The sequence below is a fragment of the Phytohabitans aurantiacus genome (genome assembly GCF_027923225.1).
Lineage (GTDB): Bacteria > Actinomycetota > Actinomycetes > Mycobacteriales > Micromonosporaceae > Phytohabitans > Phytohabitans aurantiacus.
Genome location: NZ_BSDI01000022.1, coordinates 1 through 57671, shown reverse-complemented (window position 1 = coordinate 57671; position 57671 = coordinate 1). Strand labels below are relative to the sequence as shown.

The window sequence follows — 57671 nt, the reverse complement described above, 5'->3', positions numbered from 1 at the left end:
AACCGCTTTCCGGACCTCCGCCTCGCGGTGCCGGCCGAGGAGATCCGCCGGCAGCGCCCGAACCACCCGCTGCGCGGCCCGGAACGGCTACCGGTGGTCTTCACCCCGCAGTCCTGATTCGCCCCCCGGGCACGATGCCCCAGCGTCCCCCGCCGCTGGGGCATCGTGCTGTGTAACCCGGATGCGGGCTGTGTAACCCGGATACGGAATGACGGAAGGCTCCCCCGGGCGGGGCATCGGCCGGGGGAGCCTCGATCACGGGGACCTTACGGAGCGGTGGCGTACCAGCGGTCCACCTCGGCGCCGGTAGCCACGCGACCGCGCAGGATGCCGTCGAACGTCGCCGCCTCGCCTTCGCGCCCGTGCGCGACCGCGAAGCGGGACTTGGCCGGCCCGGTGACCAGCACCGAGTACGTGCCAGCCAGCGCCGTGGTTTCGTAGGACGCGAGGGCCAGGTACTTCTGGCCGTTGTCCGGGTTGGTGAACGGGAAGCGGAACGTCGCCTCGATGACCTCGACCCGGCGGTCCGGCCCGATGAGGTACACCTTGGGCAGCGCGCCGGCGGCCAGCGTGTTCTCCGGCGCGAGGTCCGGCACGAAGTACTCCAGGTTGAGCGTCTCCCCGGCCCGCATGCGGATCTGCAGCGCGCGCACCGCGTGCGGGCGGTTGAGCGTACCGAGGAAGACGACCTCGTCGGTGCCGTCACGGGACAGCGGCGCGAGGCAGGGTACGACGTCGCCACGGTCCAGGACGACCGGCTGGTGCACGGCGGCGGCCGGACTGGCGGCGCCGAGCAGGGCGGCGGCGGCCGCGACCCCGACGGTGAGGCCGCGCACCAGGCCTCTGCGCGAGCGGAAGAGGGGCATGGGTGGTTCACTCTCCTATCTGGACGGTTGATCAGGCGGATGGCGCGGATGGTGGCGTGGCACCCACCGACGTCAGGGAGCGCTGCTCGGTGTGGCGCAGCTCCTCCTCCGCGGTGAGCTCCACCCGCGCCATCGCGCGGCGCAGGATGGGTGGCGCCATCAACGAGGTGGCGATGGCGATGAGCACGATGATCGTGTACGCCTCGACGGTGAGGATGCCGAGCCGCAGGCCGACCATGGCGACCACGATCTCGATGACTCCGCGCGCGTTCATCCCGGCGCCGATGGCGATGCCCTCCCAGTGGCTGAGCCGGCTGGCGCGGGCCCCGAGGTACGCGCCGGCGAACTTGCCCGCCACCGCCACCGCCAGCAGCGCGACGCCGGCGGCCAGCACGACCGGGTCGGCGAGCGCGGTGACGTCGACCCGCAGGCCCGCGATGGCGAAGAAGACCGGCGCGAGCACCGCCATGGTGACCGTGTTGAGCGGGGCGAGCCGCGCATGGTGCTCCTTGGCCACCGAGCCGATCAGGATGCCGCAGACGAACGCGCCGAACACCGCCTCCAGCTTCAGCGCGTGCGTGGCGGCGGAACCGAGCATCACGATGACCACGGCGGTGGCGACCACCGGTCCGGTCTCCGCGGAGCGCGCGGCGGTACGCAACGCGAAGCGCACCACCGGCCGCCCGACGAGCGCCGCCCCGACGACGACCAGCACGAGGTAGAGCAACGAGAGCCCGACCTGCCCGGTCCGGAAGCCGGTGGTGGCCACCGCCGACACGACCGACAGCATCAGCCAGCCGAACGCGTCGTCGATGGTGCCCGCGGTCATCGTCAGCTGGCCGACGTTGCGGTGGATGAGGTTCATGTCGATCAGCGTCTTGGCGATCACCGGCAGCGCGCTCACGCACATCGCGACGCCCAGGTAGAGCATGAAGACGCCACGGTCACCGGAGTCGACGAGCAGCTGGTTCGGCACCAGGAGGCCGGCCGCGATACCGAGCGCGAGCGGCACCACCAGGCCACCGGCGCTGATGCCGGCGGCCGAGACACCGCGGCGGCGGATCAGCCCCAGGTCGATGTGCATCCCGGCGAGCGCCACCAGCATGAGCACGCCGATCTGGCCCAAGGCGTCGAGCAGGTGCATCTGCTCCGGGTCCTTCGGCAGCAGCCAGCCACTCAGGCCGGGCGCGACGGTGTCCAGAAGCGACGGTCCAAGAAGGACTCCGACGGAGAGCTCGCCGACCACCGACGGCATGCCGAAGCGGACGGCGAGCCGGCCGAGCGCGATCGCGAGCAGGAGCAGCAGCCCCACCTGGAGCAGGAACACGAGCAGGGCGTGGTGGGCGAGCGGGGGTACCGGAGCGGCGAGGTCCACGGCTACTCCCTTCCGCTCACGCCGACCGCGCGGCGTCTTCGACGTGCTGCTTGATGTGGGCGAGCTCGGTCGACATCCGCGCGCCGAGGGCCTTGGCGGCGCCCTCCACGCTGTGTGGCACGCCCGCCTTGATGGCGAACGCCTGCGACCAGCCCAGCCGGGTGCCGTCGCCCTCCGCCACGTACGTCCACGTGATGTCCATGTACGCGAACGGACCGGTGTTCTCCCGGCGCTCGACGACCACGCCCGCCGGTACGTCGGCGGTACGCGTGGCGACCCAGCTGTGCACGGCGCCGTCCGGGTGCGGGTGGGTGGTGAACCGGAAGCGGACGGTCTCGCCGTCCCGCTCCAGTACCTCCACCTTGGCGCATTCGCTGAACAGCCCGGTCCAGCCCTCCAGGGCGTTGGTGATGTCCCAGGTCAGATGGACGGGTGCGGCGATCAGTACCGAGTCCTCGACGCGGTTTTCCGTCATGACGTAGCCTCCTCAGGCGATGGCGGCAGGGCGAAGCCGCGTGGCGGCCCTGGACGGTTTCACAAGGTGCGACGCCGGCGCCGGGCGGCTCTCCACTCTGGACAGTCGGTGCTCTGCCGCCCGGGCGCCGGCACGGGATCGGGGTCGGGCCAATGCCTGCTGGCGGTCTCGGGTGGCGGGAAGCCCATCGGGCTGAAGGCGAACCCGACCGCGCTCAGGCCCTGCCAGATGTATCGGCCGACAGCGACCAGGCGGCGGCGGGTGGTGTCGTTCACGATGGGCCTCCAGCGGTGTGGGTCGGCGGCGGCGCCAGCATCGCGTCGACCAACGTCGTGGTGTGCCTGGCCTCCAGGAACAGCGGGTGCGCCAGTACGTCCTGCAGGAACTCGATCGTGGTGTGCACGCTGTCGCTGCGGACCACCGCTTCGCGCAGCGCCCGGTCCATCCGCGCGATCGCCTGCGCCCGGTCCGGCGCCCACACGATGACCTTCGCCAGGAGCGAGTCGTAGTACGGCGTGACCCGCATGTGCGGGTGGCAGTGCGAGTCGACCCGGGTGAACGGACCGGCCGGCGCGGCGAACTCGTCGATCGTGCCGGGCGTGGGCAGGAAGCCACGGGCGGGGTCCTCGGCGTTGATCCGGCACTCGATCGCCGCTCCGCGTTGCAGCACGCCGTCCTGCGTCACCGTCAGCGGTTCCCCGGAGGCGACCAGCAGCTGTTCGCGTACGAGATCCATGCCGACGATCGCCTCGGTCACAGGGTGCTCGACCTGAATCCGGCAGTTGATTTCCATGAAGTGGAACCGGTTCTCCTCGTCCACGAGGAACTCGAACGTGCCGGCACCGACGTACCCCATGTGGCGAGCGGCCTCGACGGCCTGCTGTGCCATCCGCTCGGCCACGTCCGCGGGCAGCCCGGGTGGCGGCGCCTCCTCCAGCAGCTTCTGCCGGGAACGCTGCACCGAACAGTCCCGGGCACCGAGGTGCACCGCGTTGCCGTACCGGTCGGCGAGGACCTGTACCTCGATGTGGCGGGCCACGTCGAGGTACCTCTCGATGTAGACACCGGGGTCGCCGAAGACAGCCTGCGCGGTGGCGCGCGTCCGTGCGTACGCGGTCAGGAAGTCCTCCGGTTCGCGCACGACGGTCATCCCCCGTCCACCGCCACCGGCCACCGCTTTGATGATGACCGGGTATCCGATCTCGGCGGCGAGCTCCTTGGCCGCGTTGGCGTCCGGGCTGGTGCTCATTCCTCCCGGCAGCACGGGCAGGCCGGCGGCGGCCGCCACCTGCCGCGCCCGGGCCTTGTCCGCGAGGTCGATCAGGACCTTGGCCGGTGGCCCGATGAAGACCAGGCCGTTGGACTCGCAGGCCTCGGCGAAGTCGGCGTCCTCGGAGAGGAAGCCGTACCCGGGATGCACCGCGTCCACACCGGACTGGAGCGCGGCCGAGACGACCGCGGCCACGTTGAGGTAGCTGCGCTTGGCCGCCGGCGGTCCGATCTGGACGGAGCTGTCGGCGTGCCACACACCGGCCGAGTCGCGGTCGGCGGTCGAATGAGCCACGACGGTGCGGATACCCATCTCCCGGCAGGTGCGGACCACCCGGAGCGCGATCTCCCCGCGGTTGGCGACGAGGACCGAGGAGATCGTCATGGCCGCCCCCGTCCGGCCGGCACGGCACGCTCACTCATGCCGGCTCCTGCCCCGTGCCGTCACCGGCCAGGGCGATCAGCGGCTGGTCGTACTCGACGGGCATGCCGTCCTGGACGAGGATCTCGGTGACCCGACCGGCCGACGTGGCGACGATCGCGTTCATCAGCTTCATCGCTTCGAGGATCCCGACCTGCTGGCCCGCCTGTACCCGGTCGCCGACCCGCACGAACGGCGGCGCGCCCGGCTCCGGCGACCGGTAGAACGTGCCGACCGTGGGTGCGCGTACCTGCGTCCATCCGGCGCGTTCCTCGACGGCCGCCTCCGCGGCGGCTCCGGGAAGGGCGGCGACGGGACGGGACGGTTCCGCCGGCCCGGACGCCGGCCACTCCAGCTCGACGACGACCTCGCCCATCTGGATCCGCATGCGGCTGGGTACGGGTCCGGCGCCGCTGAGCCGGCTCACCTGCTGGCACACCGCGACGAGCGCGGCCTCGGCGTCGATGCGCGTCACCATGTCCGTCACCTCACACCTCCGCGCCGAAGCGGCGGTAGCGGGCGCCCCGCTCGGCAAGGAGCTCGTCCGGTGGCAGCTCGCGCAGCCGCAGGAGGGCCGCGTATACCGCGCCGCCAACGCGAGCCGCGGTCTCGGCTGGTTGGGCGTGCGCACCGCCTTCCGGTTCGGGCACCACCGCGTCGATCACTCCGCTGGCGAGTTGCTCGCGGGCCTGCAGCCGCAGCGCCTCCGCGGCGCGCGGCGCGGCCGTGGCGTCCCGCCACAGGATCGCGGCGCATCCCTCGGGGCTGATCACCGAGTACACCGCGTTGCTCAGCGCCAGCACCTGGTCGGCGACGGCCAGCGCCAGCGCGCCGCCGCTGCCGCCCTCGCCCGTGATGACCGTGACGACCGGCACCGGCAGTCGGCTCATCAGCCGCAGGTTCTCGGCGATCGCTACCGCTTGCCCATGCATCTCCGCCTCGAGGCCGGGGTACGCGCCGGGCGTGTCGACGAGCGTCACCACCGGGATGCCCAGCTTTGCCGCGAGCCGCATCAGCCGGGCGGCCTTGCGGAAGCCGGCCGGGTTGGGCATTCCGAAGTTGCGGGCGACCAACTCGTTGGTGTCGTGCCCCTTCTGGTGGCCGATCAGCACGACCGGCAGCCCGCGCAGCCGCCCGAGGCCGCCGACGATCGATCGGCAGTCACCCGAGGAACGGTCGCCGCGAAGCTCCCGGAAGCCTTCCAGCAGGTACCCGATGTAGTCCAATGTGGTCGGTCGCCCGATGTGGCGGGCGAGCTGTACCACCTCCCACGCCGCACGCTCGGGCAGCTCGTCGGCGCGGTGGACGACCGCCGCCTCGCCGGGGCTGGCGGACTGCGGTGTACCGGGCGCGGCGGCGGCCAACAGGTCCGCCAGCACCGGACGGAGCGTGGCCCGCGGCTGCACTCCGTCGATGAGCCCCTGCCCCAGCAGGAACTCGGCGGTCTGGAAACCGTCCGGCAGCTGGCGGTGGATCGTCTGCTCGATCACCCGCGGGCCGGCGAAACCCATGCGGGCGCCCGGCTCGGCCAGCACCACGTCGGTCAGCGAGGCGAACGAGGCGGCCACTCCGCCGTACGTCGGGTCGGTGACCAGCGTGACGGTGAGGATGCCGGCCTCGTCCAGCGCGGCCAGCGCCTGGCTGGTCCTGGCCATCTGCATGAGGGCGAGCGTGCCCTCCTGCATCCGCGCCCCGCCGGACGCGGTCACGATGATCAGCGGTGTGCGCGTGCGCAGCGCCGTTTCGGCCGCGACCACGATCCGCTCCCCCACCGCCACGCCGAGACTGCCACCCATGAACCGGAAGTCCATGACGACGGCGACGACGGGGTGGCCACCGATGGCGCCGCGTACGCAGATCGCGGCGGCGTCCAGCCCGGTGCGCTCCCGGGCGGCGGCGAGGCGCTCCCGGTACGGCATCGTGTCGGTGAAACGCAGCGGATCGTCCGAGACGGCGGGCACCTCGACCGTGGCCACCGAGCCCGGGTCCATCATCTGCTCCAGCCGCTCCTGCGCGCTCAGCCGGTGGTGGAAGCCACAGCCCGGGCAGACCTGGAGCAGCCGCTCGTAGCGCTTGCCGAAGGCAATTTCCCCACAGTGGAGGCACCGGACCCACTCCGGGGTCTTGGGCGTCTCCAAGGTACGTTCGACCGCAATGGTCATCGGCTCGTTCCCTCCCAGCAGGCCCGTGAACAGGTCCCTGCGAGAAGGTCACAGAGGTGGCTCACCTGCCAGTCGACCCCGGCTAGACGCGGGCGGGGTGGCCTGCTCAAAGGCGCGCGACGGGCGGCGTACGTCAGGGCGCGTACGCGCGCGACCGGTCTGGCGTTGACCCGCGCGACAGCGGTCTCTCGATAGGCTGGCTCACCGTGGGCAACCGGGTGATCATCGCCGTTCCGGCCGTCAATCTGGTGCTGTGGCTCGTCTTCCTACCCGACGACGACGGCACCCGGACCAACTTCGCCCGGCAGGTTACCGGGGAGTTCGTCGGCTCGACCATGGTGCTGCTCTTCGCCACCTCGCTGCTGCTGGCCACGCGGGCGCGTTGGCTGGAGCCGCACTTCGGCGGGCTGGACAAGATGTACCGCGCGCACAAGCGGGCGGGGCTGGCCGGCTTCCTGCTGATCGCCGTCCACTTCGCACTGGTGCCGCTCAATACCGCCGCCGTCAAGCCGGGTACGCCCGCCGGGATGATCGCCGGCGTGGGCATCTTCGTACTGGTGCTCCTCACCGTGGCGCCGCGGATACCGGTGGCCCGGCGGTTCGCCCTCACGTACGACCGGTGGCGTAGCTCGCACCGTTTCATCGGGGTGTTCTTCATCGTCGCCCTCGCCCACTCGCTCCTGGTCGACGCGCTGGTCACCACCACCGTGGTGCCGCTCGCGGTGCTCATCGCCGCCTACGCGATCGGCATCCTGTCGTACCTCTACACGCTGCTTCTGGCCCGGTTCTTCCGCCGCACCCGCCGGTACGTGGTGCAGAGCGTGCGCCGGCTCAACGGCACCACCGTCGAGGTGGGACTGCGGCCGCGCAAGAAGAAGCGGATGGCGTTCACGGCCGGGCAGTTCCTGTTCGTGCGGTTCAAGTCGCGCGGGGCGCTCCGCCGGTCGCACCCGTTCACGATCAGCAGCTCGCCGAAGGAGGAGGTCCTGCGGCTGACCATCAAGGCGAGTGGCGACTTCACCCGGCAACTGTACGAGAGCCTGGCCGAGGGGACGCGCGCGACGCTGGTGGGCTGCTACGGCATGTTCGACTACAAGCGGGGCGGGCCACGACAGATCTGGGTGGCCGGCGGCATCGGCGTGACGCCGTTTCTGAGCTGGATTCGCGACCTGGACCACGAGGACCCGCTGCGGCATCGGGTCGACTTCTTCTACACGGTGCGCCATCCGGCCGACGCGGTCTTCCTCGAAGAGATCGAGGACGTCGCGCGCCGGCACCCCAATCTGCGCGCCCACATCGTGTATTCATCGCGCGGCGGGTCACTGACCGCCGAGAAGATCGCGGCGGCGAGCGGCGGCCTGTCCGGCGCCGACGTGTACATGTGCGGGCCGTCCAAGATGACCGCGACGCTCGCCCGCCGCTTCCGGCGGATCGGCGTGCCGTCCGCGTCGATCCACTACGAGGAGTTCAACTTCCGCTGACCGGGCTCAGGCGGTGACCGCGGCCTTGAGTGCGTCGGCGCGGTCGGTGTTCTCCCAGGTCAGATCCGGCAGTTCGCGGCCGAAGTGGCCGTACGCCGCGGTCTGCCGGTAGATCGGACGCAGCAGGTCCAGATCCCGGATGATCGCGGCCGGGCGCAGGTCGAAGACCTCGCCGATCGCCTGCTCGATCCGGTCCACCGGCACGCTGTGGGTGCCGAACGTCTCCACGAACAGGCTCACCGGCTGTGCCTTGCCGATCGCGTACGCCACCTGCGTCTCCACCCGCTCCGCCAGGCCCGCGGCCACCACGTTCTTGGCCACCCACCGCATCGCGTACGCCGCCGACCGGTCCACCTTGGACGGATCCTTGCCCGAGAACGCACCACCACCGTGCCGGGCGTACCCGCCGTACGTGTCCACGATGATCTTCCGGCCGGTCAGACCCGCGTCACCCATCGGCCCACCGATCTCGAACCGGCCGGTCGGATTGACCAGCAACCGGTACCCGGAGGTCTCCAGGTCCAGCCCCTCCAACTCGGGAGCGATCACATGCTCGCGCACATCCGGGGTGAGCAACGACTCCAGCGAAATGCCCGCCGCGTGCTGGCTGGACACCACCACCGTGTCCAGGCGCACCGGACGCAACCCGTCGTACTCCACCGTCACCTGCGTCTTGCCGTCCGGCCGCAGGTACGGGATCGTGCCGTCCTTGCGCGCCGCCGACAGCCGGCGGGCCAGCCGATGCGCGAGCGCGATCGGGAACGGCATCAGCTCCGGCGTCTCCGAACACGCGAAACCGAACATCATCCCCTGATCTCCCGCACCCTGCGCGTCGAGCGCCGACCCGGAAGCGCCGGAGCGCGACTCGAAGGCGTTGTCCACCCCCTGCGCGATGTCCGGCGACTGCGAACCGATCGAGACGCTCACACCGCACGACGCGCCGTCGAAACCCTTGTTCGACGAGTCGTATCCGATGCCCAGAACGGTCTCCCGCACGATGGCCGGGATATCCACGTACGCCTCGGTGGTGACCTCGCCGGCCACGTGCACCTGACCGGTCGTGATCAGCGTCTCGACCGCGACCCGGCTACGCCGGTCCTGGGCGAGCAGGGCGTCCAGGATCCCGTCACTGATCTGGTCAGCGATCTTGTCCGGGTGGCCCTCCGTGACCGACTCGGACGTGAACAAACGACGCGCCACGGCACCATCCTCACTTCAGCACGGCTGAACCCGGCGGCCAGCCTTCCACCGGCCGGTCGAGCCGCGCTGAAGCGATGGTGACCGCCGGCTGGAGCGAATCAACTGATCTTCGCGGCCGCCGGCGACAGCGATTCCTCCTTCGCGTCGGCGACCTCCTGCCCGCGCTTGGAGGGGATCCGGTCCAGCAGTTCCTGGCCGCGACGGTCGATCATCGCGGTCAGCGCCTGCTGGGCCACGCCGAGGATCACGGCGTAGGCGAGGATCTGGCCGGAGGTGTCGAGATCGGTCAGGCCCGGCACGAACTGCCCGTGGATGAGCATCAGCCCCACCAGCGCCGACAGGGCACCGAACGGCAGCTTCAGCATCGCCAGGGCCAGCGGCACACCGTACGGCGTCGAGGTGCCCTGCATCCGCCGTACGGCGAGCACGGCCGCCATCGACCCGCCGGTCGCGCCGAGCACCGCGATGATCAGCGCGTCGCGCCCGGTCGCCACCGCGCCGGTCGGGCAGACCTGCCTGCCCGCGGCACCGTCGAAGCACAGCCGCATCGACTCGGGCCAGCCGAACCCCATGACCGCCAGCCCGGCCACGATCGCGAACACCGCGACCGACACCGCCACCAGCGTGTTACGGAAACTGCGCAGCCGCGCGTACTGGGCGTCGGTGGCCGCGAAGCTCCACTCCATCGCCTTTTCGAGGATCCAGCGCCGCACCCTGCCCTGCTCGTGCGCCGCCTCGGCACCGGTCGCCATCGCGTTCCGGTACTGCTCTTCGAGCGCCTGGCGCCGCACCGCGTTCGCCGGCAGCGTGGCGCGCATCCGGGTCATCGCCGACAGCAGCCGCACGTCGAGCGCGTCGTCCTGCGCGTACCGGGCCAGCATCACCTGGCCGGCGTGCAGGTTGGTGTAGGCGCGGTTGACGGCGCTGCCGGTCACCCACGACCGCAGGCGCCAGCTGTGCGGGGTCGCCGCCTCTTCCGCCGTACTCAGCCGCTCCTCGATCCGCTGGGCGGCCTCCGGGTCGATCAGGCTGCGCTCGCAAGCCGCCTTCAGGTCGTCTCTGGCCAGGGCCGCCCGCGTCAGGATCACGTGTTGCCAGAACGCTCCGCGCGCGACGGGATAGGTGGTGGTCATATCAAAGCTCCTACGGTGCCGCCTGTTCTATAAAGGCATGGAGCGCGGCTTGACCTGCCGTGATACACCCTGTCAGGCGGTAGGGCGGTTGCGGAGCGCGATCACGGTCGCGCCGCGGTGCACGGGCGGGGCCAGGGCGCCGGAGCCGGCCCGCAACGCGTCGAGCAGGTCGTCGGCCGGCATCGGCTTGCCGAACAGGTACCCCTGGCCGGAGGTGCAGCCCAGCTCCCACAGTGCCCGCCGCTGCTCGACCGACTCGACGCCCTCGGCGGTCACGTCGAGCCCCAGCGTGCGTGCCAGCTCGACCGTGGAGCGCACGGCGGCGGCCGCCTGGGCGGAGGTGCCCATCATGCCGACGAACGACCGGTCGACCTTGAGCTCGTGCACCGGCACCTCGCCGAGGCGGGACAGTGACGAGTACCCGGTGCCGAAGTCGTCGAGGGCGAACCGCACGCCGGCCGCGCGCAGCGTGGCGAGCGCACCGCCGCCCGCGCCGACCGCCTGCAGGTGGCTGAGCGAGGTGGTCTCGGCCAGTTCGAGCACGAGGGCGCCCGGGTCGGCGCGGTGCGCGCGCAGCGCGTCGAGCACCGCGCCGGCGAAGCGGGGGTCGAGCAGGCTGTGCGGCGAGACGTTGACGGCGACCGACAGCTCGTATCCGGCCGCGTGCCACAGCCGCAGCCCCGACAGCGCCTGCCGCATCACCTCGCCGGCGAACGTGGCCAGCTGGTCGGAGCGCTCGACGACGGCCAGCCACTGGTCGGGCTGCAGGACGCCGTGGCGCGGGTGCTCCCACCGGGTCAGTGCCTCGGCGCCGATGGCCTCGCCGCTGCCCAGGTCGACGATCGGCTGGAAGTGCACCACGAACTCGCCCGCGCCCAGGGCCCGGACCAGCTCGCCGCCCAGGGAGAGCTGGCGGTGGTCGGCGGTGTCGCGCCCGTGCTGGTACTCCACGATCGGCACGCCGCCGCGCTTGGCCTGGTACATGGCGACGTCGGCGCGGCGCAGCAGCTCGCCGGCGCTGGTGCCGTCGTCGGTGAGCGCGACACCGGCGCTGGCCTGGACGGTGACCTGCATGCCGGCGAGGCCGACGGGCTGGCGCAGGCAGTCGAGGATGCGCCGGGCGCGGTGCACGGCGGTGGCGGGCGCCGGCAGGCCGTGCAGGACGATCGCGAACTCGTCGCCGCCGAGCCGGGCCACGGTCGCGTTGGCCGCCGCTGCCGCCGCGCCCAACCGGCTGGCCACCTCGATGAGCAGCTGGTCGCCGATGGCGTGGCCGAGGGTGTCGTTGACCTCCTTGAACCGGTTGAGGTCGACGAGGGCGAGGGCGGCCTTGCCGCAGGTGGGCGCGCGATCGGGATCGTCGAGCAGGTCGAGCAGGTGCCGGCGGTTGGGCAGGCCGGTCAGCGGATCGAGGCGGGCGTCGCGGTGGTGCCGGTCGGCCAGCTCGCGGATCTGGGCGTACGCGCGGGCGTTGTGGATCGCGGTGGTGAGCGAGGCGGCGTACGCGCGCAGGGTGCTCTCTTCGCGGGCGGTGAGCCGGGCCGGCGCCGGCAACGCCAGGCGCAGCGTGCCGATGGGAGTGCCCTCGCGCCCGCCGAGGACGCGCTCGGCGGACGCCGGCGCGGTGTGCGGCGCGTCCGCGCCCGGGCCGTCGTATCGGACGCCGGTGTGGTCGGCGCGCACCAGCCGCGGCGGGTCGGTGTCCCACAGCTCGACCTCGGCGTGCCCGGCACCGAACAGCGCCACCGCACCCTTGGCCGCGGTGTGCAGCGCGCCGGTGAGGTCGACGGTGCTCAGCGCGTCGGTGGCGGCCGCGAGGCGCTCCCAGGTCTGCCGCTCGGCCCGCAGGTGCAGGCGGTGGGTGTAGAGCAGGAACAGCGAGAGCTGGGCGAGGGGGATCGCCAGCAGCAGCCACGGGCTGGCGGTGGCGAGGGCGGTCGCGGCGGCGGCGAGCAGCAGGCAGCCGACGTTGATCGCGACCCTGATGTCGAGGTCGGTGCGGAACACCTGCCCCCACGGCCGCCGGGTGGCCACCGCGACGGTCGTGGTGATCACGATCTCCTCGACGGCGGCGATGGCGATCGCGCCGGCGACCAGGGCCAGCGCGTACGCCGTCCAGGAATGGCCGGCGAGGCCGCCGAGTGCCGGGTGCACGCCCGCGAGGGCCACCGCGTACGCGGCGGCGGCCGTGGCGAGGACCTCCTTGCCGCCGTTGTGCAGCGCCTTGTATACGGAGAAGCCGCCGTGCCGGGCGAGCGGGCGGCCGACCGCGATGCCGGCCGTGGCGCAGGCGATGGCCCATGCCGGCGGCAGTGTCACGGCGGCGACCAGCATCGCCGTGGAGACCGCGTTCATGCGGAACTGGGTGCGGATGCGCACCGGTGCCGAACAGGCCACGCCGACGGCCACCAGCACGGTGGTGATCAGCAGGATCGGCGCGTCGGTGGCGGCCGGCGCCTCCAAGTGGACGGTCGCCCAGGCCAGGCAACCGGCGGCCGAAAGCAGGACGAGACCGGTCAACAGCCGTAGCTGCCCGGTCTCACCCTTGCTCATGCCGACCCAAGCTCTCCACTGTGGAGGGTTTCCATCGACCGATCGACATTCGGTCAGGTTACCGCAGCACACAGTGAGATCGACAGTCTCATCGGTGACTCAGCCCCACTCCGCGCCCCGCATCATGCCGACCCCTCCTTTCACGCCGACCTCTCCTTTCACGTCGCAAGGAAAGAACGTAGGGAGGGCGAGGGCAAATTGGAAGGTTAGAACGTCTTTTGGAGCAGACTGAGCCTATTCAGGCTGAGATGCTACGGTCCGTCGCTTTTGCGAAACAGAGTGCAACCGTCATATTGTTTACGGTCATCGATCCTGAACGGTTCACCGACCGACCAAGACCATCACCATCTGTATTCGGCGGCGGGTCCAGCGCTCCCGTAGTTCTACCGGATTCCCCAGGCCAACCGATACGCGGCTCGCCACTCGGTACCCGTGCCGGTAGCAGCGCGCATCCGCCCGCCCGGTACGCTCGCGCGGTGGTTGAAACCGGGGGCGTCTCGCGGCGGCAGCGCGGCCGCCCGCGAGACCCCGAGATGGAGGCGCGCGTCTACGGCGTGACCGTCCTGGTGTTCGCCGAGAAGGGATGGGCCGGGTTCACCCTCGACGAGGTCGCCCGCCGCTCCGGCGTCGGCAAGGCGTCCGTGTACCTGCGCTGGCGCGACAAGCGCGAGCTGCTGCTGGCCGCGATGCGCGACCGCCTGGAGCCCTTCCAGGGCCTGCGCCACACCGGTGACCTGCGCGAAGACCTGCGGTGGATGGCTCGGTCGGTGTTCCAGATGTACTGGAGCTGGGCGGGCCTGGCGATCATGCGCCTGTGGCTGGACGCCCGCACCTACCCGGACCTGTTCGCCGAGCTGCGCGACTTCTACCTGTTCGGCAGCATCTCGATCGTCCGGCAGATCGTCGAGGCGGCCGCCGAGTCCGGCGAGCTGCCGGCCGATACCTCCCCCGCCCTGGTCCTGGGCACGATCTTCGGGGTCGCCACCGTGCAGGTGTCGATGGCACCGCCCCTGCCGGGCGAAGACCTGTCCGCGCGCACCGAGGAGTACGTCGACGCCCTCGTCGACATGGTGCTTCACGGACTGCGGTCCCGCCCGAGCTGACTCACACGTCGGACCGCTGCGCCACGGTGCGGGGATCGGGCGGCGTGCCACGGGTGAGGTACTGCGGCACCGGCGTCGTGTCACCGCCGTTGTCGCGCACCTTGCCGTACCGGACCACCCCGTTGCGGGCGTTCGGGCTCTGGTTGAGGTCGTCGTTGACCTGCTGCCAGGTCTTCGCCATCACCATCAGGTCGTAGTCGGCCGCGCCCTCGGTCTGGTTGAGGGTCACCTCGCCGTCGAGGTAGTAGAACTCGGCCTGCCACATCTGCTGGGCGCCCCTGGGCAGCGTCGCCTGCTGGCCCGGCTTGCCCATCCAGGTGTTGCCCGGGTAGTACGTGCCGGGCATGCCGTCGTCCATCCGGTGCCCACCGCCGGACGCGGTGTGGAACAGCTTGCCCTTCAGCCCCGTCCAGGTGGGCATCACGATCTCGCCGCCGCCACTGTTGTAGTACCCGATGGTCCACCAGACCTTGAAGTAGCCACGGCCCTTGAGCACGACGTTCTGGCCGCGATTTTGCAGCACCGCGCACTCGAACCGGTACGGGTTGACGTAGTTGCCGCCCGCCGGCCGGATGGTGCCGCCCTCGGGCCGGCGCGGCAGCCCGCCGGGCTTGCGGGTCGCCGGCGGCGGGGCGTCCGGCACGTCCACGTTGCTGCCGTAGCCGGGCTTCGGTGCCTGCTGCCCGGCGTCGGAGTCCGCCGGCGCCGCGCGTTCGGCCCGCGCGCCACGCGGCTCCGCCGCACTGCGCGACGGGGTCGGTTCGGGCTCGTCGGTCGCCGCCGGCGCCGCCGCCACGATGTCGTCACCGGGTACCGATGGGGCCGGCCGGTCCGGCGCGATCACGTACACGGCGCCGATCGCGAGGATCACGGCACCGGCGTACATGCTGAGGCGCACCCCGGGACGGGTGGCGACCTGCTCGCGCAGCCTGTCCATCAGTCCCGGGTCGACCGTGGTGCCGCTGGCCGGGTCGGCGAGCACCCGCGCGACCACGCTGTCGCCGGAGGCGAGCCGGCTGGCCAGCTCGGCGCCCACCGGGAGCAGGCCGACTCCGGCGAGCAGCCGCTCGGCGGGGACCAGGTCGGACCAGTGGCGCCCGCACTCGGGGCAGCCCTTGCTGTGCCGGACGAGGCGCTTGCGCCACAGCGGGCTGGGCTTGGCGTCCCAGCCTTCGAGCAGGTCGATCAGGCCGGTGCAGTGCCGGTCGGACCACAGCGCCCGCACCACCGCCCGCGCGGCGTGCAGCTGGTTCTTCATCCGCTGTACCCGCACGGCGGCGTGCGCCGAGGTGATGTTCAGCGCGGCGGCGAGCTCGTCGCGGCCGATCTCGCCGGCGGCCTCCAGCCACCACAGCGACAGCAGGCGCCGGTCGTCCTCGTCCAGCCAGCGGGTCGCCTCGGCGACCTCCTTGCGCTGCCCGGCGAGGCCGAGCTGCGTGATGGTCAGGTCGACGAAGTCCGCACCGGGGTCCGGCACGTTGTGCGCCTCGTCGTCGAGCCCGCGGGCGAGCGCCTCCTTGCGCGCCCGGGCACGCGCCCTGACCTGCTGCATGGCGATCGCCACCAGCCAGGACCGGAACCGCGACGAGTCACGCAGGCTGTGCACCTTGCGCACTACCCGCAGCATCGTCTCCTGTACGACGTCGTCGACGTCGGAGTGGCCGTTGAGCGCCCGACCCACGATGTTGTAGACCAACGGCAGGTGCTCGGCGACGAGCTCCTCGAGCGACCGTTGGTCGCCGTCGCGCGCCGCGACCACGGTCGCGGCGTCGAGCCGTGCGTGTCTCCCCACCACACAACACCTCGCATTGTTTTCCCGAGCGGGGCCAAGGGCAGCGCCGCCGGGCTTCGTGAAACACCGTGCCGAACCGTTCCACCAGCGGACGGTCAGGGCGTCTCTGGGGAAGCTAGTTTATTGGACGCGCCCTGTCCATAAATCTGGGCCAACTCTTTCCCCTCCGGCCACACCAGCCCCAAACGGGCAGCCCATATCGCGAGTGACCTGCGGTTTTCACTCGCGTTTCAGTGGCGTTGACGCATCCAGCCATGAGCATCTATGTTATGCCGGAAAGCGCTTTCCGACATCGGAGGTCACGCATGGGCACACGATCCGCGCTGGTCGCGGCGGTACTGACGGTCACCGTACTGTCCGGCGCGCCCGCGGCGGCCGGTCCACGCGGCGCCTGCGTCACTGTCGCCGCCGACGGCAGTGCGAACTTCACCACCATCCAGGCGGCCGTCGACGCCGTTCCGGCGGGCAACGCGACGCCGTTCGTCATCAAGATCAAGCCCGGCGTCTACCGAGGTCAGGTGATCGTCCCGGCCGACCGGCCACACGTGGCGTTGCTCGGTCTGGGCCGTGACCCGAGCCGGGTGGTCATCGTTGACGACCGGGCGAGCGGTACGCCCAAACCCGGCGGCGGCACCTGGGGCACCTCGGGCAGCGCCTCCGTCACCATCGACGGCGCCGACTTCAGCGCCCGCAACCTGACCTTCGCCAACGACTTCGACGAGAGCGCGCACCCGGAGATCACCGCCCGCCAGGCGGTCGCGGTGCTCACCCGCGCCGACCGGCTGGTCTTCGAGCACGTGCGGTTCCTCGGCAACCAGGACACGCTGTACCTGAACAGCCCCAACGCAGCCACGCGGTCGCGGGTGTACCTGCGGAACTGCTATGTCGAGGGCGACGTCGACTTCATCTTCGGCCGCGCGACCGCGGTCTTCGACAGGTGCCGCGTGCACTCCCTCGACCGCGGTTCGACCACCAACAACGGCTACGTGACGGCGGCCAGTACCAGCATCGACAACCCGTACGGGCTGCTGTTCACCCGGTGCGTCTTCACCGGCGACGCGGCGGCCGGCACGGTATACCTGGGCCGTCCCTGGCACCCGAGCAACGACCCGAACGCGATCGCCCAGACCCTGATCCGGCAGTCAGTTCTCGGCGCGCACATCAACACGGCCACCCCATGGACCGACTTCGGCACCTGGCCGTGGCGCGACGCGAGATACGCCGAATACCGCAACATCGGCCCCGGCGCCGCCCCGAACGCCGACCGCCCCCAGCTGACCGACACCGAAGCCCGCGCCCACACCGTCACCGCGTACCTAAGCGGCGAAGACGCCTGGTCCCCAAACCACTAACCGCGCCCTCGCATACCGCCCGCCGCCGCCATCCCGCCCATAACAGCGCGTCGCCACGCCAAGCACGCCGATCAAGGGCAAACGCACGCGGTTGGATCTCTTTCCGCGCCGCGTCCGCCCCCAGGCCAGCCCAGCACGGCGTGTCGCCACGCCCCGAACGCCGATCAAGGACGAACGCACGTGGTTCGATCTCAAAACCGCGTGCGTTCGCCCTAGATCCATGCGAATGCCCTTGATCGGCGCGCACCGCGCAGGGCGCGCACCGCGCAGGGCGCGCACCGCGCAGGGCGCGCACCGCGCAGGGCGCGGCGGCACGCCCGCCACGACGCGGTTGCCCTTGATCGACGCTGTCGGGCCAAGCGCTCCGAGCGTTGTCGCGATCGGGTGCGGGAACGCATGGCCTGGACCAGAGGTTCGGGCTGCCGCGGCGTACGTCGCGGTCCATGCCGTTGCTCCCGCGGCCTTGCTCTCCGCGACGCACGGTCAACCCCCTGTGGGTCGTGGGGACGCGCGGGGTGAGGCCGCGGGAGCGACGGTCGGGACCGCGACGAGCGTCGCGGTAGCTCTATGTGAAAAGGACGTGTGAACCGGAACGGTCGATTGATCCGTACCTGGGGTCATGACCAGCGTGCTGGGGTTGGACGAGCCCGATCCGCGGTACCCGCAATACCAGGCCTATGCCGCCAAGGAGTACCCCGACGACCAGGAGTACACCGACCAGCGGTACGCCGCGCGCGGCTACTCCGACCGGGGCTACCCGACCCAGGGGTACGCGGACCAGGGCTACTCCGACCAGGGCTTCGGCACCGACCAGGGCTTCGGCACCGACCAGGGCCAGGGCCTCGGCGCGGGCACGCGCGGGTATCCGCGGCACCGTGCCGACCTGCCTCCCGGCTCGCTCTGGGACGACCCCGGGCCGGCCCAGAGCCCGAAGCGGAGCCGGGGTCCGCGGCTGGTCCTCGCTGGCCTGATGATCGCCGTGGTCGCGGCCGGGTTCGGGGGCGCCGCCGGCTGGTACGCCGCCAACGGCACCGGGTTTCCGGGCGGGCAGCCACGCACCGTGGGAGCCGACGGCGCCCTTCCCGACGTACTGGTCAGCGCCGCCGAGCAGGTCCTGCCCGGCGTGGTGTCCATCGAGGTGACCACGGACGACGAGGGCTCCTCAGGCTCCGGGTTCGTCCTCGACGACCAGGGGCACATCATCACCAACAGCCACGTCGTCACCCGCGGTGGCACCATCCGGATCGTGGGCCAGGACGGCAAGTCGCACCCCGCCCGCCTGGTGGGCCGCGACGCCCGCGCCGACATCGCCGTCATCAAGGTCGCCGACCCCGCCGGGCTGCGCCCGCTGACCCTCGGTCGCACCACGGACCTGCGGGTCGGCGAGCAGGTACTGGCCGTCGGCTCGCCGCTCGGGCTGTCCGGCAGCGTCACCGCCGGTATCGTCAGCGCGGTCAACCGCGAGGTGCGGCTCGGCGGCTCGACGCGGCAGACGGCGGTGCAGACCGACGCGTCCATCAACCCCGGCAACTCCGGCGGGCCGCTGGTCAACTCGCGCGGCCAGGTCGTCGGCGTCAACACCGCCATCGCCACGCTGGAGGGCAACGGCTCCATCGGCATCGGCTTCGCGATCCCCGTGGAGCGTGCCGCCCAGACCGCCCAAGAGCTGATCGCCGCCGCCTGACCCGCGCGCGTCCCCCGCAAGGGCCGTGATCAGGGCGTCCCTCAAGTAGCTCTAACGACTTGAGGGACGCCCTGATCACGCGTGGTTAGTCTTCGATGAATCCGCACATTCCGGTCATCGTGTCGATGTGGACAGTCCGGGCCTGGCCTCCCGCGGCGAGCAGCGACACCCGGAACTTGACGGGGTTCACCCGATGGACCCACCCCAGCATCAGGAACGACTGCCACTGCTGACCGCTGACCTGCACCTGCTTCAGCGAGAGGTACTGCCAGTTGTTCGGATTGATCACCTCGAGGTTGACGGTCGACACGGCGCTGGAGGAGGTGCCGCGCAACTGGATCTCGAAGGCACACCCGATGTCGCTGTCCGGGGCGCCGAGGCTGACGTCACGGCTGATCTCGGTCCAGCCGGTGCTGAGGGAGTGGTCCAGGCGCGCCTGGCTGTTGCCGAACGAGCCGGTGCCGTTCCCCGTGCTCCAGACCGTCCACCTCGACGCCGGGTTGTTGTCGAACAGGTCGACCGGCAACGGCAGCGCCTGCGCGGGGCCGGTCATTCCCACGACGCAGGCGGTGGCCAGAGCGACCACGGTCAGGATCCGGCGGATGGCGCGCCGGCTTGCGTTGAGTGTCATGGGAAGAGCCTCGGTGGTGCCATTCATCGGTTTCGCATCGGAATGTTCATCGGGACGCGCCGATGAACGGACGCGTGCAGCATCGATGAAGGCCCGACACCACGATGGTGCGGTGGAACACCGAAGCGGGAAACCGCACTGCGAATGGGGCGAGACGGTCGTCCGGGTCCGGATCCAGGACCTCGGTGGATCGGACTCGCCGCGACTCGATGGGGTGAACGAGCATCACGCGCGGGCGCTGGCCGAGGTCGACGGGGCGCTTCCGCCGATCCTCGTGCACTGCGTCACGATGCGGGTCATCGACGGCGCGCACCGGTTACGGGCGGCCGAGCTGTGCGGGCGTCAAGAGATCGAGGCCACGTTCTTCCACGGCACCGTGACGGAGGCGTTCCACCTCGCGGTCCGGTCCAACGTCCGGCACGGCTTGCCGTTGACCCTCCGGGACAAGCAGGAGGCGGCCACGAGAATCCTCCGGTCGAATCCGGCGCTCTCCGATCGCGCGGTCGCCGCCACCGTGGGGCTGGCGGGCAAGACCGTCGCGGCGATCCGGGCGCGGACGGACGGTACGACCGCGGTGGCGCGGATGGGCCGGGACGGCAAGGTCCGCCCGCTCGATCCGGCGCAGAGCCGGCGGGTCGCCTCCCGGGTACTGGCCGAGCGGCCCACGTCGTCGCTGCGGGAGATAGCGCGGGAGGCGGGCGTGTCGGTGGGTACCGTGCGCGACGTGCGCGCCAGGCTCAGGGCGGGCAGGGATCCCGTGACGCGCCACCGGGACGAGCCGGTCACCGATCGGCTGGACACCGCGTCCATTCTGGACGGTCTGCGGCGCGACCCGTCGCTGCGCTACACCGACGCGGGCCGCGCGCTGCTGCGCTGGCTGGGTTCCGCGCCGCTGACCGTCACCGGGTGGCGCGAGACCCTCGACGGCGTCCCGCCGCACTGCGCGCCCCTGGTCGGCCGGCTGGCCCGGGAGTGTGGCAGGGCGTGGCTCGCGTTGGCCCACGAGGTGGAGCAGCGACGCACCGAACCCGATGGCATCGAATAGAATGACTTCTATGCATCTTGAGTCCGCGCCGCTCAGCTGGGGCCAGCAGTGGGGGTGGCAGCAGCAGGAGTTCCCGCCGGAGCGGCGCTCCCCCGGCCTCATCCTCACGCAGGGCCTGGAACTGCCGGAGGCCGTCGACGAGGCGACCATCCGCGCGGCGGTGCGGACGGTCGCCACCCGACACACGGCCGTGCGCACCACCTTCGCCACCGGCGGCGACAGCCAGCCGCGGCAGACCGTGTGGCCGGTCGAGTCGGAGGCGTACCCGCTGGAGCTCTTCGACGACGGTGACGACGCGCACCGGTGGCTGAGCGCGGCCATGGACGTCCGGTCGGCGTGGCCGCTGCGGGTGGCGCTGCTGCGGGGCGGCGGCGAACGGACGCTCCTCGGGATAGCCGCGCACCACCTCGCCACCGACCGGTACGGCTTCGACGTGCTCTACGAGGAGCTGCGGGCGGCGCTGCACGGTGCGGCCCGCGGAGCCACGCCCGACCTGCCCCCGCCCTCCCGCCAACCCCTCGACATCGTGGCGTTCGAGCGGTCGCCGGCCGGCGCGGCCCTCAACGAGCGCGCCATCGCCTACTGGACGAGCCACAACGACGAGCTGGGCGACGAGCTCAGCCTTCTCGGCGCCGGCTTCGACGCGCCCAGCGGCGCCATGCACGTCGCCCGGGTGTTCTCGTCCGACGCCCCGAAGCGGGTGGCCGAGCTCGTGGCCGCCACGCGGGCGAGCGAGCCGGCGGTCGCCGTCGCCGCGGTGGCCGGCACGCTCGCCGGGTACCTCGATCGCTCCAGCGTGCTGATGTTCATGATGTCCGCCAACCGGCACATCCCCGACGTGAAGCGGAGCGTCTGCACCCTTGCCCAGGCCGGGCTGATCCGCGTCGACGTGCCCGACCCGCGCCGCCTCGACAGCCTGATCCCCGAGGCCAACAGGGGACGGCTCACCGCGCTGCGGCACTCCTACTACGACCAGGAGGCGCTCACCGCCCGGCAGCGAGCGACGGGCGGCGCGGGGCATCAGCTACCGGTCACGCCGCCGAGCGTCAACGTCGTACGGATCGACGAGTCCGCGTCCGAGCCACCGGCGGGCTGGGACCCCACCGTCGCGGGCGGCGCGCCGTTCGCCAGCGTCGAGCGGGTCGACCGGCCCTGCACCGGGCTGAACTTCCACGTCCTGGTGGCCGACTCGTTCGTCTCGATCGAGCTGCGCGCGGGCACTCACCTGCTCCCGGCGGCGGAGTGCGAGGCGCTGGTCACCGGCGCGATGGCGCTGCTGCTCGGCTCCGCCTGATCGAGAGGGAACGGTCGAGCCTGCCCGACAGGACACTGTGGAAGATGGTGAGACGCTGCATGTTGCTCGTACCCTCGACGAACTCCATCCCGCGGGCGTCGCGCACCATCTTGTCCAGCAGCGGATGGTCGAGCCGGGCGCCGGGCCCGAGCAGGGCGCAGGCCAGGTCGGTGGCGTGCTCGGCGAGCCGCACGGCGCGCAGCTTCGCCGCCGACGCCAGGTGCCCTTCGCCCGGTTCGGCGTCGACGGCTTCGGCGGCGCTGAGCACCAGCGCGCGGGTGCCGTCGAGGTCGCGCCGGAGGCGGTCCAGGTGGTGCTGCTCGCCGCGGGTCCACAACCGGCGGCTGGCCAGCAGGTACTCGTAGGCGCCCCGCGCGATGCCCAGGGCGATCGCCGCCACCCCGGGGCGCAGCAGGTTGAACGTCCGGGTGAAGGCCCACACGCCGCGCCGGCTCGGCGACAGGTGCTGGCCGAGCACCATCCCGGCCGGCACCTCGACATCGTCGAGGCGTACCGCGCTGAGGCAGGCGCCGCGCAGCCCGATGGTGTCGATAACCTCGGCGTGGAATCCGGGGGTCGACGTCTCGACCAGAGCCGCGCCGATGCCGAGCATGGACGCGCCGGTACGCCCGAACACGGCGGCCACCTGTGCCCGGACGGCGTTGCCCACGTACCGTTTGGCACCCCGCAGCACCGCACCGCCGTCCGGTCGCCGGGTCAACGAGGTGCGCAGGGAGGCGGCGTCCGACCCGTGGTCCGGCTCGGTCAGCGCGAAACAGGTCCACAGTGGCCGGTCGAGTACCCGCTCGTAGAACCATTCCCGCTGCCGCTCGTCGCCGGTGACCTGTACCAGGACGCCGGCCAGCAACGGGCCCGGCGCGGACACCAGCATCCCGACGTCGGCGCGGGCTAGCTCTTCCATCACCACGACGCGCTCCACGGCGGTGGCGCCGTCGAAGGCGTGCCCGTCGATGAGCTCGGGCCGCCGGTAGCGGCGCGGGACACCCATCGCCGCCAGGAACCGGACGGCCGGCAGGTCCAGGCACCGCCGGATCGTCCGCGGGTCGCGGTCGAGCTCCAGCGCCCGGTCGCGGAAATCGGCGCCCCACTCGCGCATCTGGCCGCGCAGCCGGTGCAGCGAGGCGTCGCCGGGGCTCAGCACGGTGGCTCCTGGCGGCAGTAGGCGTCGGCCAGCAGCTCGGAGGCGTCCGCCACCTGCCCCACGCCGCCGGTGACGTATCCACTGGCGCCCAGCAGCCGCACGAGTTCCCGGTCGGCGCCCGTGATGAGCCGATGCACGCGCTCCGCCGCACCGCTCGCCTCACCGTCGAGTGCGCGCAGCACGGCGTGCGCCTCCAGGTGGACGGCGACCGCCTCGGCGACCGTACCCTTGACGAGCTGTTGGTGCAGCAGCGTGGCGGTGGCGCCCACGCGGCGACCGCCGAGGTAGTCCATACAGGACAGTCGCAGCGCCTCGGACAGCCCCAGGCGCAGCCAGGCCAGCCCCGACAGCCAGGCGTGGTGCGGCACGGCGGACGGCCGCCCCACCGCCGTCGGCGCCGCGCGGCGCAGTATCAGCACCGGACCACCGGGCACGGCCGCCACAGCAGGGGTCCGCTCGCCTTCGGGCTCGCGGTCGTGCCGGACGCCGTCGAACCACGCGTGAGTCGCGGACGCCGCGACGGTCGCGGTGGTGACCGCGTGGCCCGCCGGCCCGTAGGGAAGCGCGCCGGGCAGGAGCGCCGCCGTCAGCGACTCCAGCGCCGGGGCCAGGCCGCCGGTCCGCGCCGCCCGGTAGCAGTCGGGACCGGCCGTCATGCCGTGCCCGCTGGCGGGCCGATCACGCACACCCCGAGGTCGGCGGTGATCCGGTCGTAGTCGACAAGCACCGTCGCCAGCGTCTCGTCCCCGGGCCACGCGGCCGCCAGCTCGCCCCAGGTAGCGGTGGCCCGGTAGCCGGCCGGCGCGGTCCGGGCCCGCACCACGGGATCGAGCACGCCGGCCCACCAGCCCGGCGCCAGGCCGGTGCCGTCGACCAGCCGCACCCGCGCCGGTGGCGTGGCCGTGGCGCGCACCAGCTCCCGCACGGTCTCGGGCACCCGCGCGGGCGCGACCCCGGCGCGCTGCCCGACCTCGACGGGCGCGCCGGTACCGTCGGTCGTCAACAGCAGCGCGGCGGCGGCGTCCCCGGCGGGGCGCAGGTCGGCGGGAAGCCGCACGTCGTACGGGATCGTGGCCTGGTCGAGCGCCAGTACCAGCACCCGGTGCAAGCCGTGCCGTGCCGCGTACAGCCGAGCCAGGCGCAGCGCGGTGTAGGGCGCGCAGGACCCGTTCTCGGAGACGGCGAACGACAACCGGACATCCGGCAGCGCGCTGGACAGGTACGTGCTGGTGGCGAGGCGGCAGTCGAGGTCGGGCGTGGCGTGCGCGACGAGCCCCAACTCGACGCCGGCACCGTCGGCGCACACCTGCGCGTGCAGCGCCGCCGTCATGGCCGCGAACGGGTTGCCGGCCGGGGCGGTCAGCTCCGGCCGGTACGACAGCTCATGGCCGCGGGTGAGGTCGGCGAAGTGCCGTGCGGAGAACGCGTCGTCGATGCGCCGTTCGCCGCCGGCGAACCGGCGGTGTGCCAACGTTGCCAGCCCGAACCCGGAGTGCTCACTCACCCGTCTCGGCCATCACGTAGTCGGCCAGCGTGCGGACCGACCCGAAGTGCTCCAGTTGCAGGTTGTCGGTGTCGAACTCGATGCCGAGCGCGTCTTCGAGCTGGAGCATCAGGTCGAGCACGCCGGTGGAGTCGAGCCCGAGCTCGTCGAAGAGCTTGGCGTCTTCGGTCACCGCGCTGCCATCGGCGCCGAGCACCGAGCGCAGCAGGTCGAGGATCGCCTCGACGACGCGTTCCCGATCCGGCGCCGCCGCGCCGGTGTGGAGGTTCTGGGCCATGGTCGGCCGGTCCTTTCGTCTGGTCAGCGGGGCAGGGCCCGGCCACCGGCCGGGCCGAAGTCGTGCAGGTACTGCGGCCCGAGGAGGTCCTCGGCGGCGTCGCGCCGGCGGATGAGGTAGGGCTCGCCGTCGTGGACGAGCACCTCCGCCGGATGTCCGTGGCTCAGGAAGTTCACCGGCGAGGCGCTGGGCCCGTAGGCGCCGGAGCGCAGCACGCCGAGCACGTCGCCGACGCGCAGGTCGGGAAGCTCCACGTTCTTGCCGAGGGTGTCGTTGGGCGTGCAGAGCGGGCCGGCGATGTGCCACTCCCCGCTCGGCGGCTCGCCCATCCGGCTGAGGAGCTGGAACGGGAAGTTGCGGCGCACGAACGAGCCGACGCCCACGGCGGCCATGTGGTGGTTGGTGCCGCCGTCGGTGACGGCGAACCGCTCCCCCATCGAGGACTTCACGTACCGGACGCTGGTGACGTACGTGCCGGCGGTCGCCGTCAGGTAGCGGCCCGCCTCCATGACGAGCCGGGCCTCCGGGTGCCGTTCGGCGAAGGCGGCCACGACCGGCGTCAGCCTCTCGGCCAGTACCGCGAGGTCGAGGTCGCGTTCGCCGGCGAAGTACGCGACACCCAGCCCGCCGCCGATGTCGGCCAGTTCCAGTGGGAACCGCAGCTCCTCCGCGAGCCGCTCGGCGAGGTCGAGGATGCGCGCGGTGTTCTCGACCACCACGTCCTCGCTCAGGATGCGCGTGCCGAGGTAGATCTGGACGCCCATCAGCCGCACGTTGGGGTACCGCTTCGCCATGCCCGGCTCGGCGAACAGCTGGCTCTCGTCGATGCCGAACTGCCGGGGCTTGCCGCCCATCGTCAGGCCGGAGTTCTTCGCCGAGAACCCCGGGTTGACCCGCAGCGCCACATCCGCCGTGCGGCCACGCTCGGCGGCGAGCGCGTCGATCGTCTCCAGCTCGCCGAAGGACTCGCAGACCAGCGCGTAGACGCGGTGGTCGAGGCAGGCCGCGATCTCCGCCCGGCTCTTGCCCGGCCCGAGGAACAGGATGTCCGCCGGCGCCACGCCCGCCCGCAGCGCGGTCAGCAGCTCCGCCATCGACGAGACCTCGGCCCGCGCGCCGCCATGTCGCAGCAGCGCGCAGATCGACACGTTCGGGTTGGCCTTGAGCGAGTAGAAGACCTCCAGCCGCGGGTGCATCAGCCGGCGCAGGTCACCGATCCGCCGCGACAGCTCGGCGCCGTCGTAGAGGTAGAAGGGGGTTCCGAAGCGCCGGACGAGGTCGCCGATCCCGATGCCTTGCACGGTCATCTCGTCGGTCACGAGCCGTCTCCTTTCATAGCGGCCAGGCGGGCCTCGATCGTGGCGTCGATGTCGTCGAGCTCCTCGACCGAGTCCGCGACGAGGAGCCCGTACAGCCGGCCGTCGAACGGTCCGTCGCCGCCCGCTCCGGCGTTGACCGTCGCGAAGTTGTTGACGAGCAGGCCGGCGCCGCCGGGGCGGCCCAGCAGCAGGTCGCCGACCGCGCCCGCCACGGCAGCGAAGCCCACCGGCCGGTCCAGGCGCAGCGGGTAGTGGCGGGCCATCGCCCACCGTCCCGGGCCGACGAACCGCTCCTGTAGCCGGATCTGGTACGTGGACATGTTGTTGCGGGCGTTGATCTCGATCACGGGGTAGATCCCGCCGTCCGGTTCGACCAGCGCGTCCACGCCGGCGACGCCGAAGTACCCGTCCGCCGCCAGCTTCTTGCCGATGGCGTCCGCCGCGAAGGCCAGGACGGCGTGCTGGGCCGCGGAGAGGTCGGCGGGCATCCGGTGTCCCTTGTGGACACCCTTCTCGGTCAGCGCCCGCTTGACGAAGTCGAAGTGGACCACGCCGTCCACCCCGACCGTGCACTGGTAGTTGAGGTCGGCCCGCTTGTCGACCCACCGCTCCAGGACAAAGGCGATCCGCTCGTCGCCCGCCCGACTCGCCCGCTGCGCGATCATCCGATGGAGACGGTCGAGCCGCTGCCGGCTGTCGAGCACGGCCAGCCCCTTGCCCGAGACGCCGTAAGCCTCCTTGATGACGAGCCGGTGCCCCTTGTCCAGCAGTGCCGCCGCGTCCGGCAGGGCCCGTTCCAGCTCGGTGACGGTCTCGCAGACCCAGCCCGGGGGCTGGCGGATGCCGGCCTCGTCAGCCAGCCGGCGGCTGTAGATCTTGCTGTTCACCGCCCGGCAGACCGCGGCCGGCGGCGCGATCAGCGGCAGCCCGGTCCGCTCGCTCAGCCGCTCCTCGCTCGCCGACACCCCGTGCGGCGCCAGCCGGCAACCGGCGCGCCCGAGGGCGGCGAGCCGGTCGAGCAGCGCGGGATCGGCCAGTACGGCCTCGGTGACGGTGGCGGTCCGCCGGTACGGCGCGGCGACGTGCAGCGCCGGCAACGCGATACCCAGATCGCCTAGGTACCCGAGATAGTCGCCGTCGGGCGCGGTCTTGAGCACGACGTGGTCGTCCGGACCGGCCAGCAGGACGGCGAACTCGTCCATCGCGGTGACGAGCGCCCCGCCGCTGTCGGCCGTGAACCGGGGCAGGCGCTGCTCGCCGCGCCCCCACTCCTCCTCGACCTCGAAGTTCGCGAGGAACACCAGCGACGCGTCCGGCGTGCCCGCGACCATCGTCTTGAGCCGGCTGTTGAAGTCCGGCGGTAGTTTCGGCATGACACCGTCCTCAATGGCTAGTGCTGGAGAACCATCGCCGCGAAGGTCTGTCCCAGACCGGCCGAGGTCATGAGATAGCGGTCGCCGGGCCGCAGCAGGCCGAGCTGCCGGACCCGCTCGTAGTTGATGAAAGGGTCGGCGCAGAAGCAGTGCCCGGTCCGCGCGATGTTGTCGAGGAAGAGCCGATCCCGGGGAATCCCCAGGTTCTCCGCCGCCACCGTCCACGACACCCGGTTGACGTTGTGCGGCAGTACCAGGTCGATGTCCGGGATCGTGATGCCCGCCGCGCCGACTGCCGCGTGCACCACCTCGGCGAGGGCGCTCTGATAGATCTGCCGGGCGTGCCGGACGATCTCCGGGGTCATGTCGACGACCGCGTCCGTACGGCCGTGGATGCGGGAGGCGTAGCCGAGCATCCGGTCCCGCCCGGTGTCGGCGCCGACCAGTACCGCGGCCACGCCCTCGCCCATGACGGTCACGTCGGCGACCCACTGGGTGAACGGCGTGAACGTCTTGTCACCGCTCAGGATCAGCGCCAGGGCGTCCGGGTCGCCGTCGCCGGCCAGCAGCGTCGCCGCGACGTCCAGCGCCAGCAGGCCGGTCGCGCAGCCGTGGTCGGCGACCGCGAAGGCGCTGGCCCGCGTCAGGCCCAGGGCCTCGGTCGCGATGCGCAGCGGGATGATCGGGTACGGGGCGGTGGTGCCCAGCCCCTTGGCCCGGATGACGTACCGGACCCGGTCCTCCTGGCCCTTCAACGCCTCCAGCTTGGCGGCCGCCGCGGTCAGCAGTTCCGCCTCCGTCTGGTCGGGCGCCTGGCAGATGCGGTCCAGCCCGTACAGCCGGCCGAACCGGCGCGCCTGCTGGTCGTCGAGGCCCAACGAGTGGCGCAACTCGGCGAGCGGCACGGTGGGCGGCAGGTAGCTGGAGACGTCGACGATCGAGGCCACGGCGGTCATCAGCCGCACCCGCCCGCGTGGTCGCTGTCCGCGCCAAGATCCGCCCCGACTGTGGTTGTGGCCCAGTCGGGCACCGGCGCAGCGCCGAGGTGGTCCGCGAACGCGGCGAGCCGGTCCAGCCCCCAGAACCGGCCGCGACCCTGGATGAAGAACGGCACGCCGAACACGCCGTCCCGGCAGCCCCGCAGGAGCACGTCGGCGCCCTCGCGGCGCAGCGCCGGATCGTCGGCGGTGGCCGCCAACTCGTCGCCGTCGATACCGATCTCCGCACCGATCGCGCGGATGGTGGCGCGGTCGCAGATGTCGTGCCCCCGCTCCCACCGGGCGCGGTACGCCGCCGCGAGGTACTGCGGCCCGACGCCGTGCCGCCGCGCGACGAGGTAGGCCAGGTGCGGTACCTCCCACACCGGTGCCCGGTCGACCGGCCAGCGCAGCGCGATCCCGCGTTCCCGGGCGAGCCGGGCCACGTCCTGCAGCACGTACAGGTGCTTGGCCCGCGACATCTCCACATAGGGGAACCGGCCGCCCCGCTCGACCAGCAGCGCGTCGGTGTCGCGGTCCGGCTCCCAGAACGGCAGCCACTCCAACCGTTCCGCCACGTCCGAGTACCTTGTGGACAGTTCCCGGAACGCCAGCCACGAGTACGGGCTTCGCAGCGAGAAGTAGAAGCGGGGTTCCGCCATCGTCGCTCCCTTCACAGCACGAGCCCGCCGTCGACGCCGAAGGACTGTCCGGTGATGTATCCGGCCCGCTCGGATACCAGAAACGCCACGAGGTCGGCCACCTCGTCGGGGCGGCCGAAGCGGCCCAGGGGTATCCGTTCGGCCAGCGCGCGGCAGCGCTCCGCCGACAGCCCGGCCACCATGTCGGTGTCGATGAGCCCGGGCGCCACCGCGTTGACCCGTACCCCGTACGGGCCCAGCTCCTTCGCGAGGGCCCTCGTGAAGCCGATGATGCCGGCCTTGGTGGCGCAGTAGTTGGCCTGGGTCGCGTTGCCGTAGACGCCGGCCACCGAGGAGAGCGTGACGATCGCGCCGGTGCGGCGCTTCATCATCCGGAAGGCGGCGGCGCGGCACAGGTGGTACGTGCCGGTGAGGTTGACGTCGAGCACCGCGTGCCAGTCGTCGGCCGTCATGAGCGGCAGGGGGTTGTCGCGGACGATGCCGGCGCACGAGACGACGGCCCGGACGCGGCCCAGGCGCGCCTCGCCGTCGCGCACGAAACGCTCGATCGCCTGCCGGTCGGTCACGTCGACCCGCTGGACGAAGACCTCGGCGCCGAGCGCGGCGCACTCCTTGGCCACGTGTCCAGCCGCGTCGCCGTCCGCCCGGTAGCAGAAGGCGACGTCGAACCCGTCGCGGGCCAGCCGCGTGACGACCTGGGCGCCGATGCCGCGCGAGCCGCCGCTGACGACGGCCACCGGCCGGCCGCTGTCACCCATCCCGACTCCCCGAGGCTCTGCTAGTTGGCGCTCGCTCCGCCGGCCCGGGGGCTGTGCGCAGGAGCGCGCAGCCGACCACGCCGTGCGGGTCGACCGTGGTCACCAGTCCGATTCCGGTGTCGCGCGGGCCGTACGGCCGCGCGGTCGCGAGCAGCACCGCGATCTGGAACGCCGCGGAGGCGGCGGAGGCGTCGCCGAGCAGCGGGCGGCACCGCAGCACGCGCGGCGCCGTGCCGCCGAGCGCGCCGGCCGTCGCCCGTTCCTCCTGGCGGCCGAGCTCGCCCTCGGCGCCGAGCGGCACCACCACCTCGACCTCTTCCGGCGCCACGCCGGCCGACCGCAGCGCCGCGGTGACGCAGTTCGCGAGTACCGCGTGGGCCTGGTCGGGCTCGTCGAAGGCCATGAAGCGGGTGGCCAGCACGGTGGCGACCGGCGACCGGCCGGCCCGGCGCGCCTCGTCGGGCGCCTCCATCAGCAGCAGCGCGCCGCCCTCGGCGAGCGGCACCTGGTCCGCGTCGCCGGCATCGACGCCGGCCGCCCGCGCGTGCCACTCCAGCCAGGCGCGCTGGACCGAGTACTCCTCGACCGCGCCGACGAGGGCCCGGCGGCAGTGCCCACCGCGCAGCAGCCGCGCCGCGTAGCTGAGCGCCAGCAGGCCGGTGGCCGCGCCGCCCGCGACCGTGGCGTTGGGGCCCCTGATCCGGTGCCAGATGGCGCACTGGCCGGCCGGGCGGTTCATCACGGCGTTCGGGAACAGGGCCGGGTCCACGTGATAGGGCTTCTGGCCGGTGAACGACGCGGCGGTGAAGTCCATGATGCTCTGCACGCTCCCGGAGCCGGTGCCGAGCACGAGACCGACCTCGTCGCTGTCGGCCACCGCGTCCGCGCCGATCTCCTCCAGCAACTGGCGGACCAGTACGACCGCGAGGGCCGAGACGCGATCCATGGACCGGGTGCCCTTGCGTCCCAGGTGGCCGGCCGCCGTGAAGTCGGGTACCAGGCCGGCCCGGTCGAACGGGCCCGGGTACGCCTCGCGGTCCAGGACGGCGACGCCGCTGCGCCCGGCCCTGACGCCCGCGGTGAACGCCTCGCGTCCCAGGCCGTACGGCGACAGCGCGGACCACGCCGAGAGGGTGAGGGTCATCGGCTGCCCCCGCCCGTGAGGACCCGCATGAGCCGGTCGTCGAAGGCCACCAAGCGCCAGGACCGGCGTCCCTCGATGGCCGCCCAGCCGTGGGTTATCCGCCCCGTCGCCGTGCGCACCAACCCGCCGTCGCGGCGCACGTAGCAGTCCATCCGGGCGGTGAACGTAAGGCGCTTGAAGACGTCTTCCACCACGAAGACGGTGTAGAGGTCCTCTTCCATCCTGGCCTCGTCGACGATGCTGACCGACGAGTGGTGCACGACCGGGATCCAGCTCTGCTCGGCCAGCATGCCCGCGATGGAGGCGTCGCGGTCCGCCATGAACAGGTCGAGGGCCGCCTCCAGGTGACGCAGGTAGCCGGACATCTGCACGCGCTCGGAGAAATGGCAGTAGTAGTACGGCATCCGGGCCACCCAGCCGAACCCGTTGTGCCCGGCGAGCAGGCCGGCCAACGGATCCGCGCCGGCGGCGAGCGGCGGCTCGGGCCGGCCGAGGCGGTCGACGGTGATCGGTGCGAGCTCGTCGGGCACCGGGTCGGCCGGCCACCCGCCGGGGTCGAGGCGCAGGCTGAGGCCGGCCGTGGCCCGCGCGGCCCGGACCGGCCCGTCCCGGTCGACCATGAGGTCGACGGCGAGGCGCAGCCGCCCGCTCTCCACGCCCACCGGGCGCACCTTGGCGGTGACGACGTCGTCGACCTGCGACACGTTCAGGATCTTGGTGTTCAGGTCGACGAGGTCGGCGCCGAGCCCGTACCGCTCGTGGAGCCGGCCGGCCGGGTGGCCGCACGCCCGCAGGTGGCCGAGCACCGCCTCCTCGACCAGGTAGTTGACGTGCTTGAACCCGATCCAGGTGCCGATGTTGGCGCCCTCGTACCGGGGGCGCAGCTCCAGCGTCGTCGCGTCCATCGGGAGCTGGGGTGCGGTGGCGGTGGCTGTCACATCAACTCCACGTGGATTCGAGGAACTGGCCGATGACCCGGGAGAACTCCGCGGGCTCTTCGATCATGGGAAAGTGGCCGCAGCCGGGGAGGCTGGCGAAGCGGGCGTTCGGCAGCGCGCGGGCCAGCTGGTGGCTGTCTTCGGGCCGGCTCGCGGTGTCGGCGTCGCCCCGGAGCACCAGCACCGGTACCCGTACCTCGTCGAGCCGAAGGAACGGCGTGCGCAGGTACAGGTCGAAGAACGCCATCCAGCCGTACGGGCCGACGCGGTCGCGCAGTTGGCGTCCCATCCAGTCGCGGTGGCTCGCCTCGCGGCGGGTGCGCGCGGGCCGGCTGGCGCCGCTGACCCGCAGCGCCTCCACGAAGACCAGGTGGAAGTCGTTGAGGCTGTACGAGATCGTCGGCCAGTCGAAGCTCGCGGGGTCCGCGCGGTAGAAGGGGCTGACAAGTACGACCGCGTCGGGGCGGACGTCACCGGCGGCCAGGGCGGCCAGCACGAGCCCGGCCGCGTAGGAGTGCGCGACGACGAGGTCGAAGGGCGCACAGCCCGGCGCAGCGCCGTTCACCAGGTCGGTCACCACCCGCTGCGGGTCGCACCGGCGGGTCCACCCTGGCTCGGCCGACGACCCCTGCCACGGCAGGTCGGCGTACCACACCTCGTGTCCCAGGGCGCCACCGCGCAGGAAACCGTCCCATGTGGACGCGTTGCCGCCCAACCCGTGCAGCAGCAGCATCCGCCGTGACGCCGTCACGCCGCCGTCCCGTCCCGGTACCGGCCGAGGATCAGCACCGCGTTGTTGCCGGCGAAGGCCAGGGCGTTGTTCTGCACGATGTTGACGTCCGCCGGCCGGGCCTCGTTGGGCACGCAGTCGACGCCGCACTCGGGGTCGGTGACGTTGTGGTTGATCGTCGGGGGGATGAACCCTTCCCGGATGGCGAGGGCGCATGCGGCCGCCGCGAGCGCGCTGGCGGCGCCCATGGTGTGACCGATCATGCTCTTGATCGAGATCGTTGGCGGCGGCCGCGTGAAGACCTTCGTGATGGCGCCGGTCTCGGTCACGTCGTTGGCCCGGGTGCCGGTGCCGTGCGCCGAGATGAAGTCCACGTCGGCGGGCTCGATGCCGGCGTGCCGGTGCGCGAGCGCGATACAGCGGGCGAGGCTGTCAAGGTCCGGCGCCACCGGGTGCAGCGCGTCGCAGTTGAGGGCGTACCCGAGCACCTCGGCGTAGATCGGGGCGCCGCGCCCCAGCGCGGACTCCAGCGTCTCCATCAGCAGCATGCCGGCGCCCTCGCCGGTCAGGATGCCCTTGCGGTCCCGGTCGAAGGGCTGGCACGCCACCGGCGCGATCGTGCCGATCCGGTAGAAGCCGCTGAAGGTCTTGCGGCAGACGGCGTCGGCGCCGCCGCACAGGGCCGCCTCGACCTCGCCGGCCCGCAGCGCGTCGAACCCGGTGCCGATCGCGTAGTTGCCGGCGGCGCAGGCGGTGGGAATGGTGACCGCCTCGACGTCGGTCAGGCCGAGCTCGCGGATCACGCCGGACGACAGCCGCCCAGCCGCGGAGCGGCGCACGGTGCGCCCGTCGAGCTTCTCCACACCGGCGTCGAGTTGCCGGGCGGTGAGCGTGTCGAGGTCGCGCGACTCGCCGTCGGTCGTGCCCACCGACACCAGTACCCGCCGCCGGCGCAGCTCCTCGGTGGGCATACCGGCGTCGGCCACCGCCATCCGCGCCGCGGCCGCCGAGAACTGGCTGGCCCGGCCGAGGTCGTCGGGATCGACGCGCCGGATCCAGTCGGCCGCCACGAAATCGTCGATCTCGCAGCCGTTGGCGTACTGGAATCCGCTGGTGTCGAACGAGGTGATCTTCTTGACGCCGCTCCGGCCGGTCCTGATACCGGTGAGGAACCGCGCCACACCGATGCCGATGGGAGAGACCACACCGAGACCGGTGATCACCACCCGACGCGAATCTCGGGTCATCCTCGAAGCTCCATTTCGGACTATCGCGCCGCGAGCGCCTCGTCGACGACGGCGACGACACTGTCGATGTTGACCATGCGGGCCAGCTGTTCCTGCTCGATCTCGATGTTCAGCTCCCGCTCCAGAGCGGAAAGGATCTCGATCGCGCCCAGCGAGTCGGCGTCGTGGTCCTCCTTGAACCGGCTGGTGTCGGTCATCTCGGAGGGGTCGATCTCCAGGATCTCGCACACGATGTCCTTGATCTTCGCGCGCTGCGCGTCGTCGACACCGGCACGCACGGTGGAGTCGGTCATGTGGGCTCCTTACCTACCAACCTGAGCGGTACCTACGGACCGGAGCAGGCTGACGTACTCGCCGGCCAGCTCGCGAACGGTTTCGGCCGTGAACAGTGAGGTGTTGTATTTGAGCTTCGCGCGGCTGGCGGCGCCGTGGCGGAGCACCTGAAGCGTCATGTCGAACTGGCCCAGCTGCTGCGGCATGTCGAAGTGGGAGACGGTCATTCCGGCGTACTCGACGCGGCGGCCCGGCTCCCAGATCTCGTAGAAGGGGTCGGTCGGGTCGTCGAAGCCCATCACGAACATGACCGAGACCAGGCCCGCCCGGCTCGAATCGCGGTCGGCGTCGACGAGCCGCGGCATCAGCGCGAACGGATAGTCGCGGTACAGGCCGCCGCGCCACAGCTTCTCGCGGGTGCGCGCCAGCAGCGTGCCGAACGAGTCGCCGGGTTCGAGCCGCGCGCACAGCGGCAGGGTGTTGACGAAGTTCCCGACCGCGCCCCGGTACCGCCGGTCCGGCCGGACCGACACCGGATAGCCGATGACGATGTCGGCGCGGCCGCTGAAGCCGAACAGCAGGAGCTGAAAGACCGCGAAGAGATACGCGAAAGGGCTCGCGCCCGCGATCGTCTCGCTGGGCAGCTCGACGTCGATTTCGGCGCCCTCGAACCGGTACACGTCGGGTCTGGGCCGGTCGGTCGGCAGGCCCCTCCCGCCCGCGCGCCCCAGCTCGTCCCGCCAGTACGCGCGCGCCTTCGCCGCCCGCGCCGAGCCGAGGAACTCGCGCTCCCGGCGCACGAACCGGTCGAAGTCGGCGCCGGTGTCCGCGACGTCGCGGTGGACCCCCGCCACGACAGCGGCGTACTGGTCGAGAACCTCCCGCATGACCAGTACCTGTGACGCGTTGTCCGTCGCGATGTGGTGCGCCGCCATGAGCAGTACGTCCGGCGCGCCGCCGCGCCGCATCAGCGTGAACCTGACCGGCGGCTCGCGGTCGAGCCGAAATGGGCGCTGCGCCAACCGCCGCGCGACATCCCGCGCCCCGGCGTCGTCCGCACTCACGTCGTGGAGCTCCAGCACGGTTTCGGTGCCGCCGCGGTAGCGCCGCACCTCGCCCGCGACCGCCCGGAAGACGCAGTTCAACACGCTGTTACCGGCGGCCACCCGCCGCACCGCCGTAGCCAGCGCCGGCACGTCGACGGGGCAGTGCAGGTTCATCGCCGCGGCCACGTTGTAGGCGCCGCTGTCCGGTGCGAGCTCATGGAGAAACCACAGCGCCTGCTGCCCGATACTCAGTTCGAAGCATGCGTCCTCTGCCATCTCTCCACACCCTGACCGTGAGCTGACCGCCAACGTAGGCAGCCGCCCCGGAGCGCGTACAGGAACCGGGGAGGCAACTTTCCTGCCGCCGCCGTTGCCTGTCCGGTCGCGCGCGAACCGCCCTACGCTGGCGCGGTGACGGTCCCCTCGCACGCGGCAGCCGGCAAAACCTTCCACACGATGGGCGCGACAGATATCCGCGCGGTCATCGAGGCGTCGCGTCCGGAGATCGTCGCTTGCGTCCGGGACACGTACCTGGCGCACGAGCGCGGCGAGACGATCTGCCTGAACAGTCAGTTCCTGCGCTTCCCGGAGAAGCCGAACGCGCGGATCATCGCCCTGCCCGCCTTCGTGCGCGAGCCGCGCGGCGTCGCCGGCATCAAGTGGATCAGCAGCTTCCCGGACAACCTCGCCGACAACGTGCCGCGCGCCTCGGCCGTGCTGCTGCTCAACGACTTCGCGACCGGGTTCCCGTTCGCCTGCCTCGAAGCCGCCCAGATCAGCGCCGCGCGGACGGCCGCGTCCGCCGCGCTCGCCGCCGAGGCCCTGCACGGCACCCGTGCGGCGGGAAAGGTCGCGGTGATCGGGGCGGGTGTCATCTCCCGTACCGTCGTCGAGTTCCTCCGCGCGCTCGACTGGTCCATAGTGGACGTCGCGGTATTCGACACGGTGCCCGGGTACGCCGAGAAGTCGGCCCGCCACATCGCCTCGCTGGGGTACCGCGCCGCGCCGTCCGCCACGCTGGCCGCGGCCACCGGCGGCGCCGACATCGTGGTGCTCGCCACCACCGCGGCCGCGCCGCACATCGAGGACCCGGGGTTCTTCGGCGCCGGCCAGACCGTCCTGAACATCTCGCTGCGCGACATCGGGCCGGACATCATCGCGGCGTCACACAACATCGTGGACGACGTCGCCCACTGCCTGAACGCCGGCACCTCGCCACACCTGGCGCGGCAGAAGTTCGGGCACCACGAATTCATCGACGGCACCATCGCCCAGCTGATGCGCGGCGACATCGCGGTGAGCCGGGACCGGCCGCGGGTCTTCTCGCCGTTCGGGCTCGGCGTGCTCGACGTCGCGGTCGGGCTCGCGGTGTTCACCATCGGCGCTCGCCGGGGCGCTGTCCGGGAGGTACCGGACTTCTTCGCGGACGCCCGGCGATGGTAGGGGGCCGACGGGATGCTCTACCTCCAGGCTGTGGCGCCGTTCGTGCCCGGTGACACCATCGGCATCGCCGACCCGGACGCCCGGCTCGGTATCGCCGACACCGAGGTCCGCCGGCTGACCCGGTTCCTCGGGCTCGACCGGGTACCGACCGCGGGCCGGCGCACGGTACTGGACATGCTGGTCGCGGCCGGGCAGGACGCCCTGGCCGGTGTCGACCGCTCGCGGGTCCGCTACGCGGTGCACGCCCACACGGCGCCGCACGCCGCACCGCCCGACACGCGGCTGATGGACGCGCTGCGGCAGCGGCTGGGCCTGCCCGGGGCGCGCGCGTTCGCCATGTCGCATCAGGCGTGCGCGATCGGCCTGTACGCCATGACCGTGCTCGAATCGCTGCTGCGGGCGGAACCGCCGGGGAGCTTGGCCCTGCTCATGGTCGCCGACAAGGTCGTGTCGGGGCTGATGAGGCACCTGCCCGGCATCACGGTCACCGGAGACGCGGCGGCGGCGGTGCTGGTCGGGTTGGACGGTCCCGGCGACGCCGTGCTGGGGGTCGCCCGCCGCACCCTCGGCGAGTTCCACGAGGCCGGCAACATGCCCGAGCCGCTGCGCCGCCGGTACCACCAGCTCTACGTGCCGACCGTGGCGGCGGTGATCCGGGACGCCCTCGACACGGCGGGGGTGGCGATGGACGCCGTCTCCCTCGTGCTGCCGCACAACGTCAACCGGTACTCGTGGAGCGTGATCGCGCGGCACCTCGGGCTCGACCTCGACCGCGTGTACCTCGCCAACGTCCCGAGGATGGGCCATTGCCACTGCGCGGATCCGTACGTGAACCTGGTGACCGCCCGCGCGGAGGCCGCGCTGGCACCGGGCGACATCGTGCTCATGGTCTCCGTCGGCCAGGGCGGCACCTTCTGCGCCGCCGTCCTCCGCACCGCGGCGCAGGCGCCCCTGCCGTCCACAAGGGAGGTTCGCGCGTGAGGCTGCGGCGGCCGGCCACGCGGGTCTTCGCCCCGAACGGGCGCCCCGCGCCGACCGCGACCGAGCTGCTCTACATGACCGACTATCTCGCCGAGTTCGGCATGGCGCCCGACCTGGACCTGTACGCGCGCGGCGGCGGGTACTCCTTCATCCGCATGTGCGAGGCGCTGCTGGACGGCCTGCCGGAGGAACTGCCCACAATGGACGCGGCGGTGCTCGCCTACCACCTTCCCGACCTGCAGGTGATCGAGGTCGCCGGGTGCTACCTCGCCGGCCGGCTGCCCGGAAGCCCGGCCGTCTTCTCGGTGTCCGGGCAGGGCGTCGGCGCCCCGTTCACGGCGCTGCGGGTGCTGGACTGCCTGCGCCGGTCGGGGGCGCTGGCCGACGGCGCCGTGTTCGTCCTGGACCAGACGACGGCGCCCTACCCGGACTCCAGTACGCACGGCGGGGCGGTGCGCGACTGCGCGCTGCTGCTCCGCACCAGCCTCGACGACGGGGACGCGGGGGTCGCCCTCGACTTCCTCGACGAGTGTCCGGTCGACGATCCGGCGCCGGTCCTGGATGCGCTCGCGCGGCGGCATCCGCACCCCCGGATCCTCGCCGGCCAGACTCTCGCCGCCCGGCTCGACCCGGACCTCCGCGCCCGCCTGGACATCGTGGACGGTCCCGCGCACCACCTGTGTACGAGCGCGTGGGCGGCGCTCGCGGAGCACTGGCCGCGCGAGCGGTACACGGTCGTCGCCGACTACGACCCACACGCCGGGCGCCTGTTCCAGGCCGGCCTGCGACCGGGGCGGCCGGCGTGACGCCCGACGGCTTCCGGGCGCTCGGGCGCACGTACGGCCTCGCCGCCGGCCTGGCCGCGGTGCTCGACGGGTTCGACACGGCGGTCGCCGCACCGCAGGGCGTGGCGGTGCTGCCGGCCGCAGGACTGCCGCACGGCGCCTGCGTGGTGCCGCATCCGTTCGCGGCGCGCGAAGGGCTGGCCGTCGTCCGGTTCCCGCCGCAGTCCCCCAACGGCAGGATCGGCTGGGGACTGACCAAGGCCCGCGCGGTCGCGCTCGCGGCGGTGCGCCTCGGTGTCCTCGAAGGACTGCTGGACACGGCGATCACCCGCCTGGCGGGCCGGACCTTCGGCGGCGTACCCCTGATCGAGAAGCAGCTCGTCGTCGGCGCGATAGCCGACGTGCTGACCGAGCTGGAGCTGTCGGCGGCGCAGTGCGCCGAGGACGCGCCGGCCGAGACCGCCGCCGCCCAGCACGAACGGTTGACCGAGGCGGGCTGGACCGTCACCCGCTTCTTCGGGGCCGAGGGCTACCTCGCCGACCATCCGGTGCGCGGCCTCTACCTGTCCGCGCTGGTCGCCGACGTCTGGGTGCCCCGGCCGATGGACACGTACCCCGGGGAGTGACCATGGTGGACCTCGACGACCGGCTGCGCGCGCTGCGCGGCGTGAGCGCCGAACTGGCCCGGGAGCTGCGCGGGCACGCCCTCGCCGTCGACGCCGACCCGTACCGGATGGAGCCGCACCTGGCGATCGGGGCGTACGGCGTGCTCCGCCAGACCATGACTCCCCGCCGGTACACCGACGGCCCGCTGCGGGTGGGGCGCTTCGAGTACCCGCCGGGATCGTGCCTCGACGGCGTCGTACGCGACGTGGAGCTCGCCTACGGCGACGCCGGCGTGCTGCTCGCCTGCCCGGGCCCCGGTCTCGCCGGGATTCTCGTCGACCAGCTCGCCGACGACGCCCAGCGGGACCACTTCTACGGCGCTCTGGCCACGGACGCCGCCTGGTCGTTCTTCGCGGTGACCGAGCCGGGACGCGGCAGCGACGCCAGCGCGCTGACGACCGAGCTCAAGCGCGAGACGCCCGACTGCTACCGGCTGCGCGGGACCAAGCGCTACATCGGCAACGGCTCGCGCGGCGGTATCGGCGTCGTCTTCGCCCGCACCGGCAGCGCGCCGCTGTCGATCCGCGCCGCGCTGGTCGAGGCGGACATGCCGGGATTCCACGCGACCGGGCTGGACATGATCGGGCTGCGCGGCGCCTGCCTCGGCGAGATCCAGCTGGACGGCGTGCCGATCCCGGCCGGCATGCTCCTCGGCAACCACCTGCCCGCGCTCCGAAGGGGACTGTGGGGAGCCATGCGCGTGTTCAACACCATGCGGGCGCACGTGGCCGCGCTCGCCGTCGGCACCGGTCTCGCGCTGGTGGACCTGGTACGCGCCGAGCGGCCGGGCGCGCCGGGCATCGACCAGCTGCGCGCGCGGCTGCTGGCCTGCCGCCGGCTCGTGTACACCGCCGGCGCCGCGGTGGACCGGGACCGCGACGCCAGCGGCCCGCCGGGCGTGGCGAAGAACGCCGCGAACGCGCTCGCCCGCGCCGCCAGCCGGTGGGCGGTGCGGTCGCTGGACCCCGCCGCGCTGCTTTCCGTCCCGCTGCTGGAGAAGTGGACCCGCGACGTCTGCGGCTTCGAGTTCATGGAGGGCACGAGCGACATCCAGCGCCAGCACATCACCCGCTCCTACCTCAAGAGCCGGTCCGCACGGTGAAAACACGGTCAGTGCGATGAGGATCGGTGCCGACCTGGTCGACGTGGCGCGCTTCGCGCCGATCGCCGCGCACCCGCGCGGGCGGCGGATGGTCTTCACCGACGCGGAGCTGGCGGTCGCCGACACGCTCGGCACGCGGCGGCGCGGCGAGTACCTGGCCGGCCGGTTCTGCGCCAAGGAGGCGGTCGCGAAGGCACTGGGCCGGGGACTCGGCCAGGGGCTGGCATGGCGGGACATCGAGGTGCTCGGGGACGCCCACGGCGCGCCGGTCGTCACCATGCGCGGCGGGGCGCTGGCGATCGCCACCCGTCAACGGGTCGCGCGCGTCGAGCTGTCGCTGAGCCACCAAGGTGGACTCGTGTTCGGCGTGGCGGTCGCGATCCCGGCGTAGATGTTCTATTCCAAGGGATATCGAGCTACCGCGACGTCCGCCGCGCGCAAGACCGCTGCTCCCGCGGCCTCGCCCTCCGCGGCTACACGACCCGCCGCGGTCTAGCGGTCAGACCAGTACGGAGCCGTTGTCGATCCGGCGCGGCCGGGTGCGGCGGCTGTCCAGGTGCACGAAGACGCGGTGCAGCCAGCGATCGCTGCCGTCGTAGCGCGGCTGGAACCCCACGCGCCCGTGCACGACCAGCCGGTTGTCCAGGAAGACCATGTCGCCCGGGCTCAGCACGAGGTCGGCGCGGACCTCCATCAGCGCCTCGCGCAGCCGCGCCAGCGCCCGGGCGGCCGGCTCGTCGAGGGCGGTGGTGGCGTGGAAGTCGACGCAGAGGTCCGGGTCGTCCGTGCTGCCCTCCAGTACCGGGCGCGGCGCCGACCGCGACGCCAGCCGGAACGACGGCGGGGCCGCGGTGACGAACCGGTCCTCGTGCAGGATGGCCCGGCTCGCGTCGTCGATCAGCGGCAGGGCTCGGCGGATCGACGCCACCCGCGTGCCGACCTGCCCTTCGTGGGCGGGCCGCAGGCATAGCAAGCCGACGTAGTGGGGGCGGTCCGGATGGAAGGCGTTCTCGGTGTGGAACTCCAGGGGCACCGAGCCGCCGTTGCTCTGCGACCGCGCCAGCGACCGTACGGGCACGACGTTCTGCACCATCGCGCCCTGCTTCTCGTCGCGGTAGGCGATGACCTCACCGAGCTGCAGCCCGAGGAGCATGGCGAGGGCCGCGGGCACCGTGACGGACCGCTCGACCGAGTCCGCCTCGTTCGGCGTACCGGGCAGCGACGCCACGTCGATGGGCAGGTTGGTGACGGACAGCCTCCCGGACAGGCCCCCGTCGTACCGGAAGCTCCTGATCGCCTCCAGCAGGCGGACCGGCAGGTGGCAGCTCTGCGACCGGGCGCGCGCCTGCCAGGCCGTGTCGTCGACCCACTCGGGCGCCGTGCGTATGAGGCGCTCCACCACCGCGCTGGTCACGGACCGCTCGGCGGGGGTCAGTGCCACGTCCCGCAGGTCCACGAGGTCACTAATCACCGCACGACTCTCGCAGCCGCCCCGCGCGGACTCCAGGCATCGCACGGGCAACTGCGCGGTGCCAAGCTGCCGGGCCGTTGCCTCGCCGTTGCCTGGCCCGGCGCCGGGACGGCGCCCACGCTGGAGTCCAATGACGACACTGAACGTCCCGGTCTCCGGCCGGTGGCTGGCGCGCTCGCGCACCGCCGGTGACCCGAGGCTGCGGATGATCTGCTTCCCGCACGTCGGTGGTGGCGGTGCCGCGTTTCACTCGTGGCTGGACGCGCTGCCCGCCGGCGTCGAGCTCTGCGCGATCCGGTTGCCCGGCCGGGAGAACCGGCTCCACGAACCGCTCCTGGACGATCCGGACGACCTGTTCGCACACCTGGAGCCGGTACTGGCGCCGCTCAGCGACCTGCCGTTCCTCCTGGTAGGACACTGCTCGGGCAGCGTGCTGGCCTACGAGTACGCCCGCCGCCTGCACGCCGCCGGCGGCCCGCGGCCGGCGATGGTCGTGCTGTCGTCGACCGAGGCGCCGCCGCACCGCCGCGTCGACGACCCCCTGCACCTGCTGCCGCGCGACGAACTGCTCGACCGGGTCATCGGGTACGGCGGCATGGCGCCGGAGGTGCTCGACGACGCCGGCCTCATGGCGATCTTCGAACGGATCCTGCGGGCCGACTACCGCGCGGTCGAGCGGCTCCGCTACTCGGCGGGCCCGCCCCTGGACGCGCCGATAACCGTGATCGGCGGCCGGCACGACCGCTTCACCAGCCGCGCGGCGATGGCCGCGTGGTCCGAGGAGACGACCGGCGAGTTCTCCCTGCACCTGCTCGACGCCGGCCATTACCTGCTGCGCGAGGCCGGCCCGCGGATGGCGGACGTCGCGCGGGCGCTGCTGGACGGGCGGGCGCGGCCATGAGCGGGCCGGGATGGCGCTTCGAGACGGCTGGCGACGCCGCCGCGGCTCGGTTGCCGGACGAGGAGCGCAAGGCGCTGGAGAGCTGGAGCACCGGCCCGCGGGAGCACCGGCCGGCCGCCACCGTCGTGGACCTCTTCCGGGCGCAGGCGGGCAGGACGCCCGACGCCCTGGCGGTCACGGTGTCCGGCGCCCGCCTGACGTATCGGGAGCTCGACGAGCGGTCGAACCAGATCGCCCACCATCTCGCGGGTCTGGGCGTCCGGCCGGAGGCGCCCGTCGGCGTGTGCCTGCGCCGCACGGCCGACCTGCTGCCGGCCCTGCTGGGCATCTGGAAGGCGGGCGCCACCTACGTGCCGCTCGACCCGGACCTGCCGACCCCGCGGCTGCGGCGGATGGCGTCCAGGGCCGGCTGCGCGCTGGTGGTGACCGTCGCCGGACTGCGGGGCGTGCTGGAGCCCCTCGACGCCGGCGACTTCGTGCTCCTGGACGAGCGGCGGGAGGCGATCGCGGCGCTGCCCCGAACGCCGGTGGACGTCGCGCCCCGGCCCAGCGGCCTGGCGTACGTCATCTACACCTCCGGCTCCACCGGCGACCCCAAGGGTGTACTTGTCGAGCACGGCGGCCTGCTCAACTATCTACTGTGGACCGCCGAGGAGTACGCCGCGCGGGGCGAGGGCGGGTCGCCGTTCTTCACGTCGATCGGCTTCGACCTGGGCGTGCCGAGCCTGTTCACGCCGTTGCTGGTCGGCCAGCGCGTCGACCTGCTGCCCGATCCGCTCGACCTCGCGGACCTCGGCGCCCTGCTGGTGGCCGGTGCGCCCTACAGCTTCGTCAAGATGACCCCCGGCCATCTCAACCTGCTCAGCCTCGACCTGTACCCGGAGCAGGCGCGTGACCTCGCCGGGCTCGTCATCGCCGCCGGTGACGCCTTCACCACCGAGCTGGCGCGGCGCTGGAGCGAGCTCGCCGGGCCGGGCGGCACGCCGGTCGCGACCGAGTACGGCCCGACCGAGATCACGGTCGGGAACTCGGGCCAGCGGGTGGCGGGCGCCGGATCGGAGGGGCTCGTGCCGCTCGGCGCGCCGATCCCGAACACCACGATGTACGTGCTGGACGACCGGCTCGAACAGGTGCCGGTGGGCGTACCCGGCGAGGTGCACGTGGGTGGCGCGGGCGTCTCCCGCGGGTACCTGCGTGACCCCGCACTGACCGCGGACCGGTACGTGCCCGATCCCTTCGGGCCGGCCGGCGCGCGCCTCTACCGCACCGGCGACCGGGCGCGGTGGCTCTGGCCTGGCTACCTGGAGTTCCTCGGGCGGGTCGACCACCAGGTGAAGATCCGCGGGTACCGGGTCGAGCCCGGCGAGGTCCGCGAGGCCCTGCGGCGGCGCGCCGGCGTCGACGAGGCGGTGGTGATCGCGTACGGGCCGCCGGTCGCGCAGCGGCTCGCCGCGTTCGTACTACCCGTGCCCGGCCACCCCTTAGACGCCGCCGGCCTGCGCGCCGGCCTCGCCGCCGAACTGCCCGCACACATGGTCCCCGCGGAGATCGTCGCCATCGACGCCGTCCCGCTGACCGCCAACGGAAAAGTCGACCGACGCGCATTGGAGAACCTGCTGTGAACCGGACGTACCAGGTGGTGGTCAACCAGGAGGAGCAGTACTCGATCTGGGAGGCGGACCGGCGTCCGCCCGACGGGTGGCGCGCGGACGGTTTCACCGGCGGCCGCGAGGAGTGCCTGCGCCACATCGCCGAGGTGTGGACGGACATGCGCCCGCTCAGCGCCCGAAACGGCGACGAGGCAGCCGATGCCAGCGTTGCTTCCTGAGCTGTTCCTCGATCGGGCACGCCGCCACCCGGAGGCGCCGGCCGTCCGGTCCGGATCGCGGGTCGTCACGTACCGGGAGCTGGAGTCGGCCGCGCGGCGCGTCGCCGGCGCGCTCGCCGCGCACGGCGTCCGCGCGGAGTCCACTGTGGGCATCCACGTCCCGCCCGGTCCCGACCTGGTCGCCGCGCTGCTGGGCACCTGGCTGGCCGGCGGCTGCTACGTGCCGCTGGACCCGATGGCGCCCGCCGCCCGCCTGCGCGAGGTCCTCGACCTGGCCGGGGCCCGGATCGTGCTCACCACCGCCGGCGGGGCGCCACGCGAGCCGCTCGGCCACGCCGTCGTCTGGGACGTCTCCCGGCCGGCCGGTGGCGACCGCCCGCTGCCGGCCGCCGCGCCGGACCGCGCCGCGTACATGATCTTCACCTCGGGCTCGACGGGCCGCCCCAAGGGAGTCGTGGTCGAGCACGCCGGCATCGCGAACCGGGTCCGCTGGGGCGTACGCGCGCTCGGCCTCTCGGACGCCGACCGGGTACTGCAGAAGACGCCGCTGGCCTTCGACGCCGCCGGGTGGGAGATCTTCGCGCCGCTGCTGTGCGGCGGCGCCGTGACGTTCGGCCGGCCCGACGCCGGACGCGACGCCGCCGAGCTCGTCCGGTCGATCCGCGAGCAGCGAGCCACCGTCCTGCAGGTGGTGCCCACGATGCTGCGGCTGCTCGCCAACGAGCCGGACCTGGCCTCGTGCCGGAGCCTCCGGCTGATCTGCTGCGCGGGCGAACCGCTGCACGCCGAGCTGTGCCAGCGCGTCCTGCGCCAGCTCGACGTCCAGATCCTGAACACCTACGGGCCCACCGAGTGCTCCATCGACGCCCTGGCCGGGTGGTTCGATCCCGCGCAGGCCTCCGGCCCGGTACCGATCGGCCGCCCCATCGACGGCGCCCGGGCGGTACTGCTCCCGCCCGACCCTGGCGTCAGCGACGACCCGGCGCCGCGCGAGCTGTACCTCGGCGGCGTCGGCGTCGCCCGCGGGTACCACGGCGAGGCGGCGCTGACCGCCGAGCGGTTCCTGCCGGACCCCGAGGGGCCACCCGGGGCGCGCCTGTACCGGACCGGCGACCTCGTGCGGCCGCGCCCGGACGGGACGCTGGAGTTCGTGAGCCGGGCCGACGACCAGGTGAAGCTCAACGGCGTACGGATAGAACCGGCCGAGGTGGAGGCGGCGCTGGCCGCGCATCCCGACGTGACCGAGGCGGCGGTCCGGGTGGTCACCGACGGCCGCGGCACCCGGCAGCTCGCGGCCTGGGTGGTCACCGGGCGCGAGAGCACCGTGGACGGCCTGGCCGACCACCTGCGCCGGCGGCTCCCGCCGGCCATGGTGCCGGCGCTGTTTACCCGGCTCGACGCGCTGCCGCGGACGGTGAGCGGCAAGACGGACCGCGCGCGGCTGCCCGAGCCGGACCGGACCGGGCCGGCGAACGGCGCCGTGGGGGAAGGCGTGCCGGCGTCCACCGAGACGCGCATCGTGATGTCGGTATGGCGTCGCCTGCTCGCCGTCGACGACATCGGACCCGATGACGACTTCTACCGCCTCGGCGGCCACTCCCTGCTGATGACCCGCCTCGCGGCCGACCTGCGCGAGGCGACCGGGCTGGCGCTGGACTTCCGCGACCTGCACCGGGCGACGACCGTCCGGGCCCAGGCGCGACTGCTGCGCGAGGCCGAACAGGCGCAGCCCATCGAGCCGCTGCCACCCGGAGCGCGCCTTCCGCTCTCGCCCGCGCAGGAGCGCTTCTGGGTGCTCGACCGGATGAACCCGGCCAGCCCGGAGTACCTGCTGCCGATCCTCACCTGGCTGCCGGCCGGCGTCCCGCCCGAGGTGGTCGAGCGGGCGCTGGCGCTGGTCATGGGCTGTCACGACGTGCTGCGCACCCGCTACGTCATGGACGCCGACGGGCTGGCGGCCATCGTCGAGAGCGACCCTGGCGTGCCGCTGCGCGTCGAGCGGGTGTCCCCGTCCGGCATCGGCAAGGTGGTCGCCGCGGAGCTGGCCGAGGGCTTCGACCTGGCCGTGGCGCCGCTGTTCCGGGCCACCCTCGTCCACGACGGCGGGCCGGAGCAGCTGCTGGTACTGGTCTGCCACCACATCGTCTGCGACGGCTGGTCGGCCCGGCTGCTGGACCGGCAGATCGCCGAGACGGTCGCCGTGCTGGCGGCCGGGCGTACCCCGACACTCCACCGCCCGGCCTTGCGCTACCCGGACGCCGTCGCGTGGCTGCGCGCGCGCCCCGCCGCGGAGCTGGCCGACGACCTCGCGTACTGGCGGGAAACGCTCGACGGCCTGCCGCCGCTGGAGCTGCCGACCGCCCACGAGCGCCCCGCGCGGCGGAGCCTCGACGGTGCCGCGATCGCCTTCGAGCTGCCCGCGTCCGTTGTGGACGGTCTGCTGGCGGCTGGTCGCGACGCCGGCGCCACGCCGTACGTCGCGTTCCTGACACTGTGGACGGTGCTGCTCGGCCGGGCCGGCGGCGGCTGGGACTTCGGGGTCGGCGTGCCACACGCGGGACGGTCCCGACCCGAGCTGCACGAGCTCGTCGGTCCGTTCATCGAGACGGTGGTCATCCGGTCGCGGCTGGCGCCGGAGCTGCCGTTCGCCGAGGCGCTGGCCCGGGTCGAGCGCGCCTGCCGCGAGGGTTTCGCCCGGCACGGCGCCCCGTTCGAGATCGTCGCCGATGCCGTGGCGGGACCGCGCGACCTGTCCCGTACGCCGCTGTTCCAGACGCAGTTCACGATGGCGGGCGACGGCCTGGCCGGTCCGCACCGGCGCGAACGCGACGTGGCGGTACTGTCCGAGGCCCCGACGGCGGCCCGCACCGACCTCGCCCTCACCCTGTGGCCGTACCCGGACGGGCGCTATGGCGGGGCGATCGAGTACGCCGCCACGGTGTACGCCCGCGGCACCGTCGAGGCGCTCGTGGCCGGGTTCGGCGCGCTGGCCGCCCGGTTCGCCGCCGAGCCCACGCTGGCGCTGAACGTCGCCGACGCGCCACCGCCGGCCGCACGCCACGAACAGGTGATCCTCGGCTTCGCCCGGGACCTGCTCAAGCGCGACGACATCGCCCCCGACGACGACGTGTTCGCGTGCGGCGGCACGTCGCTGCTGGCGGCACGTCTACTGTGGAACGTGCAGAGCGCCTTCGGTGTCGAGGTGCCCCTGCGCGCGTTCTTCGACCGGCCCACCGTGGCGGGCTTGGCCGGCGAGGTGGAGCGCCTCGTCCGCGCCGAGTTCGACGGGCAGTAGCTCCAGCCGGCGGGCGTCCACCACCGAGCCGTCCTCCTCCAGCACCACCTCGGCCGGTACCGGCTTGCTGAGGAAGGCGAGGAGGCTGGCCGTGAGCCCGTACGCGCCGACGTTGGGTATCTCCAGCACGTCGCCGACCCGTGGGACACCGGTGGCCGCCCCGCGGCTGAGCACGTCGAGCGGGGTGCACAGCGGCCCCACCAGGCTGACCCGGCGGTCAGCGTCGGCGAGGACGAGGGCGCCCACCGGCCGGGCGTCGGGCACGAGGATCCGCCCCAGGCCGGACATGCCGCCCAGCGCGTTGACGCCGGTGTCCAGCACCACGTACGTCGTCGGGCCGCTGGTCTTCACGTCGAGCACGGTGGTGAACAGCGAGCCGCAGCCGCTGGCGAGGTACCGCCCGGACTCGACCGCGACACACGGCCGCTGGTCCCGCCACCCCGGCAGCCCGTCGTCGAGCACGGCACCGAGCCGCTCGCGGAGGTTCGGGTACTCGGTGCGGCTTCCCGGACGGGCGAAGGGCGCGGCGAACCCGCCGCCGATGTCCACCAGTCGCATCGGCAGGCCGGTCTGCCGCAGCAACGCCGCCACCGTCTCCACGCTCAGCGCGAACTCGGCGACCAGGTCGTCGGGCTCCGCCACGTTTGTCGCCGGAAAGACGTGCAGCCCCACCGGGCGTACCGGCCCGGACGGGTCGCGGCGCTCGATGATCCGCCGCGCGGCCTCCGGCGCCATGCCGAACTGGGTGGGCGCCCCGGTCATCCGCAGGCCCGAGCCGCGGCCGTTCCCCCGTCCGGCGCCGGCGGACACCGCGTTCAGGCGGAACATCACGTCGACCGCGACGCCGTGACGCCGCGCCGCGCGGTCAAGCCGTTCGTGGTCCACTTCGGACTCGACCGAGAACGACCGCACGCCGCGCGCGAGGGCGTCGTCGAGCTCCGCGTCGGTCTTGCCCGGCCCGGTCATCAGGCACCGGTCGGGCGGCTGCCCGGCGGCCAGCGCGACCGCTAGCTCACCGGACGAGCTGACCTCGCTGCACAGGCCGGCGCGGACCGTCTCGGCGACCACGGCCGGGTGCGGGTTCGCCTTGAGCGAGTAGTAGATCCGGACCTGCTCGGGTACCGCCCCCCGCAGCGCCCGGATACCGGCCCGCACCTCGCCGAGCCGGTACACGTACAGCGGCGTCCCGTACCGCTCGACCACGTCGTTCATCGTTCTCCCGCGAGCTCGGCCTTGAGCAGGTTCTTGTCGATCTTTCCGTTGGGCGTGCGGGGCAGGGCGTCGACGACGAGGCACCGGTCGGGGATCTTGGCCGGTTCGAGGCGCTCCCCGATGCCCTTGAGCACGTGCTCGGGCGGGATGTCGCCGCGCACCCACAGCACGCACTCGCGCGCCGTGCCGACCAGCGCGGCGGCGCACTCCTGGACCTCGGGGATGTCCAGCGCCGCCGCCTCGATCTCGTTGACGCTGGTGCGGACGCCCCGCCGCTTGAACACGTCGTCGCGGCGGCCCACGATCCGCAGCGCCCCGTCGGCGTCCATCGCGCCGAAGTCGCCGGTGCGCAGGTACCGCTCGCCGGTGGCCGGCTCGACCCGGAAACGCTCCGCGGAGGCGACCGGGTCGCGCCAGTACCCGTCCATGAGGTGCGGGCCGCGCACCACGATCTCGCCGACCTGTCCCGCCGGCAGCGCCTCGCCGTCCTCGCCGACCACCGTCACCGAGGTGCCCGGCAGCGGCGTGCCGACGGTGCCGGGCTTCGACAGGTCCTCGTCCGGCGCGGCGATGCTGATCCGCTTGCACTCGGTCATCCCGTACATGGGCACCACGGCGGCGCCGGGAAACGCGGCGCGCAGCCGGTCGGCGACGCTCCGGGTCAGCTCCGCGCCGGTGTTCGTGATCAGGCGCAGGGGCGCGGGCGCCTCGCTCGCCCGCCGGCCCGCGAGGGCCAGCAGCGTCTGGGCCACGGGCGGCACGACCGGCAGCACGGTGGCGCGGAACTCCCGCAGCGCCCGGAACGCGGTCAGCTCGTCCCGGGCGTCCACCATGGCCAGTTCGGCGCCCGCGTGGACGGACAGGAATGCCTGGTACAGCGCGTAGTCGAACGAGAACGGCAACCGGCAGCAGACCACGTCGTCGGACCGGTAGCCGAGCCGGCCGGCGATGGCGTCGACGGCGAAAAGTACCTGCCGGTGGCGGGACACGACGCCCTTGGGGCCGGCCGTCGAACCCGACGTGTAGATCAGCAGCGCGATGCCGTCCGGTTCGGCACCGTCTACACCCGAGTGTCCAGTGTGGTCCGTCTCCGCCATGACCTGGTCGATCGCGGCAACCGGCACGCCCGCGGCCAGGCTCGCGAGGCGTTCGGCGGTGTCGGCGATCGCCAGCCGAGGTTCGGCGTCACCGGCCACCGCCGCCAGGTGGTACGGGCGTGCCTGCACGCTGACCGGCACCACGGCCGCGCCCGCCGACAGCGCCCCGTACAGCACCGCGACAAGATGCCGCGAGTTGGCCAGCGACACCAGTACCCGGTCGCCGCGCGTCACGCCCCGCCGGCGCAGCGCGGCGGCGACGCGCCCGGCGGCCAGCCGCAGCTCGGGGTAGGTCCAGGCTCCGGTGGCGTCGCGCACGGCGATCGCGTCGGGCGCGCGGCCGGCCGCCCGGTCGAGCAGGTCGCACACGGTGCGGACGCCGCCGGTCACCGGAGCTCCGAGATCTCGTCCCACAGCGTGCCGGCCGTCTCGAACATGTCCAGCACCAACCGCTCGTCCGGGATGACGATGTCGTACGCGTTCTCCAGCGACGCCAACAGCTCCATGGTGGACAGCGAGTCGAGCCCGGCCGCCGCCAGCTCCAGCTCCGGGGTCAGCGGCTCCTCCGGGGGCAGGAACGTCAGCACCGACCGCAGCAGCGACTCGAAGGTGTCGTCCCACGGCTTGGGCCGGTCCGCTGTCGGGCGGGTACCGTCCGGCGCGGGCAGCCGCCCCGGATCGAGGGCGCCCCGCGGGGTACTGGGCCACGCGTCGACGCTCACCAGCAGCTCGGGCACGAGCCGTCTGGGCAGCCGGGCGGCGATCGACCTGCGCAGGCCGGCGGCGTCGAACGGCGCGCCCGCGACCGTGCGCACGTACCCCACCAGGTTCCTGCCCTCCGGCAGGTCGGGCGACGGCAGCGCGTACGCGTCGAGGACCGCCGGCTGAGCGCACAGCGCGTCGCGGATCCGCAGCAGATCCAGCCAGTCGACGTTTCCTACCGGCTCGATCGGGCCGAGCTGCTCCAGGCGCCCGCCGTCGTCGAAGCGGGCGAGCCGGCCGGTCCGGAACAGCCGCCCGCCGCGGCCGGCCGGATCGGGCACGAAACGGGCCGCGGTGCGGGCCGGGTCGTCGAGGTATCCGTCTCCGATCAGCGGGCCGCCCACGCACAGCTCGCCGGCGACGCCGATCGGCACCGGCCGCAGCCGGTGATCGCGCACCGACAGGGTCACGCCGGGCAGCGGCCGGCCACCGAAGGCCAACCACCCAGGCACCTCACCGACCCCGGTGGCCACGACCACGGCGCCGCCGGCCGGGCCGGCGCCGCCCGGCGCCCCCGTTGGGTCGGCGCCGACGATCGCCGTCATCGACGCGGGGCCGGCGGACAGCACCGCCTCCGCTGCCAGCGAAGTCAGCTGGACGTGGGTCACCGCGCCCGCCGCGAGGATCGCCGACAGCTCGGCCACGCCGTCCGGCGCCGGGTGCGGGCCGAGGACCACCTGCCCGCCGGCGGTCAGCGGGAGCAGCAGCTCGACCAGCTCGGCGGCGGTGCTCGACGCGCCGGCGGACAGCCACACCGGTCCCCCAGCCGGCTCGTCCACGACGCCGCGCACGCTCGCCAGCGCGTGGGCCAGGGCGCGGTGCGACACGACCACGCCGGCCAGCACGCAGGCGGCGCCGTCCAGGGACGGTGCGCCCGCCCGCCGGCCGGGCAGGACCACCACCTCAGGCGCGTCCGCCGGCGGTTCCACCAGCGCGTGCGCGCCCGCCTCGGCGAGCTGTCCCAAGGGGACGGGCAGCCACGCCGCGCCCGCCTTCCACACGGCCAGCGGCACGACGAGCGCCGACAGGTCACGCGCCGGCGCCGCGGCGACGAGCTGGCCCGGGCCGACTCCCGCGTCCTGCAGCCGCCGCGCCAGCTTCGCGGCCGCGGCGTCGAGGTCCGCGTACGAGAGCGTCTCCGCGCGCCAGCGGGCCGCGGGAGCGTCCGGCTGCTCGCGTACCCGTTGGGCGAACGCCTCCGGTACGCTCACCGGCCGGGCCGCGAGGGCGGGACCGGTGCCGTACGCCCGCAGCCGCTCGGCCTCACCGGCGGGCAGGCACGCCTCGGTGGCCTCTCCCCCGGTGCCGCTGGCCATCCGTTCGAGCACCGACCGGTACATCGCGCCGAACCGTTTCGCCGCCGGCCGGCTCAGCGCGTACGTGGTGGTGTTCAGCCGCAGCAGGCCGGGCATCGTGAACACGTGCAGGGCGAACTCGTTGTCGGTCTCGTCGATCGTCTCCGCCCAGCCGACGAGCTCCTGGTCGACCTGGTGGAAGTCCAGGTAGTTGAACATCACGTCGATCAGCCGGCCGCTGTGGCCGGCCTCCTGCTGGATGACCTGCATCGGGTAGCGGCGGTGCGGCCACATCGCGGTCAGGTCGTCGTACACCCGCCGGACCAGCTCCTCCCAGGTGCGCGCGCCGGGCGGGCAGGCGAACGGCAGCGTGTTGAGGTACATGCCCGGTACCCGGTCCGCGCCGGCGATCTCCGGGCGGGCGTCGCAGACGAGGCCGGTGAAGAAGTCCTCCCGTGCCACCGCCGCGCCCATCACCGTCAGGTGCGCCGCGAGCAGCACCGCCTTCAGCGAGGTACTGGTGCGCGTGGCGAGACCGCGCAGCCCCTGCTCGATATCGTCGATGAACACCGTGTGCTGGTACCGCTCCTCGGGCGCGTCCCGGTCGCCCTGCCAGGCTGGCGGCAACTCCGCGGGCACCCGTCCGGCGACGACGCCCTGCCAGTACTCGCGGTCCACCGTGGACGCGACCGCCGCGCGCTCGGCGGCGATGTGGTCGGCGAACCGGAACGGCACCGGGTCGGGCGCGGCCGGGGTGCGGCCGGCCCGCAGCTCGCGGTAGCTGGTGAGGATCTCCATGAGCAGCGAGTGGAAGCTCCAGCCCTCCAGGATCGGATGGCACTCGGTGACCGACAGCCACCAGTCGGTGGTGCCGGCGGCGATGTGCGCGTGGATCCGGAACAGCGGCGCGGTCGAGAGGTCCATCGGTATCGCCCGCTGCCGGGCGGCGTAGGCGCGCATCAGGGGTTCCCAGCCGTCCGGGCCCAGCGCGCCGTGGTCGGTCACACCGGCCACAATGGACGCCGCGCGGTGGACGAGTTGCAGCGGCACCGTGTAGCCGTTCAGGTCGAAGGTCGTCCGCAGCACCTCGTGCCGGTCCACCGCCAGCTGCGCGGCGGCCTGGAACGCCGCCGGCGCGAACGCCTCGCCGTCGCGGATGCGGAAGGACGTCGTGTCCTGGTAGCGGCTCCGGTCGGGGCGCGCCCGCATCTCCACGATCATGCCGAGCTGCGCGGCGCCAACGGGGTACGCGTCGACCAGCCCGTCGGGCAGCGCGTCCCGGTCCGCCTCGCTCACCATGGCGAACGGCGCGACGCCATCGCTCGCCACCGCGTCCCGCGGCGTACCGGGAATCACGCCGGCCAGCTCGGCGATCGTCTGGTTGGCGAAGATGTCGGCGGCCGTCACCTCGAACCCGAGGTTCTTCAGCCGCCCGGCCAGCGCCACCGCGCGCAGCGAGTCGCCGCCGACGTCGAAGAAGTTGTCCTCCGGGTCGACCTTCTCGATCCGGAGGATCTCGCCCCACGCCTGCCGCAGCGCCGCCAGCACCGCGCCGTCCGGCGGCGCCTCGTCGCGGCGAGGCTCGCGGTCCACAGTGGTGGGTGGAGCGACGGGTGATACGCCTACGCCCAGCGGAGCCTTCGGGTCCAGCAGGACGCGGTCGAGCAGGTCGTCGTAGGACGCCGCGAACCGGCGCGCGGTGCCCTCGTCGAACAGCGCCTTGGCGTACTCCAGCGACGCGTGCAGCCACCCCGACGGCGCCTGCGTGACGTGCAGGGTCAGGTCGAACTTGGACAGTGTCCAGTCCTCGGGCCGCACGTACGTCACGTCGACGCCGGGCAGGCTGACGGTGCCCTCCTCGGCGTCGTTCAGGTCGAAGGCGACCTGAAACAGCGGGTTGGACGCGGCACCCCGGGCGGGACGCAACTCGTCGACCACCATGGGGAACGGCGCCTCGCGGTGGTCGAGCGCCTCCAGCGCGCCCTCCCTGACCTGCCCCAGCAGGTCGGCGAAGGACCTGTCGGGCTCGCACCGCGCCCGGATCACGACGGTGTTGATGCCGTAGCCGACCAGGTCGTCGAGCTCCGGCCGGGTCCGCGCGCTGACCGGCGTGCCCACCGCCACGTCCGGGGCGCCGGACAGCGCCGACAGTGTGGCGTGGAACGCCGCCAGCAGCACCATGTACGGCGACGCGCGATGCTCCGCCGCCAGCGCCCGTACCCGTTCGCCGCGCTCCGCCCCGATGGGTACCTCGATGACGCCGCCGCGCCAGTCCGGGCGCGCCGGGCGCGGGCGGTCCACCGGCAGTCGCAGTTCACCCAACCCGTCCAGCCGCCGGCGCCAGTACTCCAGGTGGGGGCGCAGCGCACCGGTTCTGGCCCGGTGCGCTTCCCAGGCGGCGAAGTCGGCGTACTGGACGGCCGGCTCCGCGAGCGCCACCGGCACGCCGGTGACGCGTCCCCGGTACAGGATGCCGAGCTCCCCCGCGATGAGGCCGAAGGATGCCGCGTCGCAGGCGATGTGATGCATCGTGACGACCATGAAATGGTCGTCGGGCGCGTGCCGCAGGAGGGCGACCCGCAGCGGGTGCTCGGTCTGGAGGTCGAAGGGCCGCTGCCGCTCCCGCGCGGCGAACTGGAGCGCCTCGCCGGTGTCGACCAGGCTCGGCGCGAACGGCCCCGGCGGGTCGATGACCTGCGTCGGCTCCTCGCCGACCTGCGCGTACCGGGTGCGCAGGATCTCGTGCCGGTCGACCAGGCGCTGCCAGGCCCAGCCCAGCGCGTCGACGTCCAGGGGGCCGGACAGGCGCAGCGTCCACGACATGAGGTAGGCGGTGCTCGCCGGATCCAGCCGGTGCAGCACCCACATCTGCCGCTGGCCCGCGGACATCGGCAGCGGCCGGTGGCGGTCCGCCCGGCCGATCACCGGTGCCGGCGACGCCGCTCCGCTGAGCCGCCGCTGGATCAGCTCCTCCATCGGTCCTCCTATCGCTCGCCGCATAGTTCGCGTACCGCTGGCGGCCAGCCGTCCGGGTCCGCGCCGTGCCGGCTGAGCACGGCGTAGAGCAGGCGCTCCAGCCCGAACCCGGCGCAGCCGCTGACGACCGGCCCGTCCCCGGCGCGCGTGATGTCGAAGCTCCGGCCGAAGAAGTCGTCGTGGAAGTTGAAGGAGCCGACCGCGAGGTCCCGGCCCGACCCGAGCCGGAGCCGCACCTCGTACTTGAGCTCCAGCAGGCGCTGCGACCACGCCTTCGACGCGGGATCGGCGCCGACGAAGAACGGGTCGGTGGCGACCTGGCAGTACCCGTCCAGCTCCCACTCGTCAAAGAGGTCGAAAATCGTCCTCATGAGACTCTCGCGGGCGTCCAGGACCTCGCCGCGCCCGCCCAGGAACACCGTCTCGCGAATCGTGAAATCCCACAGCCGCTCGAGCGTGGTGGCGTACCTGCCCTCGTGCCGGAACGACTTTCCGCACGACGTGACGGTGTGTAAACCGGTCCCCGGCAGCGCGCGCCCGCGATATTGGGCGAACGTATGGAAACACATGGTCGGCGGTAAGCAGTAGTCCACGTTGCGGCATTGGGTCAGGACCGCCGGCGGCACCGAGCCCACCGTTTCGTGCGCTTCCTGGAATTCGCGGTACACGTCCAGGTCCTCGTGCAGGCGGGTCACGAACATGAGGAATTGGGGAAATGCCGCCGGGTACCCGGCGCGGTCGAGGACATCGGTGCGGATAAGCGTCGGATATCGGTATTCGGTGGCGCCGAACGCCGCGACGACGATGCCTCGGATACGCCGGTCGAGACCGTCCAGCAGCGAGATCAACGGCTCGGCGAACGCCACCTGCCCCTCGCCGCACTCGCTCACCAGCCCAGACGCCAGCAACGACGGGTAGACGTCCGCGTGCGCCGCCCCGGCGTGCGCCGACTCCCAGACCACCTTCACCGGCAGCTCCGGCTGGGGCACCAGGTCGGTCTCCACCAGCGCGTTGACCTTGGTGGTCAGCGCCGCCCGATCGGGCTCCCCGGTGCTGAACAGCAGCACCGAGTGGACCGCCCCGTCCCGCACGACCAGGCGAAACGACGAGATGTGCGGAGAGACGAACAGGATGCGGCGCTCGAGCTCCGCCGCCTGGGCCTCGGCAATCGGCGTACGCAGGACGACTGTGGTCTCGATCATCAACTGCCTCTCGCCAGCAACCGCCTCAGTAATCCACGGCCGCCCCAGCGGTGCCAGGCAACGCGACCGGCAACCCCGGCGTCCCGACTTGCCCGTCACTTTCCTGGCCCACCGGCGCCCCGATCGCCAGGATCTAGCGATGACAACCGTCGACGCGCGGGCGCCACGGCTGCGGTCCTGCCGGGCCGTCGAGGCGACGCTGTGCGAGGTGTGGAGCGGCCTGTTCGACCGGGAAGTCTCGCCCTACGACGACTTCTTCGACCTGGGCGGCGACTCGTTCACCCTCCTCGACATGGTGCGGGCCGTCCGCGAGCACGGCATCAACCTGCGCAGCTCCGACGCGTTCCGGTACTCCACGCCGGCGCGGCTCGCCGAGAGCCTCACGGTACGAGCCGGCGGACCGGCGCTGCCCGCGCTGCGGACCGCGGTGGCGCGCCTGGCACAGGACAGCGCACGGTCCTGGGTGGACACCCCAACACCCGCCGTGGGCGACGCGCCGGTGTTCGTGCTCCACTCCGACAGCCACCACCGCCGGGAGCGGGAAGCCGCGCTGGCCTGGGCCGGCGCCCGACCGGTCGCGGGACTGCCGGTGCCCGGCTCGCGCGGGCCGGTCCCACCCTCGTACCGCCTCGCCGACCTCGCCAGCCGCCATCTCGCCACGCTCACGCACGCGCACCCCGCGGGCCCGGTGCGCCTGATCGGATTCGGACACCACGGCGTCGCCGCCTTCGAACTTGCCCGGCAGCTCCGCATCGCCGGCCGCGAGGTCGCCCTGCTGGCCCTGGTCGAACCGCCGCCGATCGGCGACCAGCCCTCACCGCCGATCGAGCTCCTCGACCTCGTCGAGCACCGGCTGGCACGGCTGGCCGGGCGCTTCGCCCTCGCCGGCGAGGAGAGCCTTTCCGAAATCCTCACCGTGATGCGCGACGACGGCTGGTACGACCCGGACACGACCCCGGCTGACCTGCCCGGCCTCCAACTCGCCTGGGCGCAGCTGGCGCAAGCGGTACACGAATACGAGGCCACCCCCTACGACGGCCCGGTCCTGCTGCTCCAAGACGGGCTCGACCCCCGCCCAGCGTCCGCGACCTGGGGCACCCTGATCGCGGACCTGCGCGTCCACTCCTTCGACTACGGCCTCGAACCCCCCTCGCCAATGCTCGAAGACCCCGCCCTAGCCGCCATCATGCGAACGGCCCTAGCGACCTAGACGTCCAAATGCGACAAGCGGGATCCGAGCTACCGCGACGCCCGCCGCGCTCCATACCGCCGCTCCCGCGGCCTCACCCCCCGCGCCCCCACACCCCCACCACGATCGACCGCACTGCCCCCGCCCCCGCGGCACTGCACACCCCACCCGCCCCACCCGCCCGGCACACCCCACCCGCCCCACCCGCCCGGCACACCCC

At 72.8% G+C, this 57671-nt stretch carries 49 protein-coding genes and 1 pseudogene (1 of these 50 running past the window's edge); 18 read left to right on the top strand and 32 right to left on the bottom strand.

From position 1 onward, the window contains the following. Positions 1-117, top strand: the end of a protein-coding gene (locus tag QMG73_RS22950; RefSeq protein ID WP_281898865.1) for a cytochrome P450 family protein. It extends 1098 nt beyond the left edge of the window; the window shows 117 of its 1215 coding nt (coding positions 1099-1215); the start codon falls outside the window, past its left edge; the stop codon is at positions 115-117. 149 nt (positions 118-266) lie between these two features. Here QMG73_RS22950 and QMG73_RS22945 read toward each other — a convergent pair whose 3' ends face one another. The 7 genes from QMG73_RS22945 to QMG73_RS22915 are packed head-to-tail and all read right to left on the bottom strand — an operon-like array spanning position 267 to position 6568. Then, on the bottom strand, positions 267-866 hold the full coding sequence (locus tag QMG73_RS22945; protein WP_281898864.1) for a hypothetical protein: 600 nt from the start codon (positions 864-866) through the stop codon (positions 267-269). Positions 867-897: 31 nt separating this feature from the next. Further along, complete coding sequence (locus QMG73_RS22940) at positions 898-2241, bottom strand: cation:proton antiporter (protein ID WP_281898863.1); 1344 nt, start codon at positions 2239-2241, stop codon at positions 898-900. Between the two features lie 16 nt (positions 2242-2257). Beyond that, positions 2258-2716: an SRPBCC family protein gene (locus tag QMG73_RS22935; protein WP_281898861.1), complete on the bottom strand. Its 459-nt coding sequence runs from the start codon at positions 2714-2716 to the stop codon at positions 2258-2260. A gap of 59 nt (positions 2717-2775) precedes the next feature. Next, on the bottom strand, positions 2776-2991 hold the full coding sequence (locus QMG73_RS22930) for a hypothetical protein (protein ID WP_281898859.1): 216 nt from the start codon (positions 2989-2991) through the stop codon (positions 2776-2778). Then, positions 2988-4370, bottom strand: coding sequence for an acetyl-CoA carboxylase biotin carboxylase subunit (locus tag QMG73_RS22925; protein WP_281898857.1), 1383 nt, complete (start codon positions 4368-4370; stop codon positions 2988-2990). The genes QMG73_RS22930 and QMG73_RS22925 overlap by 4 nt, the downstream gene beginning before the upstream one ends. 34 nt (positions 4371-4404) lie before the next feature. Beyond that, the gene (locus tag QMG73_RS22920) at positions 4405-4884 is read right to left on the bottom strand and encodes an acetyl-CoA carboxylase biotin carboxyl carrier protein (protein WP_281898855.1); all 480 of its coding nucleotides are present in this window, start codon (positions 4882-4884) and stop codon (positions 4405-4407) included. Between the two features lie 10 nt (positions 4885-4894). Beyond that, complete coding sequence (locus tag QMG73_RS22915; protein WP_281898854.1) at positions 4895-6568, bottom strand: acetyl-CoA carboxylase carboxyltransferase subunit alpha; 1674 nt, start codon at positions 6566-6568, stop codon at positions 4895-4897. 206 nt (positions 6569-6774) lie between these two features. Here QMG73_RS22915 and QMG73_RS22910 point away from each other — a divergent pair, with 206 nt between their 5' ends. Continuing rightward, positions 6775-8049, top strand: a complete 1275-nt coding sequence (locus tag QMG73_RS22910; RefSeq protein WP_281898853.1) for a ferredoxin reductase family protein — start codon at positions 6775-6777, stop codon at positions 8047-8049. Positions 8050-8055: 6 nt separating this feature from the next. Here QMG73_RS22910 and metK read toward each other — a convergent pair whose 3' ends face one another. The 3 genes from metK to QMG73_RS22895 all read right to left on the bottom strand — a co-directional run bounded on the left by metK (position 8056) and on the right by QMG73_RS22895 (position 12935). Further along, positions 8056-9249, bottom strand: coding sequence for a methionine adenosyltransferase (gene metK, locus QMG73_RS22905; protein ID WP_281898852.1), 1194 nt, complete (start codon positions 9247-9249; stop codon positions 8056-8058). A 98-nt stretch (positions 9250-9347) separates the two neighbouring features. Further along, positions 9348-10382, bottom strand: coding sequence for a hypothetical protein (locus tag QMG73_RS22900; RefSeq protein WP_281898851.1), 1035 nt, complete (start codon positions 10380-10382; stop codon positions 9348-9350). Positions 10383-10454: 72 nt separating this feature from the next. Then, the gene (locus QMG73_RS22895; RefSeq protein ID WP_281898849.1) at positions 10455-12935 is read right to left on the bottom strand and encodes a putative bifunctional diguanylate cyclase/phosphodiesterase; all 2481 of its coding nucleotides are present in this window, start codon (positions 12933-12935) and stop codon (positions 10455-10457) included. A gap of 476 nt (positions 12936-13411) precedes the next feature. On the opposite strand from QMG73_RS22895, the gene QMG73_RS22890 reads away from it, so the two are divergent. Next, positions 13412-14038, top strand: coding sequence for a TetR/AcrR family transcriptional regulator (locus QMG73_RS22890; RefSeq protein WP_281898847.1), 627 nt, complete (start codon positions 13412-13414; stop codon positions 14036-14038). Position 14039: 1 nt separating this feature from the next. Here QMG73_RS22890 and QMG73_RS22885 read toward each other — a convergent pair whose 3' ends face one another. Beyond that, positions 14040-15830, bottom strand: a complete 1791-nt coding sequence (locus QMG73_RS22885; RefSeq protein ID WP_281898845.1) for a sigma-70 family RNA polymerase sigma factor — start codon at positions 15828-15830, stop codon at positions 14040-14042. 305 nt (positions 15831-16135) lie between these two features. Here QMG73_RS22885 and QMG73_RS22880 point away from each other — a divergent pair, with 305 nt between their 5' ends. Together QMG73_RS22880 and QMG73_RS22875 are read left to right on the top strand one after the other, a co-directional pair. Further along, positions 16136-17182, top strand: a complete 1047-nt coding sequence (locus tag QMG73_RS22880; RefSeq protein WP_281898844.1) for a pectinesterase family protein — start codon at positions 16136-16138, stop codon at positions 17180-17182. 619 nt (positions 17183-17801) lie between these two features. Next, positions 17802-18866, top strand: a complete 1065-nt coding sequence (locus QMG73_RS22875) for a S1C family serine protease (RefSeq protein ID WP_281898843.1) — start codon at positions 17802-17804, stop codon at positions 18864-18866. A gap of 85 nt (positions 18867-18951) precedes the next feature. Here QMG73_RS22875 and QMG73_RS22870 read toward each other — a convergent pair whose 3' ends face one another. Then, on the bottom strand, positions 18952-19497 hold the full coding sequence (locus QMG73_RS22870) for a hypothetical protein (RefSeq protein WP_281898842.1): 546 nt from the start codon (positions 19495-19497) through the stop codon (positions 18952-18954). Between the two features lie 112 nt (positions 19498-19609). On the opposite strand from QMG73_RS22870, the gene QMG73_RS22865 reads away from it, so the two are divergent. Then, entirely contained in the window at positions 19610-20542 is a 933-nt protein-coding gene (locus QMG73_RS22865; protein ID WP_281898840.1) for a ParB/RepB/Spo0J family partition protein, read from the top strand. 10 nt (positions 20543-20552) lie between these two features. Further along, positions 20553-21836, top strand: a complete 1284-nt coding sequence (locus tag QMG73_RS22860) for a condensation domain-containing protein (RefSeq protein WP_281898839.1) — start codon at positions 20553-20555, stop codon at positions 21834-21836. Here the strand turns inward: QMG73_RS22860 and QMG73_RS22855 are convergent. Genes QMG73_RS22855 through QMG73_RS22785 form a run of 15 tightly spaced genes read right to left on the bottom strand, consistent with a single transcriptional unit; the run spans position 21799 to position 35522 of the window. Then, the gene (locus tag QMG73_RS22855) at positions 21799-22998 is read right to left on the bottom strand and encodes an acyl-CoA dehydrogenase family protein (protein ID WP_281898838.1); all 1200 of its coding nucleotides are present in this window, start codon (positions 22996-22998) and stop codon (positions 21799-21801) included. The genes QMG73_RS22860 and QMG73_RS22855 overlap by 38 nt on opposite strands. Next, the gene (locus tag QMG73_RS22850) at positions 22992-23684 is read right to left on the bottom strand and encodes a hypothetical protein (RefSeq protein ID WP_281898836.1); all 693 of its coding nucleotides are present in this window, start codon (positions 23682-23684) and stop codon (positions 22992-22994) included. Before QMG73_RS22850 ends, QMG73_RS22855 begins: the two co-directional genes overlap by 7 nt. Next, entirely contained in the window at positions 23651-24502 is an 852-nt protein-coding gene (locus QMG73_RS22845; RefSeq protein WP_281898834.1) for a hypothetical protein, read from the bottom strand. The genes QMG73_RS22850 and QMG73_RS22845 overlap by 34 nt, the downstream gene beginning before the upstream one ends. Further along, positions 24495-24779 (bottom strand): acyl carrier protein, encoded by a 285-nt coding sequence (locus QMG73_RS22840; protein ID WP_281898832.1) that lies wholly within the window; start codon positions 24777-24779, stop codon positions 24495-24497. Before QMG73_RS22840 ends, QMG73_RS22845 begins: the two co-directional genes overlap by 8 nt. 23 nt (positions 24780-24802) lie before the next feature. Next, entirely contained in the window at positions 24803-26098 is a 1296-nt protein-coding gene (locus QMG73_RS22835) for a type III PLP-dependent enzyme (protein WP_281898830.1), read from the bottom strand. After that, positions 26095-27471 carry a preATP grasp domain-containing protein gene (locus tag QMG73_RS22830; RefSeq protein WP_281898828.1) on the bottom strand — a complete coding sequence of 459 codons (1377 nt, stop codon included), beginning with the start codon at positions 27469-27471 and terminating at the stop codon, positions 26095-26097. Before QMG73_RS22830 ends, QMG73_RS22835 begins: the two co-directional genes overlap by 4 nt. A 17-nt stretch (positions 27472-27488) precedes the next feature. After that, positions 27489-28427: a 3-oxoacyl-[acyl-carrier-protein] synthase III C-terminal domain-containing protein gene (locus QMG73_RS22825; protein ID WP_281898826.1), complete on the bottom strand. Its 939-nt coding sequence runs from the start codon at positions 28425-28427 to the stop codon at positions 27489-27491. Continuing rightward, complete coding sequence (locus tag QMG73_RS22820; protein ID WP_281898824.1) at positions 28427-29110, bottom strand: 2-hydroxychromene-2-carboxylate isomerase; 684 nt, start codon at positions 29108-29110, stop codon at positions 28427-28429. Before QMG73_RS22820 ends, QMG73_RS22825 begins: the two co-directional genes overlap by 1 nt. Positions 29111-29121: 11 nt before the next feature. Further along, positions 29122-29868: a 3-oxoacyl-ACP reductase FabG gene (gene fabG, locus QMG73_RS22815; RefSeq protein WP_281898821.1), complete on the bottom strand. Its 747-nt coding sequence runs from the start codon at positions 29866-29868 to the stop codon at positions 29122-29124. Then, positions 29861-31012 carry a beta-ketoacyl synthase N-terminal-like domain-containing protein gene (locus tag QMG73_RS22810; protein WP_281898820.1) on the bottom strand — a complete coding sequence of 384 codons (1152 nt, stop codon included), beginning with the start codon at positions 31010-31012 and terminating at the stop codon, positions 29861-29863. The genes fabG and QMG73_RS22810 overlap by 8 nt, the downstream gene beginning before the upstream one ends. Then, positions 31009-31950: an acyl-CoA thioesterase family protein gene (locus QMG73_RS22805; protein WP_281898819.1), complete on the bottom strand. Its 942-nt coding sequence runs from the start codon at positions 31948-31950 to the stop codon at positions 31009-31011. The genes QMG73_RS22810 and QMG73_RS22805 overlap by 4 nt, the downstream gene beginning before the upstream one ends. 1 nt (position 31951) lies before the next feature. Next, positions 31952-32701 carry an alpha/beta fold hydrolase gene (locus tag QMG73_RS22800; protein ID WP_281898817.1) on the bottom strand — a complete coding sequence of 250 codons (750 nt, stop codon included), beginning with the start codon at positions 32699-32701 and terminating at the stop codon, positions 31952-31954. Continuing rightward, positions 32698-33927 (bottom strand): beta-ketoacyl-[acyl-carrier-protein] synthase family protein, encoded by a 1230-nt coding sequence (locus tag QMG73_RS22795; protein ID WP_281898815.1) that lies wholly within the window; start codon positions 33925-33927, stop codon positions 32698-32700. The genes QMG73_RS22800 and QMG73_RS22795 overlap by 4 nt, the downstream gene beginning before the upstream one ends. A gap of 20 nt (positions 33928-33947) precedes the next feature. Beyond that, positions 33948-34220 carry an acyl carrier protein gene (locus QMG73_RS22790; RefSeq protein ID WP_265251314.1) on the bottom strand — a complete coding sequence of 91 codons (273 nt, stop codon included), beginning with the start codon at positions 34218-34220 and terminating at the stop codon, positions 33948-33950. A 9-nt stretch (positions 34221-34229) separates the two neighbouring features. Next, on the bottom strand, positions 34230-35522 hold the full coding sequence (locus tag QMG73_RS22785) for a condensation domain-containing protein (protein WP_281898813.1): 1293 nt from the start codon (positions 35520-35522) through the stop codon (positions 34230-34232). A 135-nt stretch (positions 35523-35657) separates the two neighbouring features. Here QMG73_RS22785 and sbnB point away from each other — a divergent pair, with 135 nt between their 5' ends. Genes sbnB through acpS form a run of 6 tightly spaced genes read left to right on the top strand, consistent with a single transcriptional unit; the run spans position 35658 to position 40614 of the window. Next, entirely contained in the window at positions 35658-36689 is a 1032-nt protein-coding gene (sbnB, locus tag QMG73_RS22780) for a 2,3-diaminopropionate biosynthesis protein SbnB (protein WP_281898811.1), read from the top strand. A 12-nt stretch (positions 36690-36701) separates the two neighbouring features. Further along, complete coding sequence (locus QMG73_RS22775) at positions 36702-37670, top strand: 3-oxoacyl-ACP synthase III family protein (protein WP_281898809.1); 969 nt, start codon at positions 36702-36704, stop codon at positions 37668-37670. After that, positions 37667-38476 carry a hypothetical protein gene (locus QMG73_RS22770; protein ID WP_281898808.1) on the top strand — a complete coding sequence of 270 codons (810 nt, stop codon included), beginning with the start codon at positions 37667-37669 and terminating at the stop codon, positions 38474-38476. The genes QMG73_RS22775 and QMG73_RS22770 overlap by 4 nt, the downstream gene beginning before the upstream one ends. Further along, complete coding sequence (locus QMG73_RS22765) at positions 38473-39081, top strand: acyl-CoA dehydrogenase family protein (protein WP_281898806.1); 609 nt, start codon at positions 38473-38475, stop codon at positions 39079-39081. Before QMG73_RS22770 ends, QMG73_RS22765 begins: the two co-directional genes overlap by 4 nt. 2 nt (positions 39082-39083) lie before the next feature. Continuing rightward, positions 39084-40223, top strand: a complete 1140-nt coding sequence (locus QMG73_RS22760) for an acyl-CoA dehydrogenase family protein (protein WP_281898804.1) — start codon at positions 39084-39086, stop codon at positions 40221-40223. Positions 40224-40239: 16 nt separating this feature from the next. Next, a complete protein-coding gene (acpS, locus tag QMG73_RS22755; protein WP_281898802.1) occupies positions 40240-40614 on the top strand; it encodes a holo-ACP synthase in 375 nt (124 codons plus the stop codon). 108 nt (positions 40615-40722) lie between these two features. Here the strand turns inward: acpS and QMG73_RS22750 are convergent, their stop codons facing one another. Then, positions 40723-41694 carry a TauD/TfdA family dioxygenase gene (locus QMG73_RS22750; RefSeq protein WP_281898800.1) on the bottom strand — a complete coding sequence of 324 codons (972 nt, stop codon included), beginning with the start codon at positions 41692-41694 and terminating at the stop codon, positions 40723-40725. A gap of 130 nt (positions 41695-41824) precedes the next feature. Here QMG73_RS22750 and QMG73_RS22745 point away from each other — a divergent pair, with 130 nt between their 5' ends. The 4 genes and pseudogenes from QMG73_RS22745 to QMG73_RS22730 all read left to right on the top strand — a co-directional run. Beyond that, entirely contained in the window at positions 41825-42595 is a 771-nt protein-coding gene (locus tag QMG73_RS22745; RefSeq protein ID WP_281898799.1) for a thioesterase II family protein, read from the top strand. After that, entirely contained in the window at positions 42592-44217 is a 1626-nt protein-coding gene (locus QMG73_RS22740) for an amino acid adenylation domain-containing protein (protein ID WP_281898798.1), read from the top strand. The genes QMG73_RS22745 and QMG73_RS22740 overlap by 4 nt, the downstream gene beginning before the upstream one ends. Continuing rightward, the gene (locus QMG73_RS22735) at positions 44214-44423 is read left to right on the top strand and encodes an MbtH family protein (RefSeq protein WP_281898796.1); all 210 of its coding nucleotides are present in this window, start codon (positions 44214-44216) and stop codon (positions 44421-44423) included. Before QMG73_RS22740 ends, QMG73_RS22735 begins: the two co-directional genes overlap by 4 nt. Then, positions 44404-47616, top strand: a pseudogene (locus QMG73_RS22730) (amino acid adenylation domain-containing protein); the annotation flags it as partial. The gene QMG73_RS22735 and the pseudogene QMG73_RS22730, both read left to right, overlap by 20 nt. Here QMG73_RS22730 and QMG73_RS22725 read toward each other — a convergent pair. Genes QMG73_RS22725 through QMG73_RS22710 form a run of 4 tightly spaced genes read right to left on the bottom strand, consistent with a single transcriptional unit; the run spans position 47590 to position 56262 of the window. Continuing rightward, on the bottom strand, positions 47590-48930 hold the full coding sequence (locus QMG73_RS22725; protein WP_281898794.1) for a type III PLP-dependent enzyme domain-containing protein: 1341 nt from the start codon (positions 48928-48930) through the stop codon (positions 47590-47592). The pseudogene QMG73_RS22730 and the gene QMG73_RS22725 overlap by 27 nt on opposite strands. Then, positions 48927-50417, bottom strand: a complete 1491-nt coding sequence (locus tag QMG73_RS22720) for a class I adenylate-forming enzyme family protein (protein WP_281898793.1) — start codon at positions 50415-50417, stop codon at positions 48927-48929. The genes QMG73_RS22725 and QMG73_RS22720 overlap by 4 nt, the downstream gene beginning before the upstream one ends. Next, the gene (locus QMG73_RS22715; RefSeq protein ID WP_281898792.1) at positions 50414-55060 is read right to left on the bottom strand and encodes a condensation domain-containing protein; all 4647 of its coding nucleotides are present in this window, start codon (positions 55058-55060) and stop codon (positions 50414-50416) included. The genes QMG73_RS22720 and QMG73_RS22715 overlap by 4 nt, the downstream gene beginning before the upstream one ends. Before the next feature lie 8 nt (positions 55061-55068). Continuing rightward, a complete protein-coding gene (locus QMG73_RS22710) occupies positions 55069-56262 on the bottom strand; it encodes a class-II aminoacyl-tRNA synthetase family protein (RefSeq protein ID WP_281898790.1) in 1194 nt (397 codons plus the stop codon). Positions 56263-56401: 139 nt separating this feature from the next. On the opposite strand from QMG73_RS22710, the gene QMG73_RS22705 reads away from it, so the two are divergent. Then, positions 56402-57472, top strand: coding sequence for a phosphopantetheine-binding protein (locus tag QMG73_RS22705; protein ID WP_281898788.1), 1071 nt, complete (start codon positions 56402-56404; stop codon positions 57470-57472). The last annotated feature ends 199 nt before the right edge of the window (positions 57473-57671 follow it).

Bases quoted from the DNA above. Each gene is read 5' to 3' on its own strand.
- QMG73_RS22915 (WP_281898854.1), bottom strand. From the start codon at position 6,568: ATGACCATTGCGGTCGAACGTACCTTGGAGACGCCCAAGACCCCGGAG.
- QMG73_RS22745 (WP_281898799.1), top strand. From the start codon at position 41,825: ATGACGACACTGAACGTCCCGGTCTCCGGCCGGTGGCTGGCGCGCTCG.
- QMG73_RS22840 (WP_281898832.1), bottom strand. From the start codon at position 24,779: ATGGCCCAGAACCTCCACACCGGCGCGGCGGCGCCGGATCGGGAACGC.
- QMG73_RS22810 (WP_281898820.1), bottom strand. From the start codon at position 31,012: ATGACCCTCACCCTCTCGGCGTGGTCCGCGCTGTCGCCGTACGGCCTG.
- QMG73_RS22795 (WP_281898815.1), bottom strand. From the start codon at position 33,927: ATGACCCGAGATTCGCGTCGGGTGGTGATCACCGGTCTCGGTGTGGTC.
- QMG73_RS22760 (WP_281898804.1), top strand. From the start codon at position 39,084: ATGGTGGACCTCGACGACCGGCTGCGCGCGCTGCGCGGCGTGAGCGCC.
- QMG73_RS22860 (WP_281898839.1), top strand. From the start codon at position 20,553: ATGCATCTTGAGTCCGCGCCGCTCAGCTGGGGCCAGCAGTGGGGGTGG.
- QMG73_RS22875 (WP_281898843.1), top strand. From the start codon at position 17,802: ATGACCAGCGTGCTGGGGTTGGACGAGCCCGATCCGCGGTACCCGCAA.
- QMG73_RS22945 (WP_281898864.1), bottom strand. From the start codon at position 866: ATGCCCCTCTTCCGCTCGCGCAGAGGCCTGGTGCGCGGCCTCACCGTC.
- QMG73_RS22935 (WP_281898861.1), bottom strand. From the start codon at position 2,716: ATGACGGAAAACCGCGTCGAGGACTCGGTACTGATCGCCGCACCCGTC.
- QMG73_RS22880 (WP_281898844.1), top strand. From the start codon at position 16,136: ATGGGCACACGATCCGCGCTGGTCGCGGCGGTACTGACGGTCACCGTA.
- QMG73_RS22790 (WP_265251314.1), bottom strand. From the start codon at position 34,220: ATGACCGACTCCACCGTGCGTGCCGGTGTCGACGACGCGCAGCGCGCG.
- QMG73_RS22705 (WP_281898788.1), top strand. From the start codon at position 56,402: ATGACAACCGTCGACGCGCGGGCGCCACGGCTGCGGTCCTGCCGGGCC.
- fabG (WP_281898821.1), bottom strand. From the start codon at position 29,868: ATGGGTGACAGCGGCCGGCCGGTGGCCGTCGTCAGCGGCGGCTCGCGC.
- QMG73_RS22740 (WP_281898798.1), top strand. From the start codon at position 42,592: ATGAGCGGGCCGGGATGGCGCTTCGAGACGGCTGGCGACGCCGCCGCG.
- QMG73_RS22825 (WP_281898826.1), bottom strand. From the start codon at position 28,427: ATGACCGCCGTGGCCTCGATCGTCGACGTCTCCAGCTACCTGCCGCCC.
- QMG73_RS22715 (WP_281898792.1), bottom strand. From the start codon at position 55,060: ATGGAGGAGCTGATCCAGCGGCGGCTCAGCGGAGCGGCGTCGCCGGCA.
- QMG73_RS22920 (WP_281898855.1), bottom strand. From the start codon at position 4,884: ATGGTGACGCGCATCGACGCCGAGGCCGCGCTCGTCGCGGTGTGCCAG.
- QMG73_RS22775 (WP_281898809.1), top strand. From the start codon at position 36,702: ATGCTCTACCTCCAGGCTGTGGCGCCGTTCGTGCCCGGTGACACCATC.
- acpS (WP_281898802.1), top strand. From the start codon at position 40,240: ATGAGGATCGGTGCCGACCTGGTCGACGTGGCGCGCTTCGCGCCGATC.
- QMG73_RS22785 (WP_281898813.1), bottom strand. From the start codon at position 35,522: ATGGCAGAGGACGCATGCTTCGAACTGAGTATCGGGCAGCAGGCGCTG.
- QMG73_RS22710 (WP_281898790.1), bottom strand. From the start codon at position 56,262: ATGATCGAGACCACAGTCGTCCTGCGTACGCCGATTGCCGAGGCCCAG.
- QMG73_RS22870 (WP_281898842.1), bottom strand. From the start codon at position 19,497: ATGACACTCAACGCAAGCCGGCGCGCCATCCGCCGGATCCTGACCGTG.
- QMG73_RS22895 (WP_281898849.1), bottom strand. From the start codon at position 12,935: ATGAGCAAGGGTGAGACCGGGCAGCTACGGCTGTTGACCGGTCTCGTC.
- QMG73_RS22820 (WP_281898824.1), bottom strand. From the start codon at position 29,110: ATGGCGGAACCCCGCTTCTACTTCTCGCTGCGAAGCCCGTACTCGTGG.
- QMG73_RS22725 (WP_281898794.1), bottom strand. From the start codon at position 48,930: ATGAACGACGTGGTCGAGCGGTACGGGACGCCGCTGTACGTGTACCGG.
- QMG73_RS22900 (WP_281898851.1), bottom strand. From the start codon at position 10,382: ATGACCACCACCTATCCCGTCGCGCGCGGAGCGTTCTGGCAACACGTG.
- QMG73_RS22925 (WP_281898857.1), bottom strand. From the start codon at position 4,370: ATGACGATCTCCTCGGTCCTCGTCGCCAACCGCGGGGAGATCGCGCTC.
- QMG73_RS22830 (WP_281898828.1), bottom strand. From the start codon at position 27,471: ATGCCGAAACTACCGCCGGACTTCAACAGCCGGCTCAAGACGATGGTC.